51 protein-coding genes and 2 pseudogenes (2 of these 53 only partly in view) are annotated in these 57,671 nt (G+C 70.6%); 37 read left to right on the plus strand and 16 right to left on the minus strand.

All coding sequences use genetic code 11. The annotated features are described in order from the left end of the window. The 3 genes from KUM44_RS12710 to KUM44_RS12720 all read right to left on the minus strand — a co-directional run. Positions 1 to 2,064, minus strand: the 5' portion of a protein-coding gene (locus KUM44_RS12710) for an excinuclease ABC subunit UvrA (RefSeq protein WP_217207931.1). It extends 228 nt beyond the left edge of the window; the window shows 2,064 of its 2,292 coding nt (coding positions 1–2,064); its start codon is at positions 2,062 to 2,064; its stop codon lies off the left edge, out of view. 10 nt (positions 2,065 to 2,074) lie between these two features. Continuing rightward, positions 2,075 to 3,700, minus strand: a complete 1,626-nt coding sequence (locus tag KUM44_RS12715) for an ABC-F family ATP-binding cassette domain-containing protein (RefSeq protein WP_217207932.1) — start codon at positions 3,698 to 3,700, stop codon at positions 2,075 to 2,077. Positions 3,701 to 4,002: 302 nt separating this feature from the next. Next, positions 4,003 to 4,419 (minus strand): SsgA family sporulation/cell division regulator, encoded by a 417-nt coding sequence (locus KUM44_RS12720; RefSeq protein WP_217207933.1) that lies wholly within the window; start codon positions 4,417 to 4,419, stop codon positions 4,003 to 4,005. Positions 4,420 to 4,640: 221 nt separating this feature from the next. Here KUM44_RS12720 and KUM44_RS12725 point away from each other — a divergent pair, with 221 nt between their 5' ends. Beyond that, positions 4,641 to 5,744, plus strand: coding sequence for an oxidoreductase (locus KUM44_RS12725; protein ID WP_217207934.1), 1,104 nt, complete (start codon positions 4,641 to 4,643; stop codon positions 5,742 to 5,744). Between the two features lie 48 nt (positions 5,745 to 5,792). After that, positions 5,793 to 6,119: a plasmid stabilization protein gene (locus KUM44_RS12730; protein WP_217207935.1), complete on the plus strand. Its 327-nt coding sequence runs from the start codon at positions 5,793 to 5,795 to the stop codon at positions 6,117 to 6,119. A 35-nt stretch (positions 6,120 to 6,154) separates the two neighbouring features. Here KUM44_RS12730 and KUM44_RS12735 read toward each other — a convergent pair whose 3' ends face one another. After that, a complete protein-coding gene (locus KUM44_RS12735; protein WP_217207936.1) occupies positions 6,155 to 6,451 on the minus strand; it encodes a YciI family protein in 297 nt (98 codons plus the stop codon). A 62-nt stretch (positions 6,452 to 6,513) separates the two neighbouring features. On the opposite strand from KUM44_RS12735, the pseudogene KUM44_RS12740 reads away from it, so the two are divergent. Beyond that, positions 6,514 to 7,197, plus strand: a pseudogene (locus tag KUM44_RS12740) (endonuclease V); the annotation flags it as partial. 551 nt (positions 7,198 to 7,748) lie between these two features. Next, on the plus strand, positions 7,749 to 7,895 hold the full coding sequence (gene mmpA, locus KUM44_RS12745; protein ID WP_167366184.1) for a morphogenic membrane protein MmpA: 147 nt from the start codon (positions 7,749 to 7,751) through the stop codon (positions 7,893 to 7,895). 31 nt (positions 7,896 to 7,926) lie between these two features. Here mmpA and KUM44_RS12750 read toward each other — a convergent pair whose 3' ends face one another. Beyond that, positions 7,927 to 9,105 (minus strand): trans-acting enoyl reductase family protein, encoded by a 1,179-nt coding sequence (locus KUM44_RS12750; RefSeq protein ID WP_217207937.1) that lies wholly within the window; start codon positions 9,103 to 9,105, stop codon positions 7,927 to 7,929. 91 nt (positions 9,106 to 9,196) lie between these two features. On the opposite strand from KUM44_RS12750, the gene KUM44_RS12755 reads away from it, so the two are divergent. From KUM44_RS12755 to KUM44_RS12775, 5 genes are all read left to right on the plus strand, one after another. Continuing rightward, positions 9,197 to 9,577, plus strand: coding sequence for an MmcQ/YjbR family DNA-binding protein (locus KUM44_RS12755; protein ID WP_217207938.1), 381 nt, complete (start codon positions 9,197 to 9,199; stop codon positions 9,575 to 9,577). 129 nt (positions 9,578 to 9,706) lie between these two features. After that, positions 9,707 to 10,867 (plus strand): CaiB/BaiF CoA-transferase family protein, encoded by a 1,161-nt coding sequence (locus KUM44_RS12760; protein ID WP_254389409.1) that lies wholly within the window; start codon positions 9,707 to 9,709, stop codon positions 10,865 to 10,867. Beyond that, the gene (locus KUM44_RS12765; protein ID WP_217207939.1) at positions 10,864 to 12,006 is read left to right on the plus strand and encodes an acyl-CoA dehydrogenase family protein; all 1,143 of its coding nucleotides are present in this window, start codon (positions 10,864 to 10,866) and stop codon (positions 12,004 to 12,006) included. Before KUM44_RS12760 ends, KUM44_RS12765 begins: the two co-directional genes overlap by 4 nt. Positions 12,007 to 12,088: 82 nt before the next feature. Continuing rightward, the gene (locus KUM44_RS12770) at positions 12,089 to 13,303 is read left to right on the plus strand and encodes an acetyl-CoA C-acetyltransferase (RefSeq protein ID WP_217207940.1); all 1,215 of its coding nucleotides are present in this window, start codon (positions 12,089 to 12,091) and stop codon (positions 13,301 to 13,303) included. 50 nt (positions 13,304 to 13,353) lie between these two features. Further along, entirely contained in the window at positions 13,354 to 15,528 is a 2,175-nt protein-coding gene (locus KUM44_RS12775; RefSeq protein ID WP_217207941.1) for a 3-hydroxyacyl-CoA dehydrogenase NAD-binding domain-containing protein, read from the plus strand. A 214-nt stretch (positions 15,529 to 15,742) separates the two neighbouring features. On the opposite strand, the gene KUM44_RS12780 is transcribed toward KUM44_RS12775, so the two are convergent. Beyond that, a complete protein-coding gene (locus tag KUM44_RS12780) occupies positions 15,743 to 16,477 on the minus strand; it encodes a MerR family transcriptional regulator (RefSeq protein ID WP_217207942.1) in 735 nt (244 codons plus the stop codon). A gap of 231 nt (positions 16,478 to 16,708) precedes the next feature. Here KUM44_RS12780 and KUM44_RS12785 point away from each other — a divergent pair, with 231 nt between their 5' ends. The 3 genes from KUM44_RS12785 to KUM44_RS12795 are packed head-to-tail and all read left to right on the plus strand — an operon-like array spanning position 16,709 to position 19,612. Beyond that, positions 16,709 to 18,175: an amino acid permease gene (locus tag KUM44_RS12785; RefSeq protein WP_217207943.1), complete on the plus strand. Its 1,467-nt coding sequence runs from the start codon at positions 16,709 to 16,711 to the stop codon at positions 18,173 to 18,175. A 49-nt stretch (positions 18,176 to 18,224) separates the two neighbouring features. Beyond that, complete coding sequence (locus KUM44_RS12790; protein ID WP_217207944.1) at positions 18,225 to 18,713, plus strand: macro domain-containing protein; 489 nt, start codon at positions 18,225 to 18,227, stop codon at positions 18,711 to 18,713. Further along, positions 18,710 to 19,612 (plus strand): PfkB family carbohydrate kinase, encoded by a 903-nt coding sequence (locus KUM44_RS12795; protein ID WP_217207945.1) that lies wholly within the window; start codon positions 18,710 to 18,712, stop codon positions 19,610 to 19,612. Before KUM44_RS12790 ends, KUM44_RS12795 begins: the two co-directional genes overlap by 4 nt. An 81-nt stretch (positions 19,613 to 19,693) precedes the next feature. Here the strand turns inward: KUM44_RS12795 and KUM44_RS12800 are convergent, their stop codons facing one another. Continuing rightward, positions 19,694 to 21,226 carry a M1 family metallopeptidase gene (locus tag KUM44_RS12800; RefSeq protein ID WP_217207946.1) on the minus strand — a complete coding sequence of 511 codons (1,533 nt, stop codon included), beginning with the start codon at positions 21,224 to 21,226 and terminating at the stop codon, positions 19,694 to 19,696. A gap of 208 nt (positions 21,227 to 21,434) precedes the next feature. Between KUM44_RS12800 and KUM44_RS12805 the strand changes: the two genes are divergently transcribed. From KUM44_RS12805 to abc-f, 5 genes are all read left to right on the plus strand, one after another. Next, positions 21,435 to 23,393, plus strand: a complete 1,959-nt coding sequence (locus KUM44_RS12805; RefSeq protein WP_217207947.1) for a Xaa-Pro dipeptidyl-peptidase — start codon at positions 21,435 to 21,437, stop codon at positions 23,391 to 23,393. Further along, positions 23,390 to 24,688, plus strand: a complete 1,299-nt coding sequence (locus KUM44_RS12810) for a M14 family metallocarboxypeptidase (protein ID WP_217207948.1) — start codon at positions 23,390 to 23,392, stop codon at positions 24,686 to 24,688. The genes KUM44_RS12805 and KUM44_RS12810 overlap by 4 nt, the downstream gene beginning before the upstream one ends. Before the next feature lie 79 nt (positions 24,689 to 24,767). Further along, positions 24,768 to 26,471 (plus strand): BCCT family transporter, encoded by a 1,704-nt coding sequence (locus KUM44_RS12815; protein WP_217207949.1) that lies wholly within the window; start codon positions 24,768 to 24,770, stop codon positions 26,469 to 26,471. A gap of 155 nt (positions 26,472 to 26,626) precedes the next feature. After that, a complete protein-coding gene (locus tag KUM44_RS12820) occupies positions 26,627 to 27,649 on the plus strand; it encodes an oxidoreductase (RefSeq protein WP_217207950.1) in 1,023 nt (340 codons plus the stop codon). 202 nt (positions 27,650 to 27,851) lie between these two features. Beyond that, positions 27,852 to 29,492 (plus strand): ribosomal protection-like ABC-F family protein, encoded by a 1,641-nt coding sequence (gene abc-f / locus KUM44_RS12825; RefSeq protein WP_217207951.1) that lies wholly within the window; start codon positions 27,852 to 27,854, stop codon positions 29,490 to 29,492. Between the two features lie 25 nt (positions 29,493 to 29,517). Here abc-f and KUM44_RS12830 read toward each other — a convergent pair. The 5 genes and pseudogenes from KUM44_RS12830 to KUM44_RS12845 all read right to left on the minus strand — a co-directional run. Continuing rightward, a pseudogene (locus KUM44_RS12830) lies at positions 29,518 to 29,778 on the minus strand (peptidase S12); the annotation flags it as partial. A gap of 106 nt (positions 29,779 to 29,884) precedes the next feature. After that, positions 29,885 to 30,472 (minus strand): putative glycolipid-binding domain-containing protein, encoded by a 588-nt coding sequence (locus tag KUM44_RS12835; protein WP_217207952.1) that lies wholly within the window; start codon positions 30,470 to 30,472, stop codon positions 29,885 to 29,887. Between the two features lie 70 nt (positions 30,473 to 30,542). Continuing rightward, the gene (locus tag KUM44_RS12840) at positions 30,543 to 32,930 is read right to left on the minus strand and encodes a Tex family protein (protein WP_217207953.1); all 2,388 of its coding nucleotides are present in this window, start codon (positions 32,928 to 32,930) and stop codon (positions 30,543 to 30,545) included. Between the two features lie 103 nt (positions 32,931 to 33,033). Further along, positions 33,034 to 33,165, minus strand: a complete 132-nt coding sequence (locus tag KUM44_RS45340) for an LPFR motif small protein (RefSeq protein WP_308402595.1) — start codon at positions 33,163 to 33,165, stop codon at positions 33,034 to 33,036. A gap of 102 nt (positions 33,166 to 33,267) precedes the next feature. Next, complete coding sequence (locus tag KUM44_RS12845) at positions 33,268 to 34,137, minus strand: hypothetical protein (RefSeq protein ID WP_217207954.1); 870 nt, start codon at positions 34,135 to 34,137, stop codon at positions 33,268 to 33,270. A 116-nt stretch (positions 34,138 to 34,253) separates the two neighbouring features. Here KUM44_RS12845 and KUM44_RS12850 point away from each other — a divergent pair, with 116 nt between their 5' ends. Next, positions 34,254 to 35,213, plus strand: a complete 960-nt coding sequence (locus KUM44_RS12850; RefSeq protein ID WP_217207955.1) for a GlxA family transcriptional regulator — start codon at positions 34,254 to 34,256, stop codon at positions 35,211 to 35,213. A 23-nt stretch (positions 35,214 to 35,236) separates the two neighbouring features. Continuing rightward, positions 35,237 to 35,872 carry a DJ-1/PfpI family protein gene (locus KUM44_RS12855; RefSeq protein WP_217207956.1) on the plus strand — a complete coding sequence of 212 codons (636 nt, stop codon included), beginning with the start codon at positions 35,237 to 35,239 and terminating at the stop codon, positions 35,870 to 35,872. Here the strand turns inward: KUM44_RS12855 and KUM44_RS12860 are convergent. After that, entirely contained in the window at positions 35,859 to 36,614 is a 756-nt protein-coding gene (locus tag KUM44_RS12860; protein WP_217207957.1) for an enoyl-CoA hydratase/isomerase family protein, read from the minus strand. The genes KUM44_RS12855 and KUM44_RS12860 overlap by 14 nt on opposite strands. A 108-nt stretch (positions 36,615 to 36,722) precedes the next feature. Here KUM44_RS12860 and KUM44_RS12865 point away from each other — a divergent pair, with 108 nt between their 5' ends. Then, positions 36,723 to 37,337 (plus strand): HdeD family acid-resistance protein, encoded by a 615-nt coding sequence (locus KUM44_RS12865; RefSeq protein WP_217207958.1) that lies wholly within the window; start codon positions 36,723 to 36,725, stop codon positions 37,335 to 37,337. A gap of 199 nt (positions 37,338 to 37,536) precedes the next feature. Next, positions 37,537 to 38,046, plus strand: a complete 510-nt coding sequence (locus KUM44_RS12870) for an ATP-binding protein (protein ID WP_217208142.1) — start codon at positions 37,537 to 37,539, stop codon at positions 38,044 to 38,046. Positions 38,047 to 38,087: 41 nt separating this feature from the next. On the opposite strand, the gene idi is transcribed toward KUM44_RS12870, so the two are convergent. From idi to galE, 3 genes are all read right to left on the minus strand, one after another. Further along, complete coding sequence (gene idi / locus KUM44_RS12875; protein WP_217207959.1) at positions 38,088 to 38,681, minus strand: isopentenyl-diphosphate Delta-isomerase; 594 nt, start codon at positions 38,679 to 38,681, stop codon at positions 38,088 to 38,090. Between the two features lie 187 nt (positions 38,682 to 38,868). After that, positions 38,869 to 39,810: a cation diffusion facilitator family transporter gene (locus tag KUM44_RS12880; RefSeq protein WP_217207960.1), complete on the minus strand. Its 942-nt coding sequence runs from the start codon at positions 39,808 to 39,810 to the stop codon at positions 38,869 to 38,871. A 156-nt stretch (positions 39,811 to 39,966) separates the two neighbouring features. Beyond that, on the minus strand, positions 39,967 to 40,950 hold the full coding sequence (gene galE / locus KUM44_RS12885) for a UDP-glucose 4-epimerase GalE (protein WP_217207961.1): 984 nt from the start codon (positions 40,948 to 40,950) through the stop codon (positions 39,967 to 39,969). A 279-nt stretch (positions 40,951 to 41,229) separates the two neighbouring features. Here galE and KUM44_RS12890 point away from each other — a divergent pair, with 279 nt between their 5' ends. The 16 genes from KUM44_RS12890 to ispG form a co-directional block, all read left to right on the plus strand. Beyond that, complete coding sequence (locus tag KUM44_RS12890; protein WP_217207962.1) at positions 41,230 to 43,017, plus strand: DUF5941 domain-containing protein; 1,788 nt, start codon at positions 41,230 to 41,232, stop codon at positions 43,015 to 43,017. Next, complete coding sequence (locus KUM44_RS12895) at positions 43,014 to 43,766, plus strand: sugar phosphate nucleotidyltransferase (RefSeq protein WP_217207963.1); 753 nt, start codon at positions 43,014 to 43,016, stop codon at positions 43,764 to 43,766. Before KUM44_RS12890 ends, KUM44_RS12895 begins: the two co-directional genes overlap by 4 nt. Further along, complete coding sequence (locus KUM44_RS12900) at positions 43,754 to 44,815, plus strand: iron-containing alcohol dehydrogenase family protein (protein WP_217207964.1); 1,062 nt, start codon at positions 43,754 to 43,756, stop codon at positions 44,813 to 44,815. The genes KUM44_RS12895 and KUM44_RS12900 overlap by 13 nt, the downstream gene beginning before the upstream one ends. Further along, a complete protein-coding gene (locus KUM44_RS12905; RefSeq protein ID WP_217207965.1) occupies positions 44,793 to 45,572 on the plus strand; it encodes a CDP-alcohol phosphatidyltransferase family protein in 780 nt (259 codons plus the stop codon). The genes KUM44_RS12900 and KUM44_RS12905 overlap by 23 nt, the downstream gene beginning before the upstream one ends. 5 nt (positions 45,573 to 45,577) lie before the next feature. Next, positions 45,578 to 46,474 (plus strand): glycosyltransferase family 2 protein, encoded by an 897-nt coding sequence (locus tag KUM44_RS12910; RefSeq protein WP_217207966.1) that lies wholly within the window; start codon positions 45,578 to 45,580, stop codon positions 46,472 to 46,474. Positions 46,475 to 46,570: 96 nt separating this feature from the next. After that, on the plus strand, positions 46,571 to 47,506 hold the full coding sequence (locus KUM44_RS12915) for an ABC transporter permease (RefSeq protein WP_217207967.1): 936 nt from the start codon (positions 46,571 to 46,573) through the stop codon (positions 47,504 to 47,506). Continuing rightward, complete coding sequence (locus KUM44_RS12920) at positions 47,499 to 48,281, plus strand: ABC transporter ATP-binding protein (protein WP_217207968.1); 783 nt, start codon at positions 47,499 to 47,501, stop codon at positions 48,279 to 48,281. The genes KUM44_RS12915 and KUM44_RS12920 overlap by 8 nt, the downstream gene beginning before the upstream one ends. Positions 48,282 to 48,668: 387 nt before the next feature. After that, positions 48,669 to 49,568: a squalene synthase HpnC gene (hpnC, locus tag KUM44_RS12925; protein ID WP_217207969.1), complete on the plus strand. Its 900-nt coding sequence runs from the start codon at positions 48,669 to 48,671 to the stop codon at positions 49,566 to 49,568. Continuing rightward, a complete protein-coding gene (hpnD, locus tag KUM44_RS12930) occupies positions 49,565 to 50,527 on the plus strand; it encodes a presqualene diphosphate synthase HpnD (RefSeq protein WP_217207970.1) in 963 nt (320 codons plus the stop codon). The genes hpnC and hpnD overlap by 4 nt, the downstream gene beginning before the upstream one ends. After that, positions 50,527 to 50,670, plus strand: coding sequence for a DUF6380 family protein (locus KUM44_RS45345; protein ID WP_254389413.1), 144 nt, complete (start codon positions 50,527 to 50,529; stop codon positions 50,668 to 50,670). Before hpnD ends, KUM44_RS45345 begins: the two co-directional genes overlap by 1 nt. Next, positions 50,667 to 52,097: a hydroxysqualene dehydroxylase HpnE gene (hpnE, locus tag KUM44_RS12935; protein WP_217207971.1), complete on the plus strand. Its 1,431-nt coding sequence runs from the start codon at positions 50,667 to 50,669 to the stop codon at positions 52,095 to 52,097. Before KUM44_RS45345 ends, hpnE begins: the two co-directional genes overlap by 4 nt. Next, positions 52,097 to 53,233 (plus strand): polyprenyl synthetase family protein, encoded by a 1,137-nt coding sequence (locus KUM44_RS12940; protein WP_217207972.1) that lies wholly within the window; start codon positions 52,097 to 52,099, stop codon positions 53,231 to 53,233. Before hpnE ends, KUM44_RS12940 begins: the two co-directional genes overlap by 1 nt. A gap of 143 nt (positions 53,234 to 53,376) precedes the next feature. Then, positions 53,377 to 55,392 carry a squalene--hopene cyclase gene (gene shc, locus KUM44_RS12945; protein ID WP_217207973.1) on the plus strand — a complete coding sequence of 672 codons (2,016 nt, stop codon included), beginning with the start codon at positions 53,377 to 53,379 and terminating at the stop codon, positions 55,390 to 55,392. After that, positions 55,392 to 56,033: a 1-hydroxy-2-methyl-2-butenyl 4-diphosphate reductase gene (locus KUM44_RS12950; RefSeq protein WP_217207974.1), complete on the plus strand. Its 642-nt coding sequence runs from the start codon at positions 55,392 to 55,394 to the stop codon at positions 56,031 to 56,033. The genes shc and KUM44_RS12950 overlap by 1 nt, the downstream gene beginning before the upstream one ends. A 5-nt stretch (positions 56,034 to 56,038) precedes the next feature. Continuing rightward, positions 56,039 to 57,061 (plus strand): adenosyl-hopene transferase HpnH, encoded by a 1,023-nt coding sequence (gene hpnH, locus KUM44_RS12955; protein ID WP_048580874.1) that lies wholly within the window; start codon positions 56,039 to 56,041, stop codon positions 57,059 to 57,061. A gap of 4 nt (positions 57,062 to 57,065) precedes the next feature. Then, positions 57,066 to 57,671 carry the 5' portion of a flavodoxin-dependent (E)-4-hydroxy-3-methylbut-2-enyl-diphosphate synthase gene (ispG, locus tag KUM44_RS12960; RefSeq protein WP_217207975.1) on the plus strand. 570 nt of this gene lie beyond the right edge of the window, so the window shows 606 of its 1,176 coding nt (coding positions 1–606); the start codon lies at positions 57,066 to 57,068; its stop codon lies off the right edge, out of view.

A 57,671-nucleotide genomic window follows, 5' to 3' on the forward strand; every position in this document is an offset into this window, starting at 1 on the left:
CGACATGTGCAGTCCGGTCGTCGGTTCGTCGAGGACGTACACCGCCCCTGTGCGGTGCAGCCGGGTCGCCAGCTTGATGCGCTGACGCTCACCGCCGGAGAGCGTGGAGAGGGGCTGGCCGAGCGTGAGATACGTCAGCCCCACGTCCCGCAGGGCGCGCAGTCGGCGCCGTACGCCCGCGTCCTGGAAGAACTCCAGTGCCTGACCGGCCGTCATCTCCAGTACGTCCGCGACGGAGCTGCCGTCGACGGTCAGCCGCAGCACCTCGTCCCTGAAGCGCCGCCCCTCGCAGTCGTGGCACGTCGTCGTCACCGGATCCATGAAGGCCAGGTCGGTGTGGATGACCCCGCGGCCCTCGCAGGTTCCGCACGCGCCGGACGAGTTGAAGCTGAACAACCCCGGCTCGGCGCCCGTCCCGCGCGCGAAGATCTTCCGAACCGTGTCCATGATTCCGAGGTACGTCGCCGGAGTCGACCTCGCGGAGATCCCGATCGACGACTGGTCCACGACCACGGCGTCGGCGTGCGCGGCGGTGAACTCCGCCACCAGCGTGCTCTTCCCGGATCCCGCGACCCCGGTGACGACGGTGAGCACCCCGGCCGGGAACTCCACCGTCACGTCCCGCAGGTTGTGCCGGCCGGCGCCCTTCACCCAGAGCCCACCGCCCGCCGCGCGGACGTCGCGCTTCAGCACCGTACGCCGCCCGAGGCACCGCCCGGTCACCGTGTCGGACTCGGCCAGCTCGCCCGGCGTCCCTTCGAACACGACCCGTCCGCCGCCCGCGCCGGCCCCCGGCCCCATGTCGACGACGTGATCGGCGAGTGCGATGACGTCCGGGTCGTGCTCGACCACCAGCACGGTGTTGCCCTTGTCGCGCAGCCGCAGCAGCAGATCGCCGAGACGGCCGACATCGCGCGGGTGCAGTCCGACGCTGGGCTCGTCGAAGACGTATGTCATGCCGGTCAGGCTGGAACCCAGGTGGCGCACGGTCTTCAGGCGCTGTCCCTCGCCGCCGGAGAGCGTGGACGTCTCGCGGTCGAGGCTGAGGTAGCCGAGGCCGATGGCGTCGATGCGTTCGAGGGCGGTGACGGCCGCCCGTGCGATCGGTCCGGCGACCGGGTCGTCGATGTCCTTCAGTACCGCGATCAGGTCCGTGACCTGCATATGTGTGCAGTCGGCGATGTTCAGGCCGTTGATGCGGGTGGCGAGCGCCGCCGCGTTCAGCCGGGCCCCCTCGCAGACCGGGCAGCTGCCCTCCACGAGGAACTCCCGCACCAGATCGCGGGTCTTCTGGCTCATCGCTGACAGGTCCCGCTTCAGATACAGCCGCTCGAAGCGGGTGGCGAGACCTTCGTAGTCGGTGGTCCAGGTGCCGCCGCTGCCGCTGACGGTGACCTTGCTGCCGGGCCGGCCGCGCATCAGGAACTCCCGCTCGGCGGCGGTGAACCGCCCGACAGGCTTGTCCGGGTCGAGTTCGGCGCTGTTCGTGTACGCCTGCCCCTGCCAGGTGCCCGCCGCGAACGGCGGGAAGCGGACCGCGCCGTCGGCCAGCGTCCGGCCCGGGTCGAGGATGCGATCCCAGTCCGGCCGTACCGTCCGCCCCAGACCGTCGCACTCGGGGCACATGCCGGAGGGGTCGTTGAAGGAGTAGGCGGTCGCCGGCCCGGCGCTCGGGTTGCCGTATCGGGAGAACAGCACGCGGATCACCGAGTAGACGTCGGTCATCGTGCCGACCGTGGACCGCGAGTGGCCCCCGACCGGCCGCTGGTCGACGACGATCGCGGGGGAGAGGTCCTCCAGCGCCTCCGCGTGCGGGCGCTCGTACTTGGGCAGCCGGTTGCGCACGAACCACGGGAAGGTCTCGTTGAGCTGGCGCTGCGACTCGACCGCGATCGTGTCGAAGACGATCGACGACTTCCCCGAGCCCGAAAGGCCGGTGAACACGGTCAGCCGGCCTTTCGGGATACGGAGGGAGACGTCCTTGAGGTTGTTCTCACGCGCTCCGCCGATGGTGATGAACCCGGGCGTGAGCGCGGGCGTGAATCCGGAGGTGAAATCGGGCATGAAGCCGAAGCTAGACGGGATACCCGACAGTTTCTGGCGTGATTTCCTTCAGTTCTCCCTCCTCCATCATCAGCCAGCGCGTGATGCCGATCGACTCCAGGAACGGCAGGTCGTGGCTGGCCACGATCAGCGCCCCCTCGTACGACTCCAGGGCCGTGGTGAGCTGCCGCACGCTCGCCATGTCCAGGTTGTTCGTCGGTTCGTCCAGCATCAGCAGCTGCGGCGCGGGCTCGGCCAGCATCAGCGCGGCCAGGGCCGCCCGGAAACGTTCGCCGCCGGACAGCGTCGCCGCCTTCTGGTCGGCGCGGGCGCCCCGGAACAGGAAGCGGGCGAGCCGCGCCCGGACCCGGTTGTTGGTGGCGCCCGGCGCGAACCGGGCCACGTTCTCGGCGACGCTCAGCTCACCGTCCAGCACGTCGAGCCGCTGCGGCAGAAACCGCAGGGGCACATGGGCCTCGACTTCGCCCGACACCGGCTCCAGCTCCCCGGCGACGGTCCGCAGCAGTGTCGTCTTGCCCGCGCCGTTGCGCCCGATCAGCGCGATCCGCTCAGGGCCGCGCAGATCGAGACCACCGGTCACCCGCGCGCCGTACGCCACCTTCAGGTCCAGCATCGTCAGGACGGTCCGCCCCGGCGGTACGGCCGTGTAGGGCAGGTCGACGCGGATCTCGTCGTCGTCCCGTACGGCCTCCACCGCCTCGTCGAGCCGTTCCTTGGCCTCGGTGAGTTTCTCCTCGTGCATGATGCGGTGCTTGCCCGCGGAGACCTGGGCGGCGCGGCTCCTCAGCTTCATGACGGCCCGGGGTTCGCGCTTGGTGTCGTACATCTTCTGGGCGTACCGCTTCCGCCGGGCCAACTTGACCTGGGCATCGACCAGTTCGCGTTTCTGCTTCTTCAGATCGGCCTCGGCGACGCGCACCATGCGTTCGGCAGCCTCCTGCTCGGTGGCGAGTGTCTCCTCGTACGCAGAGAAGTTGCCGCCGTACCAGGTGACCTCCCCGGCCCGCAGATCGGCGATCTGGTCGACGAGCTCCAGGAGTTCACGGTCATGGCTGACCACCACCATCACCCCCGGCCAGGACGCCACGGCCGCGTACAGCCGCCGACGGGCGTACAGATCGAGATTGTTGGTGGGCTCGTCGAGCAGCAGGGCGTCCGGCCGGCGCAGCATCAGCGCCGCCAGTCGCAACAGCACCGATTCGCCGCCCGACACCTCACCGATGGTGCGGTCCAACTCGACGTGCCCGAGACCGAGTTCACCGAGGGTGGCCACGGCGCGCTCCTCCACGTCCCAGTCGTCGCCGACGGTCTCGAAGTGCTCCTCGGCCACGTCGCCCGCCTCGATGGCGTGCAGCGCGGCCCGCTGAGCCGCGATCCCGAGAGCCTCGTCGACCTTCAGGCCGGTGTCGAGCGTCACGTTCTGCGGGAGATACCCCACCTCGCCCGCGACGCGCACGGCACCGTCGGCCGGCGCGAGCTCACCCGCGACGAGCTTCAACAGGGTTGATTTTCCCGACCCGTTGATGCCGACCAGCCCGGTCCGGCCGGGGCCGAAGGAGACGTCGAGGCCCTCGAAGACGGGAGTGCCGTCAGGCCAGGTGAAGTAAAGGGAAGTACAGGTGATGGAAGTAGACATACGGGCCTCCGCGGATGCTCGAAGCGATCAAGGGCAAACGCGTATCGAGACACCGGCGACCAACGGGGGAGGCCTCGGGGGATTTCAGGGGAACGAAAAGAGCCCTGCTCCGGAGGACGGCTCGAACGCCGAGGTCGCACGCAGCGCAAAACACACCTCAGGTGTGGCGCGGTGTCTCAGGACCTCAGACGAGCAACGTCCTTCTCCAATCGACGGCAACAGGACCGTTGTCCACGGTATGGAGGCGACGAGAGGGTGTCAACGGAATTAAGGCGAGCCGCTTGTCGGGCCTGCCCGCCCCGTCAGTAAGCGTCCCGCATCAGCTCCGCCAGATCCCGGTCCAGGTCCAGCTGAAGATGCTCCAACCCCATCGGCACGAGCTCGCTCGTCGACTCCAGGAACCGCCGAACCTCCCCCGACCGGATATGCACGACAGCCGTACCCTCGGGCGCGTGAAACTCCAGCACCGTACGGTCGAACCCATACGGCCGCACCCGAACGTCACCGTGCCCCTCGGGCCTCTCCAGGCCACCCACCAGCAGCTCCCGGCTGAAGGTCCAGCAGACCTCGACGCCCTCCAGCGTCGCCGGAGCCGGAAAGGTCATGCGGACGGCGAACGGGTCGCTCCGGTCGTAGTGCAGGGTCGCCGGAATGCTGGACATCCGCGGCGCGGCGGCGACGAGACGGGCCTCAACGGGCTGCTCGATGACGGTGGACAACGCCTTGCTCCCTTGTGACGGCTGGACGAACATCCGGGCGGACGAGACCGGGCACTGGTAGAGACGATGGAATCAGCCAATCCGTGCACCTGAAGAGCGAGTGACCTCCGTCACCGCCTTCATGCACGCGGGTGACGCGTTCGTCCTCCTGTGCCTGGAAAGTCACTTGTGACGGGGGGCCATCTGGACGCCGCCGGGGCGGTCGGCTAGCTTCGCCCGCCATGAGGCGTTCGGGGAGCACGCGACGGTCGGGGCACACGTTTCGGACAGTGGCCGCGGGGGTGGCCTGCGGGGCGGCGCTGGCAGCGCTGACGGCCGTACCCGCGCAGGCGCACGAAGCGGAGCGCCGGGCGCCGCACTGGGAACTCAAGGACACCGCAACCCCCGAGGTGCGTTTCCGGGGACTGTCCGCGGTCAGCCGGAACACCGCGTGGCTGGCCGGAACGGAGGGCACCGTCCTGCGCACCACCGACGGCGGCACGACCTGGCGAAACGTCTCGCCGCCCGGCGCCGGCGAGCTTCAGTTCCGGGATGTCGAGGCGTTCGACGCGCGCCGCGCGGTGGTGCTGGCCATCGGGGAGGGCGAGGCGTCCCGCGTGTACCGCACGGACGACGGCGGCGCGACCTGGACGGAGTCCTTCCGCAATACCGACGCGCGGGCCTTCTACGACTGCATGACCTTCTTCGACCGCCGCCACGGACTGGCGATGAGCGACCCGGTCGACGGCAGGTTCCGCATCCTGTCGACCAGCGACGGCGGCCGCTCCTGGAAGGTGCTGCCTGCCGACGGGATGCCCGCCGCGCTGGAGGGCGAGGCCGGTTTCGCGGCGAGCGGGCAGTGCCTCGTCGGCTCCGGGCCCAGGGACGTCTGGCTGGCCACCGGCGGCGCCGCACGCGCGCGTGTGCTGCACTCCCGCGACCGAGGGCTCACCTGGACGGCCGCAGACACACCGATCCCCGCGGGCGACCCGGCCCGTGGCGTCTTCGCCCTCGCCTTCCGCGACCGCACGCACGGCCTGGCGGTCGGCGGCGACTACCGCCCCGACCAGGCCTCCCCGCAGGCCGCCGCACACACCCGCGACGCAGGCCGGGGCTGGCAGCCCGCCGCCACGCACCCGCCCGCCTACCGCTCCGGCGTCGCCTGGCTCCCGCACAGCCGTACCGCCGCCCTCGCGGTCGGCCCCACCGGCACCGATCTGACCACCGACGGCGGTCGCACCTGGCGGACCGTCGACACCGGCTCGTACGACACCGTGGACTGCACGCCCGACCTGGGCTGCTGGGCCGCGGGGGAGAAGGGCCGGGTCGCCCGCCTGGAGAGCTGACGCCGAAAGTGGGTACTCGGGCGCCGACTGCGAGAGGAGTGACCCGACATGCCACGCGGTTCGAGCCCCAAGCGGGAACGCCAGTACGAGCACATCAAGGAGAGCGCCAAGGACCGGGGCGAGAGCACAGGCCGTGCCAAGGAGATCGCGGCGCGGACGGTGAACAAGGAGCGAGCCCGGTCGGGCGAGTCGAAGTCCGCCAGCCGTACGTCCACCCAGGACATGTCCTCGGGCAAGCGGGGCGGCCAGCGGTCCGGCAAGGGTTCCCAGGGACCCACCTACGACCAGCTCTACGAGGAGGCCAAGCGCCGCAACATCCACGGGCGTTCGGACATGAACAAGAGCCAGCTCAAGCAGGCGCTGGGCGGGAAGTGACCGACCGCCCCGGCCGAGCGCCTCAGCCGAGCGCCTCAGCCGGGCGTCTCGCGGTACCGCTCCAGCCCCGGCGCCGTCTTCGTGGCGACGAACTCGGTGATGCGGTACGCGCACACCTCGGCCGTGACGAACGGATCCCCCGCGGCGATCTCCTCGATGCGCCCGCGGTTCTCCGCGACGGCGAGGATCACCCCGCCGTCGCGGGGGTTCTTGCGTCCGGACGCGAGGAACACCCCTTGCTCGTACTGCTCGTCGAGCCATGCCACATGCGCCTCCAGCACGGCGTCGACGTCCTCGGTCGGGGCGGTGTAGGTCAGCTCCAGCACGAACATGATCGCGAGCCTACCCCTGGCCCCGCCGTGACCGGCCCCGTCCCCGTACGCTCGTGCCCACGATGACGACCGTAAGCATTCCCGCGGGCTGGCCCGCGACCGAGGAAGAAGCCCGCGCCGTCCAGGACGAACTCCGGGAGCGGGTGGTGCTCGACGAGCCGGGCCCACCGCCCGGATCCGGCCATGCGACCGGCGTCGACGTGGCCTACGACGACGAACGGGACGTGGTCGCGGCCGCCGCGGTCGTCCTCGACGCGGCCACGTTGGATGTCGTCGCCGAGGCCACGGCCGTCGGCCGGATCTCCTTCCCGTACGTCCCCGGCCTGCTCGCCTTCCGCGAGATCCCCACGGTGCTGGCCGCCCTCGCCGCCCTGCCCTGCCCGCCAGGCCTGGTCGTCTGCGACGGCTACGGCCTCGCCCACCCCCGCCGCTTCGGCCTCGCCAGCCATCTCGGCGTCCTCACCGGCCTGCCGACGATCGGCGTCGCCAAGAACCCGTTCACCTTCACCTACGACGATCCGGCCGCCGCGCGTGGCTCCTCCGCGCCCCTCATGGCGGGCGCCGAGGAAGTCGGCCGCGCCCTGCGCACCCGCGACGCCGTCAAGCCGGTCTTCGTCTCGGTGGGCCACCGGGTGAGCCTCGACAACGCCTGCGCCCACACCCTCGCCCTGACCCCCGCGTACCGGCTCCCGGAGACGACCCGCCGCGCGGACTCCCTGTGCCGGCAGGCACTGAAGGACGCGACCGGCCCGAGACCGGAACTCGCCGCCCGAGCCGCGGCCGACCCGGCCCGGACCTGGGGGCGTTCCGTGTTCGAGCGCCAGCCCCTGCCCGTGAGCTGGGCGGGGCGGGTGCTCGCGGCAGCGGCGGAGAGCCTGGGTCGGACCCCGGAGATCGACGCCGCGGTGGAACTCGCGGCCGACCGCGCTCGATGGAGCCGTGGACGCGAGGTGTTCGAGCTGGTCCGCGGGCGAGGGCACGATGCATGGGAGCACCCGACGGAGCAGCAGCGGCTCCTGCTCCGTCTCGCGGAGCTGGTCGGCAAGGTCGCCCACAACGAGGCGGGGCCCGCTCCCTTCTTCGACCATCACGCGGGCTGGCAGATCGGCCCCGTCGCCGTCCGGCTCGCGACCTGCGCGCCCGACCCGTCCGTGCGGGAGCGGATGGCGCAAGCGCTGGGGGACTGGCCGCCGGCGGGTGGCGAGGGCCGATGAGGCCGACGTACAGCCCGGCTGAGTACGTCGTCTGAGTACCCGTACGGATGTCACCGCCCGCCGTGATCGGCAGGCTCTGACGCATGACGACGCACCGTGCCCCGAAGCCCCTCGCCGACCCCGACCGTCCCGTCGAGCGCGCCGTGACGGCCGCGCTGGTTCTCGCCGTGGTGGCAGGGCTCGCCTGGATCGGCGGGATGATCTTCACCGTGGCGGGATGGACCTTGTAGGGCCCGTCCCGCCGGTCGCGCAGGGCCGGTTTCAGCGGGTCGCGGCCACCCGGAAGGTGATGCCCGCCTGCCGCAGCCGTTCGATCAGCGCGTCCCCCATCGCGACCGCCGTGGTGACCTGACCGGCCGTGGACGGCAAATCGTCGAAGGCGAGGGACAGGGCCGACTCGGCGAACATCTTCGCCGTCTCCCCGTAGCCGGGATCACCGCCCGCGACCTCCGTGAAGACACGCCGGCCGCCGCCCTCACCGACGAAGCGGACCGAGAACCAGCTCTTCGCGCGCTTCTCCGGGCCCGGCCCCTCGCCCGGCTTGAGCCGGCCGGACAACCAGCGCCGGGCGGGCGGCAGTTGGGCGGCCGTGGCGAGCGCGCCGACCGCCGCGACCCCGCCGAGCACGACGGGCAGATGCCGTACGGCGGCGTAGTGGCGGTAGCGGAAGTCGGGGCCGTACCGGTCGAGGGCCCGCGCGGACCGCTTGACGATCTGCGGGTCGATCGTCGGCAGCGGCACCGCCCAGGAGCCGACCTCCTTGGCGAACCGGGGCGCACCCGTCGGCGCCTGTGCCCGACGCCCCATCAGCCGTGGCTCGTGGCGGGCCCGGTCACGCGCGGCGGAGAGCATCTGGCGCCCGCGCGAGAACTGGTTGAGCGCCGAAGCGAAAGTGCCGCCGGAGAACATGGCGTCGGCGGTCACGAACCCGTCCACCGTCAGCGGCACGCCCTCCGGCAGCTGCTGGACGGTGAAGTACGCGCCCAGGTCGTGCGGAATCGAGTCGAAACCACAGGCGTGCACCAGCCGCGAGCCCGTCTCACGCGCGCGTGCGTCGTGCCGGACGTACGTCAGGTCCACGAACTCCGGCTCACCGCAGAGGTCGAGATAGTCGGTGCCGGCGTCCGCGCAGGCGGCGACGAGGTCCTCGCCGTACTTCACGTACGGCCCCACCGTGCTGGCCACCACGCGCGCGTGCTCGGCGAGCCGGCGCATCGAGGCCGGATCCGAGACATCCGCCTCCAGCACCCCGACCCCCGGGCCGCCCGGCAGCCGGTCGCGCAGCCGCTCCAGCTTCTCCTTGCTGCGCCCGGCGACCGCCCAGCGCAGCCCCTCGGGTGCCTGCGCGGCGAGGTACTCCGCGGTGAGGATCCCGACGAAGCCCGTCGCTCCGAAGAGGACGACGTCGTACGGGCGATCCGCCCTGTTCAGCCTGGTCATGACACCCCTCGGTCTCGCAGCACGCGCCGTTGTCGGTGGCCGAGGCTAGCGTGAGGGGTGCGGAGCCCGACGACGAGCCCGGAGGTAAGCGGTGGCCGTGCCCAGGTCTGCCCTGAAGAAGTGGGAAAAAGTGCGCGAGTTCGCGCTCGGGATGCCGGGTGCCGTCGAGGAGCACCCTTGGGGCGAGACGGTCGCGAAGGTCAACAAGAAGGTGTTCGTCTTCCTCGGCGTCGACGACGGCAGCTATCCGCTGGGCGTCACGGTCAAACTCAAGGACGAGGCGGCGCACGCCCACGCCCTGACCTGCCCGGGCGCCGAACCCGCCGGTTACGGCCTGGGCAAGGCGGGCTGGGTCAGCATCCCGCTGGAGCAGAAGGGCGCCCCGACGGCCGAGCTGCTCTGCGACTGGGTGGAGGAGAGCTATCGCACCATCGCCCCGAAGCGGCTGATAGCGGAGCTGGACACGCACTGACCCGTACCGCACCGGTTCGCGGACCGGCTTCCGGCGGGTAACTTCCTAAGCGCTTGCTCTTGTGTCCGTCGGCGCATGTTCTTAGCATCGCTGGTGTTACAGCAGTTGTGTCATACCCCTGGGGGCAGGATGGCGACGACGCCAGAACAGGGCCCGCTCACCGGCGTGCGCGTGGTCGAGCTGGCCGGAATCGGGCCCGGCCCGTTCGCCGCCATGCTCCTCGCCGACCTCGGCGCCGACGTCGTCCGCGTGGACCGGCCCGGCGGCACGGGACTCGCCATCGACACCGCGTACGACATCACCAACCGCAACAAGCGCTCGGTGATCGTCGACCTGAAGTCCCCCGACGGTCCCGCGCGCGTCCTCGACCTCGCCGCCCGCGCCGACATCCTCATCGAGGGCAACCGCCCCGGTGTAGCCGAGCGCCTCGGCGTCGGCCCCGAGGCCTGCCACGCCCGCAACCCGAAGCTTGTCTACGGCCGTATGACCGGCTGGGGCCAGGACGGGCCGCTCGCCGACCGCGCCGGCCACGACATCGCGTACATCGCGCTCACCGGCACCCTCGGCATGATCGGCAGCCCCGACGAACCACCCGCGGTCCCCGCCAACCTGGTCGGCGACTACGCGGGCGGCTCGCTCTACCTCGTCGTCGGCGTCCTCGCCGCCCTCCATCACGCGCGCGCGACCGGCACCGGCCAGGTCGTGGACGCCGCCATCGTCGACGGCACCTCCCACCTCGCCGCGATGATCCACGGCATGCTCGCCGCCGGCGGCTGGCAGGACCGGCGCGGCGCCAACCTCCTCGACGGCGGCTGCCCCTACTACGGCACCTACGAGACGGCCGACGGGACGTACATGGCGGTCGGTGCCCTGGAGCCGCAGTTCTACGCCGAGTTCCTGCGGCTGCTCGGCATCGAGGAGCACGCGGACGCCCGCAAGGACTGGTCCCGCTGGGGCGAACTGCGCGAGGCGGTCGCCGCCCGCTTCAAGTCGCGCACCAGGGACGAGTGGACGGCCGTCTTCGAGGGCTCCGACGCCTGCGTGGCCCCCGTCCTGTCCCTGCGCGAGGCCCCGCACCACCCGCACCTCGCCGCCCGAGGCACCTTCACCGACCACGGCGGCATCACCCAGCCGGCCCCCGCGCCCCGCTTCTCCGCGACCCCGACGGCCGTACGGACCGGCCCGGCCCAGCCCGGCGCGGACACCGCCGACGTGGCGCGCGACTGGGACGTACCCGACCTGATGAAGGGCGCCGGCACGGACGGCCCCGCGACGAAGGGCCTCGCATGAAGCGGCAGATCTTCGCCCCCGAGCACGAGGCGTTCCGCGCCACCGTGCGCAGCTTCCTGGCCAGGGAGGTGCTGCCGTACTACGAGCAGTGGGAGAAGGACGGCGTCGTCTCCCGCGACGCCTGGCGCGCGGCCGGAAAGCAGGGCCTGCTCGGCTTCGCCGTCCCCGAGGAGTACGGAGGCGGCGGCACCCCCGACTTCCGCTACAGCGCCGTCCTCGCCGAGGAGTTCACCCGCGCGGGCGCCCCGGGCCTCGCCCTCGGCCTGCACAACGACATCATCGGCCCGTATCTCACCTCGCTCGCCACCGACGAGCAGAAGCGCCGCTGGCTGCCCGGCTTCTGCGACGGCTCGCTGATCACCGCCATCGCCATGACCGAGCCCGGCGCCGGCTCCGACCTCCAGGGCATCCGCACCCACGCCGAGGACCACGGCGGCCACTGGGTGCTCAACGGCTCCAAGACCTTCATCTCCAACGGCATCCTCGCCGACCTGGTGATCGTCGTGGCGAAGACGACCCCCGAGGGCGGCGCCCACGGCCTGTCCCTACTCGTCGTCGAGCGAGGCATGGACGGGTTCGAGCGCGGCCGCAACCTCGACAAGATCGGCCAGAAGGCGCAGGACACCGCCGAGCTGTTCTTCCGCGACGTCCGCGTGCCCAAGGAGAACCTCCTCGGCGACCTCGACGGCGCCTTCGTCCACCTGATGACGAACCTCGCGCAGGAGCGGCTGAGCATCGCGGTCTCCGCCATCGCCGCCGCCGAACACCTGCTGGAGATCACCACGGAGTACGTCAAGGAGCGCGAGGCCTTCGGCCGGCCACTGGCCACCAAGCAGCACATCCGGTTCGAGATCGCCGAGATGGCCACCGAGTGCGCCGTCACCCGCACCTTCCTGGACCGCTGCATAGCCGACCACGACAACGGCGAGCTCGACGCCGTGCACGCCTCCATGGCCAAGTGGTGGGCGACCGAGCTCCAGAAGCGGGTCGCTGACCGCTGCCTCCAACTGCACGGCGGCTACGGCTATATGAGCGAATTCCCCGTCGCCCGGGCCTTCACCGACGGCCGTATCCAGACCATCTACGGCGGGACGACCGAGATCATGAAGGAGATCATCGGCCGTTCCCTGCTCGGCTGAGGCTCTCTTGCCCGGCCAATCCCCCTTGCTAGGCAGACCCTCACCCTCGCTAGGCAGACCCTCACCCTCGAAAGGCTTCCCTGTGAGCACCGAAGCGTACGTGTACGACGCGATCCGCACCCCGCGCGGCCGCGGCAAGGCGGGCGGCGCCCTGCACGGCACCAAGCCGATCGACCTCGTCGTCGGCCTCATCCACGAGATCCGCGACCGCTTCCCCGGCCTCGACCCGGCCGCCGTCGACGACATCGTGCTGGGCGTCGTCGGCCCGGTCGGCGACCAGGGCTCCGACATCGCCCGCATCGCCGCCATCGCCGCCGGGCTGCCGGACACGGTGGCCGGCGTACAGGAGAACCGCTTCTGCGCCTCGGGCCTGGAGGCCGTCAACCTGGCCGCCGCCAAGGTGCGCTCCGGCTGGGAGGACCTCGTCCTCGCGGGCGGCGTCGAGTCCATGTCCCGGGTGCCGATGGCCTCGGACGGCGGCGCCTGGTTCAACGACCCGATGACCAACCTCGCCGTGAACTTCGTGCCGCAGGGCATCGGCGCCGACCTCATCGCCACCATCGAGGGCTTCTCGCGCCGCGACGTCGACGAGTACGCGGCGCTCTCCCAGGAGCGGGCGGCGACGGCCTGGAAGGAGGGCCGCTTCGACCGTTCCGTCGTACCCGTGAAGGACCGCAGCGGCCTGACGGTCCTCGACCACGACGAGCACCTGCGCCCGGGTACGACCGCCGACTCCCTCGCCAAGCTGAAGCCGTCCTTCGCGGACATCGGCGACCTGGGCGGCTTCGACGCCGTGGCCCTCCAGAAGTACCACTGGGTCGAGAAGATCGACCACGTCCACCACGCGGGCAACTCCTCCGGCATCGTCGACGGCGCCTCCCTGGTCGCCATCGGCTCGAAGGAGGTCGGCGACCGCCACGGGCTCACCCCCCGCGCGCGGATCGTCTCCGCCGCCGTCTCCGGCTCCGAGCCCACCATCATGCTCACCGGCCCCGCGCCCGCCACCCGCAAGGCGCTCGCCAAGGCCGGGCTGACCATCGACGACATCGACCTCGTCGAGATCAACGAGGCCTTCGCGGCGGTCGTCCTGCGGTTCGTCAAGGACATGGGCCTGTCCTTGGACAAGGTCAACGTCAACGGCGGCGCCATCGCCCTCGGCCACCCGCTCGGCGCGACCGGCGCGATGATCCTGGGCAGCCTGATCGACGAACTCGAGCGCCAGGACAAGCGGTACGGCCTCGCGACCCTCTGCGTGGGCGGCGGCATGGGCATCGCCACGATCGTCGAGCGCATCTGAACACCCGGCGGAACCAAGAGACTTCAGAGACTTCAACGGAGACCCCCGTCATGACACAGAGCACCACCATCCGCTGGGAACAGGACCGCGCCGGCGTCGTCACCCTCGTCCTCGACGACCCCAACCAGTCCGCGAACACCATGAACCAGGCGTTCCGCGACTCCCTCGCCGTGATCACCGACCGGCTGGAGGCGGAGAAGGACACCATCCGCGGTGTCATCATCACCTCCGCCAAGAAGACGTTCTTCGCCGGCGGCGACCTGCGCGACCTGATCCGCGTCACGCCCGATACGGCACAGGAGCTGTTCGACGGCGGCCTGGCCATCAAGCGCAACCTGCGCCGCATCGAGACCCTGGGCAAGCCGGTCGTCGCCGCGATGAACGGCGCGGCCCTGGGCGGCGGTTACGAGATCGCGCTCGCCTGCCACCACCGCGTCGCCCTCGACGCACCCGGCTCCAAGATCGGCTGCCCCGAGGTCACCCTCGGGCTGCTGCCGGGCGGAGGCGGCGTCGTCCGCACCGTCCGCCTCCTCGGCATCGCCGACGCCCTGCTGAAGGTCCTCCTCCAGGGCACCCAGTACAACCCGCAGCGTGCCCTCCAGAACGGCCTGATCGACGACGTGGCCGCCACCCAGGAGGAACTGCTCGCCAAGGCCCGCGCCTTCATCGAGGCCCACCCCGAGTCGCAGCAGCCCTGGGACAAGCCGGGCTACAAGATCCCCGGCGGCACGCCCGCCAACCCCAAGTTCGCGGCGAACCTGCCCGCCTTCCCGGCCACCCTGCGCAAGCAGACGAACGGCGCTCCCTACCCGGCCCCGCGCAACATCCTCGCGGCCGCCGTCGAGGGCGCCCAGGTCGACTTCGAGACGGCACAGGTCATCGAGGCCCGCTACTTCGTGGAGCTGGCGGCGGGCCAGACCTCCAAGAACATGATCCAGGCGTTCTTCTTCGACCTCCAGGCCGTCAACTCCGGCGCCAACCGCCCCAAGGGCATCGAGTCCCGCCCGGTCCGCAAGGTCGCCGTCCTGGGCGCCGGGATGATGGGCGCGGGCATCGCATACTCCTGCGCCCGCGCAGGGATCGACGTCGTCCTGAAGGACGTGTCACTGGAGGCGGCCCTCAAGGGCAAGGGCTACTCCGAGAAGCTGTGCGCCAAGGCGGTGTCGCGGGGCCGTACGACCCGGGAGAAGGCCGACGCGCTCCTCGCCCGCATCACCGCCACGGCCGACCCGCAGGACGTGGCCGGCTGCGACGCGGTCATCGAGGCCGTCTTCGAGAACCCGGAGCTGAAGCACAAGGTCTTCCAGGAGATCCAGGACATCGTCGAGCCGGACGCCCTGCTGTGCTCCAACACGTCGACCTTGCCGATCACGGTGCTGGCCGAGGGTGTGGACCGTCAGGCCGACTTCATCGGACTGCACTTCTTCTCGCCCGTCGACAAGATGCCGCTGGTGGAGATCATCAAGGGCGAGCGGACCGGGGACGAGGCGCTGGCCCGGGCCTTCGACCTGGTCCGGCAGATCAGGAAGACGCCGATCGTCGTCAACGACTCCCACGGCTTCTTCACCTCCCGTGTCATCGGCCACTTCATCAACGAGGGCGTGGCGATGGTCGGTGAGGGCATCGAGCCCGCGTCGGTCGAACAGGCGGCGGCCCAGGCCGGTTACCCGGCCAAGGTCCTCTCCCTGATGGACGAGCTGACGCTCACCCTCCCGCGCAAGATCCGGGGCGAGTCCAAGCGGGCCGTGGAGGAGGCGGGGGGCACCTGGACGTCCCACCCCGCCGAGGCCGTCATCGACCGTATGGTCGACGAGTTCGGCCGCGAGGGCCGCAGCGGTGGGGCGGGCTTCTACGACTACGACGCCGACGGCAGGCGTGCCGCCCTGTGGCCGGGCCTGCGCGAGCACTTCACCCGCGAGGGCGCGGAGATCCCCTTCCGGGACATGCAGGAACGCATGCTGTTCTCCGAGGCCCTGGACACGGTCCGGCTCCTGGAGGAGGGCGTCCTGACGTCCGTCGCCGACGCCAACATCGGCTCCGTCTTCGGCATCGGCTTCCCCGGCTGGACCGGGGGTGTCCTCCAGTACATCAACGGCTACGAGGGCGGCGTCCCCGGCTTCGTGGCCCGCGCGCGTGAGCTGGCGGAACGGTACGGGGAGCGGTTCGCTCCGCCGGCGTTGCTGGTGGAGAAGGCGGAGAAGGGGGAGCGCTTCGGCGACGCATGACGCCGGGCGCGACGGGGCTTTTCCTCGCCCCCGCCGCCCCTACCCGTCCCGTCCTTCTGGGGCTCCGCCCCAGACCCCGCTCCTCAAACGCCGGAGGGGCTGGGTATTTCAGCCCGTCCGGCGTTTGAGGACGAGGCCCGCAGGGCCGATGCGGGGGTCTGGGGGCGCAGCCCCCAGGGACGGGACGGGTAGGGGCGGCGGGGGCGAGGAACTGTCAGGGGGAGCCGTCTTCCTCGGACATGCCGCCCAGCCACTCCCGCAACTCCTCGCGCAACGACCGCTGAAAAGTCGTCAACAGCGCCTGCACCACCACAGGCTGCATGGACGCGGACAACGACCGCACATCCTGCGCGGCACGCTCCGATACCTCCCCACGGAACAGCTGTGACAACTCATGCGCGACGGCACGCGAGTGCTCGATGAGGACCTTGCGCGCCGCGAGGATCGCCTCCTGTGACAGCGGCACGTCCAGCAGCCCGACCCCGAGCCGCAGCAGCCCGAGATCGACGCGACAGTCACCGCCACCACCATCGGCACCGCCGCCCGTTTCGACCACCCCCATCGCGACCAGTCGCTCCACGTCCTCGTCGCCGAGCCCCCGCCCCGCCCGCCGCTCCAGCTCCCCCCGCGTCACCGTCTCCACGGCGTCCGGCGCCCAGGACGCCACCACGGCCCGGTGGATGGCGAGGTCATGGGCGTCCAGATCCGGCGGCAACTGGTGCAGATACCGCTCGATCGCGGCGAGCGTCATCCCCTGCTGCTGCAACTCCTCGATGAGCGCCAGCCGGGCCAGATGGTCCCGCCCGTAGTGCCCCACTCTGCGCGGACCGAGCACCGGCGGCGGCAGCAGCCCCTTCGTGCCGTAGAACCGCACCGTGCGGACCGTCACGCCCGCCCGCGCGGCCAGCTCGTCGATCGTGAGGGTCGTCTCCTCCGTGCCGGTCGTCATGTGCAGCAGTATCGCTGTCTCACCAGTGCTGTGACACCTCAGGTGACGACGAGGACGGTGCGGAAGTGCCGTGTGAGAATTAACGCTCTGTGACATGTGCCACCGCGTGAGCCGCGTGCTCTGGGGGAAGGTGACCCCTTGGTCTGCGCCTTTACCGAGGGCGCAGGCCATACGCACGTCCGGACACCCGAAGCGAGACCCGCTCGGGCGCACCAGAGAGTGGTACCACCCGTGAGCAAGGACGCCGTGAACACGGCCGTGGCCGCACCTCGCAGCGACGCGGCCCAGATGCCCGCGGACGCGGGCGACGCCGGTTACAGCAAGGACCTCAAGGCCCGCCACGTCAACATGATCGCCATCGGCGGGGCCATCGGCACCGGCCTCTTCCTCGGCGCCGGCGGCCGCCTCCACAACGCGGGCCCGGCGCTCGCGATCGCCTACCTGGTCTGCGGCATCTTCGCCTTCTTCGTGGTCCGGGCGCTGGGCGAGCTCGTCCTGTACCGCCCGTCGTCCGGTTCCTTCGTGTCGTACGCGCGTGAGTTCCTCGGCGAGAAGGGCGCGTACGTCGCCGGCTGGATGTACTTCCTGAACTGGTCGACGACCGGTATCGCCGACATCACCGCCATCGCGCTCTACACGCACTACTGGAGCCTGTTCACCGACATCCCGCAGTGGGTGCTCGCCCTGGCCGCCCTCGCGGTGGTCCTGGCGGTGAACCTGATCTCGGTGAAGATCTTCGGCGAGATGGAGTTCTGGTTCGCGATCATCAAGGTCGCGACGCTCGTCGCCTTCATGTTCGTCGGCATCTTCCTGCTCGCCACCCAGCACGAGGTCGGCGGCCGGACCCCGGGCCTGGACGTGATCACCGACCACGGCGGCGTCCTCCCGCACGGCCTGATGCCCGTCGTCCTCGTCATGCAGGGCGTGATCTTCGCGTACGCCGCGCTGGAGCTGGTCGGCGTCGCCGCGGGCGAGACCGCCGAGCCGGAGAAGGTCGTCCCGCGCGCGGTGAACTCGATCATGTGGCGCGTCGGCCTCTTCTACGTCGGCTCGGTCGTCCTCCTCGCCCTCCTCCTGCCCGGCTCGGTCTACTCGGCCGACGAGAGCCCCTTCGTCACGGTCCTGTCGAAGATCGGCGTCGAGGGCGCGGGCGACGTGATGAACCTGGTGGTCCTGACGGCCGCGATGTCCTCCCTCAACTCCGGCCTGTACTCCACCGGCCGCATCCTCCGCTCGATGGCGATGGCGGGTTCGGCGCCCAGGTTCACGGCCCGGATGAACCGCAGCCAGGTCCCGTACGGCGGCATCCTGCTCACCTGCGCGGTGTGCGTCCTCGGCGTCGGCCTGAACTACCTCATGCCCAGCCAGGCCTTCGAGATCGTGCTGAACGTCGCCTCCCTCGGCATCATCTCGACCTGGGTGATCATCATGATCTGCCACCTGCTCTTCGTCCGCCGCGCCAAGGCGGGCCTGGTCACCCGGCCCGGCTTCCGCCTCCCGGGCAGCCCGGTCACCGAGATCGTGACCATCGCCTTCCTGGTCGCCGTGCTCGGCCTGATGTGGAACGACCCCGAAGTCGGCCGCAAGACCCTCCTCCTCATCCCGGTCATCGCCCTGATGCTGGTCGGCGGCTGGTTCGCGGTCCGCCGCCGGGTCGCCCGCGCGGAGGACCGGGAGCTGGCCGACCTCACGAAGTAGCACGAAGTATTCGGAGGCCGTTGTCAGTGGCGGCCTCTACGGTGGCGTCATGTCGGAGATCACTTACATCCGGGGTGACGCCACCGTTCCGTCGGTGAAGGGCGTCAAGGTGATCGCCCATGTCTGCAACGACATAGGGGGATGGGGGAAGGGCTTCGTCCTGGCCATATCGCGCCGCTGGCCGCAGCCGGAGAAGTCCTACCGCGCATGGCACCGCGAGCGCGCCGCTAACGACTTCGGGCTGGGCGCGGTGCAGTTCGTCCAGGTCGAGCCGTACGTCTGGGTGGCCAACATGGTCGGGCAGCGCGGGATCCGCACCGGCAGCAAGGGTGTGCCCGTGCGCTACGAGGCGATCGAGGCGGCCCTGGCACGGCTGGCCGACAAGGCGGCCGAACTCGGCGCGTCCGTGCACATGCCGCGCATAGGGTGTGGGCTGGCCGGTGGCAAGTGGTCCCGTGTCGAACCGCTGATCACCGAGCGGTTGGTGCGACGCGGGATCGCCGTCACGGTCTACGACCATGGGGAGGGCGCAGGTTGAGCCGCGACATCGACGTGCTCGTGCTGGGCGGGGCCGGGGTGGACACCATCGTGTACGTCCCCGAGCTGCCGCTCCCGTACGCCGACAGCTACATGATCGACAGCGGGATCCAGGCCCGCGCCGGTCAGACCGGGGACTTCGTCGCCATCGGTCTGAGCGCCCTCGGGCTGCGTACCCATCACCTCGACTTCCTCGGTGACGACCCCGAGGGGGATCTCGTCCGCGCCCTGCACCGCGAGAAGGGCATCGCGCTCACCGCGATCCCGCAGCCCGCGGGGACGAAGCGTGCCGTCAACCTCGTCGGCCCCGACGGCAGGCGGCTGTCGCTGTACGACACGAGCCGCGCCCACGTCGACGACCGCTTCCCGGAGGCCACGCTGCGCGCCCTGGCCGAGGCGAGCCGCCACGTCCACGTCACCATCACCCAGCCCTGCGCCCACGCACTGCCGCTCCTGCGCGAGTCGGGCTCGACGCTCTCCACCGACCTGCACGACTGGGACGGCGAGAACCCGTACCACGAGCCGTTCGCACAGGCCGCGGACGTCGTCTTCCTGTCCGCCTCCGCACTGGCCGACCCCGAGCGGACGATGCGCCGGATCGCCGACCGCGGCCGGGCCGAGGTGGTCGTGGCCACGGCAGGCGCGAAGGGCGCGTACGTACTGGCCGACGAAGAGCTGATCCACGTACCCGCCGCGACACCGCCCGCGCCGGTGGTGGACTCCAACGGCGCGGGCGACGCCTTCGCCGCCGCGTTCCTCTACGCCTGGCTGAACCGCGAGACCCCCCGCCGCAGCGCCCTGTACGGCACGATCGCCGGCGCCCACGCGTGCACAGTGCCGTCGACAGAGACGGATGCAATAGGGCCGAACGAACTGCTCGGGCGCACTGCGACCCCCTGAGGAGCACGGGGAACTGCGCGATCAACCACGACGCAGCCGGCAGCCGCCCGACGACATGACGCCGCGCATCCAGCGGCGCACTCAGCGCTCGTGCTCGTGCTCGTGATCGCGCTTGTGCTCGTGCTCGTGCACGTCATTGGTCGCAGCGATCTTCTTCCAGGACTTCGGCTGCACCGGGACCCCGGCCACCTTCGCAACCGACGCCGCCCGAGCCGCGGCAGCACCCGGCTTCGACGGCTGGAACAGCCAGGTGCCGAAGAGCGCCGCCAGCGGCTTCCTGGACACCTCCTCGGCGTACCGCTGGAAGTCGGCCACCGAGGCGTTGCCGTGGGCGTACTTCTGCGGCCAGCCCTTGAGGATGGCGAAGAACGCGTCGTCACCGATCTCGTTGCGCAGCGCCTGAAGCGTCAGCGCACCCCGGTCGTAGACCGCGAGGTGGAACTGGTTCTCCGGCCCGGGATCACCGGGCCGCACCTGCCAGAAGGCATCGTCGGCCGCACGTGAGGCGTACACGTAGTCGGCGATCTCCTGCGCCGTCCCCTCGCCCTCGTGCTCCGACCACAGCCACTGCGCGTACCGCGCGAAGCCCTCGTTGATCCAGATGTCCTTCCAGCCCTTGACGGACACCAGGTCGCCGTACCACTGGTGGGCCAGCTCATGGACGACGATGTTGGTGTTCGACCCGTTCGCGAAGTTCCGCGGGCTGTAGTACGGCCGGGTCTGCGTCTCCAGTGCGTACCCGGTGTCGGTGTTCGGCACATACCCGCCGAGCGCGTTGTAGGGGTACGGCCCGAAGTACTCGCTCAGCCAGTCGGCGATCTCCCCGGTCCGCTCGATGCTCGCCTTCGCCGCACCGGCCTTGTCGCCCAGGTCCTTGCTGTAGGCGTTGATGACCGGAATGCCGCTCTCGCTCGTCCCCGTGGTCACGTCGAACCTGCCGACCGCGAGCGTGGCGAGATACGTCGCCTGCGGTTTGTCGGAGCGCCAGTTGTAGCGGGTCCAGCCCAGCCGTGAACTCGTCGACTGGAGCGTGCCGTTGGAGATGGCCTGCGTACCGTCCGGGACCTGCACCGACACGTCGAACGTCGCCTTGTCGAGCGGGTGGTCGTTGCTCGGGAACCACCACCAGGCGGCCTCGGGCTCGTTCGCCGCGGCGCCGCCGTCCGGAGTGCGGTGCCAGCTGGTGAAGCCGCCGTACGCCTCCTTCGACGACGGCACACCGCGGTAGCGCACGACGACCGTGATGGCCGTGCCCTTGGCCAGGGGGGCCTTCGGTGTGATCTCCAGCTCATGTTCGCCGGACGTCACGAACGACGCCTTCGCGCCATTGACCCGGACCTCGCTGACGTCCAGGAGGAAGTCCAGATTGAACCGGGACAGATCCTGCGTGGTCCTCGCCAGCAGCGTCGCCGTCCCCTCCAACTCGTCCGTGGCCGGCTGGTACTTCAGCCGGAGGTCGTAGTGCGAGACGTCGTATCCGCCGTTGCCGTAGGCCGGGTAGTAGGGGTCGCCGATGCCCGGAGCGCCGGGGGAGGGGGTCGCGGCCGACGCCGGGATCGCCAGCATCAGAGAGGCGGCTGCGAGCGCGCCCGGCGCCATGATTCTGCGGTGCACGAAAGCTCCAAGTCGTAGGGGCCCGAAGTCTGTCCGGAGCCTATTCAGTACCTGTGGCTCCGATGTGTCCATGACCACCGCTGTCACACGATCGCCATTCGGCCGCAATGGGCGGACCCGCCCCAGGGGCGTTTATCGGCCACACCGGACCTCATACGCCATCAGCCGCCCTCTTCTGCACAGGAGTTCACCGATGTACCGTCCGCGCATGCCGAAACGCATGCGCTTCACGATCTTCAGACAGCTCGCGGCGGCGGCCACAGCCGCCCTGCTGGCCACGTTCCTCGCCCCCGCCGCGGCGCAGGCCGCCGTCCCGCGGGAGAGCAAGCCGGTCTACTCGTACGAGAACGCCATCCGCGAGGCCGTATGGGTGGACACGGGGCTCGATCTCGACCGCGACGGCCGGCACGACCGCGTCGCCGTCGACGTCGTCCGGCCCCGCGAGGCGGCCGCGCAGGGCCGCAAGGTGCCGGTCGTCATGGACGCCAGCCCCTACTACTCCTGCTGCGGGCGCGGCAACGAGAGCCAGAAGAAGACGTACGACGCGAACGGCGACGTCGTACAGATGCCGCTGTTCTACGACAACTACTTCGTGCCCCGCGGCTACGCCTTCGTCGGCGTCGACCTCGCCGGCACCAACCGCTCCGACGGCTGCGTGGACGTCGGCGGCCGCTCCGACATCCTCTCCGCGAAGGCCGTCGTCGACTGGCTGAACGGCCGCGCCAAGGCGTACACGACCCGCACCGGCACCACCAAGGCCCAAGCGACCTGGACCAACGGCCGCACCGGAATGATCGGCAAGAGCTGGGACGGCACCATCGCCAACGGCGTCGCCGCCACCGGCGTCGAGGGCCTGAAGACCATCGTCCCGATCAGCGCCATCTCGTCCTGGTACGACTACTACTTCCAGCAGGGCGCCCCGCTCTACGATTCCGGCCCCGACGCGCTGTCCGACTACGTCAACAGCCCCGACGCCCGAGCCAAGTGCGCCGCTGTCCAGCAGAAGCTCGTCGACGGGGCCCCGCGCACCGGCGACTGGACGCCCCTGTGGACCGAGCGGGACTACGTGAAGGACGCCCGCAAGGTAAGGGCCAGCGTCTTCCTGATCCACGGCATGCAGGACCTCAACGTGCGGATGAAGCACGTCGGCCAGTGGTGGGACGCCCTCGCGAAGAACGGCGTCGAGCGCAAGATCTGGCTCTCCCAGACCGGCCATGTCGACCCGTTCGACTTCCGCCGCGCCGAGTGGGTCGAGACCCTGCACCGCTGGTTCGACCACGAACTCCTCGGCTACGACAACGGCATCGACCGTGAGCCGATGGCCGACATCGAACGCCACCCCGACCAGTGGGTCACCTCCAAGGTCTGGCCGCCGCGCGGCACCGACACGACCACCCTGCGCCCCGCCCAGGGCAGCCAGGCCGGCGTCGGCACCCTCGGCCTGCGTCAGGGCAAGGGCACCGAGACCTTCACCGACGACCCGCAGCGCGGCGAGACCGACTGGGCCGCACACATCGACCGGTCCACCCCCGACAAGGCGGGCTTCATCACCAAGCCGCTCACCCGTGACCTGCGTCTGTCCGGCTCCTCCGAGGTCACCGTCACCGCGACCCCGACCACCTCGACGGCACACCTCTCCGCCGTGCTCGTGGACCTCGGCCCCGACACCATCCGCGACTACGCGGTGAGCGGTGAGGGCATCAGCACGCTCACCGACCGCACCTGCTGGGGCTTGAGCACCACCGGCGACAGCGCCTGCTTCAAGGAGACGAAGGCCAAGACCGCCGACGTCGACTACACGGTCGTCAGCCGCGGCTGGGCCGACCTGGGGAACTACGCCTCGGACCGCAAGGGCGTACCGCTCACCCCGGGCAAGGCGTACACGATCACCCTCGACCTGGCGGCCACCGACCACGTCGTCCCGGCCGGCCACCGTCTCGCCCTGATCGTCGCGGGAACGGACAAGGACCTGATCGACCCGCCGTCGACCAAGCCGACCCTCACCGTCGACCTCTCCCGCACGAAGGCCCGCGTCCCGCTGGTGGGCGGCGCCCACGCCTTCGCCCGCGCCACGGCGGGATCCGTCGCCGCGACTCCCGAGACCAGGCCCCTCGACGGCGTGGCCCCGCCGCGCACCGCCCAGCGCATCCCGGAGGGAGGCCGGTGACCCGTACCCCTACCCGTACCCGAACCCGCACCCTGACCCTCGCCGCCGGGGCCCTCGCCGCGTCCCTCGTGGCGGTGCCCGCCCAGGCGGCCGACTCCCCGCCCCGCACCGGCTTCGAGCAGTCGAACGGCGCCCGCTGGACCAGCCAGCAGGAGGAGCAGAGCTTCCTCAGGGCCGTCGACAGGGCGAGCGACCGGGTCTCCGTCACCCGCGTCGGTACGACGAAGCAGGACCGTCCGCTCCAGCTGGTCCGGATCGGCACCCGCCCCGCCCCGAACAAGGTGCTGCTGGTGTGCAGCCAGCACGGCGACGAACCGTCCGGCCGCGAGGCCTGTCTTTCCACCGTCCGCGATCTGGCCTACGCCAAGGACCGCCAGACCCGGCGCTTCCTGGAGCGCACCACCCTGCTGGTCGTGCCCACCGCCAACCCCGACGGCCGGGCCGCCGACACCCGGGGCAACAGCGACGGCGTGGACATCAACCGCGACCACCTCGCGCTGCGGACCGCCGAGGGCCGCGCCATGGCCGCGGTCGTCCGCGACCAACGCCCCGACGTGATCTACGACCTGCACGAGTACGGCGCAACACCGCAGTACTACGACAAGGACCTGTTCGACCTGTGGCCGCGCAACCTCAACACGGACGCGCACGTCCACGACGAGGCGCAGACCCTGTCCCGGGCCTATGTGCGCCCCGCCGCGACCGGCTCCGGCTACTCGACGGGCACGTACGGCATCTGGACCGACCCCGTGACGGGCGAACCGATCAAGCAGGTCGCCGGTGACGGACAGGAACGCATTCTGCGGAACATGTCCGGCATCAAGCACTCGGTGGGCCTGCTCATCGAGAGCCGCGTCGACCCCCTGACCGAGGAGGAGAAGGCCGACGCATCGCTCAACAACCGGCGTCGGGTGTACTCCCAACTGGCCGCGCTGGACGGCCTGTTCGACTTCACCGACGTCCGTCGCCGACAGGTCGAGACGGCGACCGGCACGGCCCGTCTCGCGGGCTTCGCCGACACCGGGCCCGTCTACGTCGGCGGCGCCGACAACGACGAGCCCGAGCCCGCCGAGGTGATCCAGGACCCGCCCTGCGGCTACCGGCTCACCACCGACCAGTACCGGCAGGTGAAGGACGAACTGGCGCTGCACGGAGTGAAGTCCAGGGCGACCTCCACCGGCGCCCTGGTCCCGCTCCGCCAGTCCCTGCGCAACCTCGTCCCGCTGCTCCTCGACGAGCGCGCCCCGTACCGCATCACGGCCGGTCAACCCGACACCCACTGCACAAACGGCTGAGATCGACGGGATCTGTGGTAGGTCCTGGGAGACGACGTGGAACCGGCGTATCCACCGTTCACCGGGGAAGGTGCCGCAGATGACTGAGGATCTGAAGAAGAGAGGTGGCCGGGAAGGTCCGTCGGACGTTTCCGGCCACCCCAGCACAGACCGAGTGGTGTTCGGCGTCACCGCCGCCATCACCGTGGCTTTCGTGATCTGGGGCTGGGCTGCCACGGACTCGCTGGAGAGCGTGTCCACGAAGATGCTGAACGGCCTGATCCACAACGGCGGCTGGGCCTTCATGCTCGCCGCCTCGTGCTTCGTGGTGTTCGCGCTGTGGCTCGCGATCAGCCGCTACGGCCGCATCCACCTCGGCGCCGAGGGCGAGAAACCGGAGTTCAAGACCGTCTCCTGGGTCGCGATGATGTTCAGCGCCGGCATGGGCATCGGCCTGATGTTCTACGGCGTCAGCGAGCCGCTCTCGCACTACACGACCCCGCCCCCGGGCGCGAACCCCGCCAACTCCGGCGAACGCATGGAGACGGCGATGGCCACCACCCTCTTCCACTGGACGCTGCACCCCTGGGCGATCTACGCGGTGGTCGGACTCGGCATCGCCTACAGCACCTTCCGTAAACGCCGGCGCCAGACCATAAGCGCGGTCTTCACCCCGCTGATCGGGGAGAAGCACGCGAACGGCGCCGGCGGCCGGGTGATCGACATTCTCGCGATCATCGCCACCGTCTTCGGCTCCGCGGCCTCCCTGGGCCTGGGCGCCCTCCAGATCGGCTCCGGATTCCAGGAACTGGACTGGATGGACGACGTGAGCACCGGCCTGCTCGTCGCGATCATCGCGGTGCTGACCCTCGCCTTCGTGGCCTCCGCCATCTCCGGCATCGAGCGGGGCATCCAGTGGCTGTCCAACACCAACATGGTGCTCGCCCTGATCCTCGCGCTCTTCGTGTTCATCGCGGGCCCCACGATCATCGTGCTCGACCTGCTGCCCACCTCGATCTTCGCCTACCTCGGCGACCTGCCCCAGCTCGCCGGCCGCACCGAGGCCAGCGGCGGCGAGGGCGTCGCGGACTGGCTCGGCAGCTGGACCGTCTTCTACTGGGCCTGGTGGATCTCCTGGACGCCGTTCGTCGGCATGTTCATCGCCCGGATCAGCCGCGGCCGCACCATCCGCCAGTTCGTCGGTGGCGTCATCCTCGTGCCCAGCACCGTCAGCCTGATCTGGTTCGCGATCTTCGGCGGTACGGCCATGAAGCTGAAGGAGGGCGGCGCGCTCGGCGGCGAGGAGACCCCCGAGGGCCAACTCTTCGGCGTCCTCCAGGAGTTCCCCATCGCCACCGCCACCAGCCTGCTGGTGATGATCCTCGTCGGCATCTTCTTCGTCTCCGGAGCCGACGCCGCCTCCATCGTGATGGGCACCCTCTCCCAGAAGGGAGCCCTGGAACCCGGCCGCTTCGTCGTCGTGTTCTGGGGTGTGGTGACCGGAGCCGTCGCCGCCATCATGCTCCTCGTCGGCAGCGGCCAGGGCGACGCGCTCACCGGCCTACAGAACCTCACGATCCTGGCCGCGGCGCCGTTCGTCCTCGTGATGATCGGCATGTGCGTCGCCCTCATGCGCGACCTGCGCCGGGACCCGATCATCGTGCGCAACGAGATGGGTTCGGAGGCCGTCGAACTCGCCGTGATCGAGGGCCACAAGAGGTACGACGGCGACTTCGAGATCAGGGTCGGTCCGGGCCCCGGCACGGAGACGGAGGGCGACCCACTGGGCCACGACCACGGCTGACCGGGGCACCTGGGGGCGGAGAAGGCGTCAGGACGGCCTCCTGCGCCCCCAGGTCCATCAACGCGCCCCCGGCAATCCCTGAGGTGGAGCCGGGACGATGAGCGGAATATGTCATGCCGCGCTCATATCGGTCCCGTCCTGGGGATACTCACACCATGTCTGCCGAGTACGCGACCTTCGGCCTGGCACCGGCGATGCGTGCCGGTGGCGTCCTCGCCAACGGTGACTACCAGGTGCACCGGGACTTCGTGGACTTCATCGTCGACGGACGCCCGCTGCTGTTCCAGCTCTCCGACCTCGACGCCGTCTCCCCGCTGGCCTCCGACGTCCCGCCCGCCATCTTCACCGCCCAGGTCCGCAGCCTGCTCCTGGAGGCGGAGGCCCCGCTTCCAGGCGGCCGGTACGTCATCTACGGATGCCCCGACTGCGAGGACCTCGCCTGCGGCGCGGTCACCGCGCTCATCGACCAGGACGGCGACGACTACATCTGGCGGGACTTCGCCTGGCAGACCGACGAACACGCCGACCTGGAGCTCAACGGCTACCACGGCATCGGCCCCTTCCGCTTCCGCGCCGCCGAGTACCGCGCGGCGCTCGGCTCCCTCCTCGACCGCGACGCCGCGGCGCCGCGGCGCCGCGTACTCCTCATCGGCGCCCGCGTCGCCGTCCTTGCCAAGCTCGCCGCCGCCCTGCGCACCATCGGCATCGGCGCCGAGATCACCCACGACGTGAGCGGAGTCGCAGCCGACGAACTGCGCACCTACGGCGCCGTCGCCTTCGGCCGCGGCATCGGCGTGGAGCAGCGCGCCGCCGTACGCCGCGCCTTCACGGACGCCGGGGTCGAGGTGGCGTACGTCGACGGCCTCGCGCCGATCGTGCCGTTGCTGGTCGCGCAGATCGAACACGCCCTGGACCGCAGCCCTGCCGAACAGCGCCGGCTGATCCGGCTGGTGGCCGCCGACGGGGAGGCGGGGGTCGAGGTCACCTCGCGGTGCCGGGTTCGCCTCACCGCGTATCGCGTCGACCGGCTGTACCGGACCCATGCGCATGAGGTGTTCGACGGGGTGCTGGAGGCGGGGCGGCATCGGATCGCGCTGGATGCGCGGGCCGTGAAAGGGGAGTCGTTCGTTGTGGCTCGCACGTCGGGGAGTGTGTTGGTGGAGGCCATGGCGCGGTAGCGGTCGGCTCGGTGTCGCGAGAGGGGGTGCCCCGTCGTCCCGTCACGCGTCTGCCGGTCCGTCGTGGCTGGTCGCGCCCACGCGGCGGAGCCGCACATCGATACAGCCCCGCGCCCCTTGGGGGCGTTGCCCGCCCCGGCGATCTTGTGCGCCGGGAAACGCCGACGCGTCCGAGGGAGCGCGCGCATTAGGATCGCTCCCTGTGACCGCAACCCTCGTCGTCAAGAATCTCGCCGCCGGACACGGTGACCGTTCCCTGTTCAGTGGGCTCGACCTCGTCGTGGCGCCCGGCGACGTGATCGGGCTGGTCGGGGCCAACGGCGCGGGCAAGTCCACGCTGCTGCGGCTGCTCGCCGGGCTGCTCGTACCGGAGGAGGGCGAGCTGCGGCTGTCCCCGCCGACCGCGACCGTGGGCCACCTCCCGCAGGAGCCCGAGCGGCGTCCCGGCGAGACCGTCCGGGCGTTCCTGGCCCGCCGCACCGGAGTCGCCGAGGCCCAGCGGGTGATGGACGAGGCGACGCAGGCCCTCGTCGAAGGGGCACCCGGCGCGGACGACGCGTACGCCACGAGCCTGGAGCGCTGGCTGGACCTGGGCGGCGCCGACCTCGACGAGCGGGCCGAGGAGGTCGCCGACTCGCTGGGACTGGCGGTCGACCTGGACCAGCCGATGACGTCCCTGTCGGGCGGACAGGCGGCCCGCGCGGGGCTGGCCTCGCTCCTGTTGTCCCGCTACGACATCTTCCTGCTGGACGAGCCGACGAACGACCTCGACCTCGACGGCCTGGAGCGCCTGGAGCGCTTCGTCGGCGGTCTGCGTGCCGGGACCGTGGTCGTCAGCCATGACCGCGAGTTCCTCACCCGCACCGTCACCAAGGTCCTCGAACTCGACCTCGCCCAGCAGCAGATCAACCTCTACGGCGGCGGCTACGAGGCCTACCTGGAGGAACGCGAGGTGGCCCGCCGGCACGCCCGCGACGACTACGAGGAGTACGCCGACAAGAAGTCCGCCCTCCAGGACCGGGCACAGATGCAGCGCTCCTGGATGGACAAGGGCGTCAAGAACGCCCGGCGCAAGGCGAACAACGACAACGACAAGATCGGCCGCAAGTTCCGCAGCGAGGCCAGCGAGAAGCAGGCCGCGAAGGCCCGCCAGACCCAGCGCATGATCGAGCGTCTGGATGTCGTCGAGGAACCGCGCAAGGAGTGGGAACTGCGCATGGAGATCGCGTCGGCGCCCCGCTCGGGGGCGGTGGTCGCTACCCTGCGGGACGCCGAGGTACGACGCGGCGACTTCACCCTGGGCCCGGTGTCCCTCCAGATCGACTGGGCGGACCGGGTGGCGGTCACCGGCGCCAACGGCGCGGGCAAGTCGACGCTGCTGGCTGCCCTGCTGGGCCGCGTCCCGCTGACCGCGGGGCAGGCGCACGTCGGCTCCGGCGTGCTCATCGGCGAGGTCGACCAGGCCCGCAAGCTCTTCCACGGCGAGGAGTCCCTGCTGGACGCCTTCTGCGCCGCGGTCCCGGACACCGAACCGGCGGAAGTCCGCACCCTCCTGGCCAAGTTCGGCCTGAAGGCGGAGCACGTCCTGCGCTCGGCGGCCACCCTGTCCCCGGGCGAACGGACCCGCGCGGCCCTCGCCCTCCTCCAGGGCAAGGGCGTCAACCTCCTCGTCCTGGACGAACCCACCAACCACCTCGACCTGCCGGCCATCGAGCAGCTGGAATCGGCCCTGGACGCCTACGAGGGCACGCTGCTCCTGGTCACCCACGACCGCCGGATGCTCGACGCCGTCCGCGTCACCCGCCGTCTGGAGGTCGCCGACGGCAAGGTGACCGAACGCTAGGCCCGGTGCTCGGGGGGCGGGTGTGTCAGCGCCTGGGGTTCAGCAGGGCGCACACGAAGTTCTCCTGCACGGCCCGAAGTTTCCGCAGCAGGTCGGGCTTCGTGGCCTCGTTGATCTGTGTGGTGGCGGAGAAGGTCAGCGACCGCCGTCCGTCCGGCGTCGCGGCGATCAGCTGCGTGTAGCCGAGCGTGTTGCCGGTGTGCCCCAGCACCACACCGCACCGGGTCGTGTACCGGAAGAGGGCGAGCCCGGCGGCGTTGCGCCCCGGCCCGGCCGGCTCGGGAGCGGCGGCGGGGTGGGGCGAGGCTCGGCATCGGTACTCCCTGAGCGGCGGCGGGACTCGCGGGCTGGGCGTCCAGCTTCGCCCGTCGGCGTCCGGTCAGCCGCTCGCGCTACGGCACTCGGCCCAACGGGCCGTGCCCTCGGGATCCGCCGAGCTGCGTCGCCAGCCCCGGGTACTCGACGACGAAGCCCTCCTCGTCGAACGTGATGTCGCGGCGGAAGTCGTCGGAGACGAAGCGGATGCGGTGCCGGCCCAGGTGGGTGTAGGTCTGCCGGGCGGGGAGGACGGCCAGATCGGGCACCGACACCCAGGCCATCAGGAACTCCCGTTCCCCGGAGGCCAGATGGAGACGGTGCCGCAGTATGGGCATCGTGTTGGTGAGCGGGCACAGGCCCAGGTCGCAGTCGAGGGCGCCGTCGACGCCGGGCAGGTGCTCGCCGTCCACCGTCCACCGCCCGGCTCCGTCGTGCCGCAGGTCGAGCCTGCGTACGCCGCCCGCCGACTCGACGGTGACCCGCAGCCGGCGCGTCACGAAGGCCTCGGCCGTGTCGAGTTCGTACGAGATCCAGTACGGCTCCGGAACCGTGCCGACCGCTCGGCCCCGCCCTCGCAGGGCGTCGTCGTCGAAGTCGACCCAGGCGGTCTCGATGCCCTCGCTCTCCGACACTTCCCAGGTGATGACGCGTGACATCGGCATGGCGCCACCCTACGGGCCAACGGCCCGGACCCTCCGTGTCATGGCGGAGAGCCCGGGCCCGCGTGTCCTCTCAGCGCTTGCCCTTCTTGGGGTCGACCAGACCCGCGCGGCGCAGTGCGTCGGCCATGGCGCTGTTCGCCGGAGGCGGCGGCGCCTGACGCGAGCCGCCTCCGCCGCCCCCACCCTGCCGGCCCTGACGCTGCTGCGGCGGGCGTCCGCCGCGCTGCCGGCGTTCGCCGCCGCCCCCACCCTGCCCACCCTGCCGGCCCTGCGCGGCCGCCTCGTCGTCGAGACGCAGCGTGAGGGAGATCCGCTTGCGCGGAATGTCGACGTCGAGGACCTTCACCTTGACGATGTCACCGGGCTTGACCACGTCCCGCGGGTCCTTGACGAACGTCTTCGACAGCGCGGAGACGTGTGCCAGACCGTCCTGGTGGACGCCGACGTCGATGAACGCCCCGAAAGCGGCCACGTTCGTCACGACGCCCTCCAGGACCATCCCGGACTCCAGGTCCGAGATCTTCTCGACGCCCTCCTTGAAGGTGGCCGTCTTGAAGGCGGGACGCGGGTCGCGCCCAGGCTTCTCCAGCTCCTTGAGGATGTCGGTCACGGTCGGCAGACCGAACGTCTCGTCCACGAAGTCGTTCGCCTTCAGCGACCGCAGCACGCCCGTGTTGCCGATGAGCGCGGCCACCTCCTGACCGGACGTCTTCACCATGCGCCGGACGACGGGGTACGCCTCGGGGTGCACGCTGGAGGCGTCCAGAGGGTCGTCGCCGCCGCGGATCCGCAGGAAGCCCGCGCACTGCTCGTAGGCCTTCGGGCCGAGCCGCGCCACGTTCTTCAGCTGCGAGCGGGACGTGAACGGGCCGTTGGAGTCCCGGTGGGACACGATGTTCTCGGCGAGGCCGGAGGTGATGCCGGAGACGCGCGCGAGCAGTGGCGCGGAGGCGGTGTTGACGTCCACGCCGACGCCGTTCACACAGTCCTCGACCACCGCGTCCAGCGAGCGCGACAGCTTCACCTCGGACAGGTCGTGCTGGTACTGGCCGACGCCGATCGACTTCGGGTCGATCTTCACCAGCTCGGCCAGCGGGTCCTGGAGGCGGCGCGCGATGGACACCGCGCCGCGCAGCGACACGTCCATGTCGGGCAGTTCCTGTGAAGCGAACGCCGAGGCCGAGTACACGGAGGCGCCGGCCTCGGACACCATCACCTTGGTGAGCTTCAACTCCGGGTGCCTGGTGATGAGTTCACCGGCGAGCTTGTCCGTCTCGCGGGACGCGGTGCCGTTGCCGATCGCGACCAGTTCGACCGCGTGCTCCTTCGACAGCCGGGCCAGTTTGGCGATCGCCTCGTCCCACTTGTTGGCCGGGACGTGCGGGTAGATGACGTCGGTGGCCACCACCTTGCCGGTCGCGTCGACCACGGCGACCTTGACGCCCGTACGGAAGCCAGGGTCCAGGCCCAGCGTGGCGCGTGTGCCGGCCGGGGCGGCGAGCAGCAGGTCGCGGAGGTTCGCCGCGAAGACGCCCACGGCCTCGTCCTCGGCGGCCGTGCGCAGGCGCAGCCGCAGGTCGATGCCGAGGTGGACGAGGATGCGGGTCCGCCAGGCCCAGCGGACCGTGTCCGTCAGCCACTTGTCGGCGGGGCGCCCGCGGTCGGCGATCTGGAACTTGTGGGCGACGATCCCCTCGTACGACGAAGGGCCGTCGGTCGGCTCCTCGGGTTCCAGGACGAGGTCGAGGACCTCCTCCTTCTCGCCGCGGAGCATCGCCAGGATGCGGTGCGAGGGCAGCTCGGTGAACGGCTCGGCGAAGTCGAAGTAGTCGGCGAACTTCGCGCCGGCCTCCTCCTTGCCCTCCCGCACCTTCGCGGCCAGCCGTCCGCGCACCCACATGCGCTCGCGCAGCTCGCCGATCAGGTCGGCGTCCTCCGAGAACCGCTCCGTGAGGATCGCCCGGGCGCCGTCCAGAGCCGCCTGGGGGTCGGCGACGCCCTTGTCGGCGTCGACGAAGGTGGCGGCGGCGGCGAGGGGCTCGACAGTCGGGTCGCCGAGCAGGCCCTCGGCGAGCGGCTCAAGACCGGCCTCCCGAGCGATCTGCGCCTTTGTCCTGCGCTTGGGCTTGTACGGCAGATAAATATCCTCGAGCCGCGCCTTCGTCTCGGCGCTGCGGATCTGGGCCTCCAGCTCGTCGGTGAGCTTGCCCTGCTCGCGCACCGACTCGAGGATCGCCGTCCGTCGCTCCTCCAGCTCCCGCAGGTAGCGCAGCCGCTCCTCGATCGTGCGCAGCTGCGCGTCGTCGAGCATCTCGGTCGCTTCCTTGCGGTAGCGGGCGATGAAGGGCACCGTCGAACCGCCGTCGAGCAGCTCCACGGCAGCCTTCACCTGCCGCTCTCGTACGCCGAGCTCCGCGGCGATCCTGCCTTCGATGGACCCTACGAGGGGTGTCGTCACGATCCCGTCCCGCCTTCTCACTGAGGTTGCGCGGCAATTGTGGCAGGTGGCACCGACAACCGGGGATCAGGGCGGCGACGTGGCCCGTCGCGGCGGGTCGGAATCAAGCCCGACGACTGCGTGTACTGCTCGATGCACCTCCGAAGAGCCGAGCGAGAGCCCGGAACGGCAAGGTCACGACGGTGGCGATGGCGCCGCCTGTCTGCCGGAGCACATCTGCGATCGCACGGAACACGTGATTACTCCTTCCTCTTCCTCAGCTTGAGGACCGGGTACCGCGCCTCGGGCGGGCTATGCGATGCGTTTTTTCAGCGCGTCCGGCGTTTGACGACAAGGGTCAGGCCCTGCCGAGGAGGTCCGGGGGGAACGCCCCCGCTGCCACCGCCGCCCGTGCGAACTCCGCCCCGAGTTCCGTCAGCCGTCCGACCCCCTCCGCCCCGAGGTGCTCATACGGCGCCCGGTCGAGCCGGTCGGTCTCGGATTCGATCCGTTCGCGCAGCGCGACCCCCTCCGACGTCAGCTCGCCCGCATCGTCCAGCAGACCACGCTCACGCAGCCGGCCCGACGCCGCGTCCCAGTCCTCCTGGCTCCAGCCACGCGTCGTGAACACCCACTTCGGCGTCATACCCCTGCCGGTCGCCGTGTGGGTGACGACGGCCTCCAGCCCGTCGAGCCCGGCCGACATCAGTACGGCGAGATGCCCGTCACCCCGGTGCTCCCGCAGCAGCGTCGTGGCGTGGAAGTAGGCCAGGTGCGGTTCCTCGGGCACCGCCAGATCCGCGTGGGCCGAGTACAGCGGCCGCGCGCTGCGGGAGCACGCCTCGGTCGCGCGCAGTGCGAGCCCGGCGGCCTCAGCCATCTCCGGGGACGTCACGACGGCCTCGCCCAGGAGTCGCCGCAGCGTCCCGTCGACGGCACGCGCGCGTGCCGCCAGGACGTCCTCGGGCGAGGCGATCGCCCAGACCGCGGGGACGTGCCGGGCCACCAAGTCGTGCTTGTAGTTGTAGAACGTCGCCGTCACCACCCCCGCGCCGACCGGCCCCAGCGCGGCCGCCCGCACCGCGAAGTTGACGGCCCTGGGGTGTGTGATCCCCAGGGCGCCCAGTTCCCTGCCCGGCTCGGGGGCGAAGTAGGACGTCGCGTGCAGGGAGTTGAGCACGTTGTGGCAGCGGCGGCCGGCACGTGGCTCGAGGGTGGCAGCAGTCATGGGCAGGGAGGTTACCAACCGCTTGGTACGTTCCCTCGGGCTCGTGCGCGCTCATGGCAGGAAAGGTGGGGAGCACGTCATTGTGGTCATGATGCCGGCCCCGAAGAATCGATGGCATGGCGCAGCGAACCGTTCTCTTCGTTCTCTTCGACGGTGTACAGAGCCTCGACCTCACCGGCCCGCTGGAGGTGTTCACGGGGGCCGAGAAGCACCAGCCGGGCACTTATCGCATCCGAACGGCCTCCCTGGACGGCCGCCCCGTCCGCACGTCCAGTGGCCTGACCGTCGTACCGGACGCAGCCCTCGCCGACGTGTCCGGCCCGCACACCCTCCTCGTACCGGGCGGCGAAGGCACGCGCGAGCCGCAGCCCGAGGTGGTCGACTGGCTGCGTGCGCACGGCCCCCGTGCCGAGCGTCTGGTCTCGGTCTGCACCGGCGCGATCCTGCTCGCGGCGGCGGGACTGCTGGACGGTTGCCGTGCCACGACCCACTGGGCGTACTGCGACAAGCTCGCCCGGGACCACCCCGAGGTGCGGGTCGACCCGGACCCCATCTTCGTGCGTGACGGGCACGTGGCCACCTCCGCCGGCGTCACCTCCGGCATCGACCTGGCGCTCGCCCTGGTCGAGGAGGACCTGGGCCGGGACGTGGCCCTCGGCATCGCGCGGCACCTGGTGGTGTTCCTGCGCCGGCCTGGAAACCAGGCCCAGTTCAGCGCCCAGCTCGCCGCCCAGACCGCCCGGCGCGAGCCCCTTCGGGACGTGCAGCGCTGGATCACCGAGCACCCCGACGCCGATCTGAGCGTCGAGGCCCTTGCGGCCCGCGCCAGCCTCTCCCCGCGCCACTTCGCCCGCGCCTTCCAGGCGGAGACCGGGATGCCCCCCGGCCGATACGTGGACCGGGTCCGGCTCGAACATGCCCGTCGCCTGCTGGAGGACACCACGGACGGCGTCGAGGAGATCTCCCGCGCCAGCGGCTACGGCACCCCGGAAGCCATGCGGCGCGCCTTCGTCAAGACCCTCGGGGCGGCCCCGGTCGAGTACCGCCGCCGGTTCCACCCCGTACCGGCCCACTGATACCCCTGCCGAAAGGAAGCACCGTGCAGATCGCCATGGTCCTCTACGACCGCTTCACCGCCCTCGACATCGTGGGGCCCTACGAGGCGTTGAGCCGCATCCCGGATGTACGGGTCGACTTCGTCGCCGAGGCCGCGGGGCCCGTGCGCGCCGACACCGGGTTCCTCGCCCTCACGGCCGACAAGGCCCTGGCCGACGTACCGCACCCCGATGTGGTGGTGGTGCCGGGCGGACCCGGAACGTTCACCGAGATCGAGAACGAGGTCCTCCTGCGGTGGCTCAGGACCGCCGACGCCACGAGTACCTGGACGACCTCCGTGTGCTCCGGCTCACTGCTCCTCGCCGCCGCAGGCCTCCTGGAAGGCCGCCGTGCCACCACGCACTGGCTCACCCTCGACTTCCTGCCGCAGTACGGCGCCGAGCCCACGGGCGAGCGGGTCGTACCGGACGGCAAGTACATCACCGCGGCCGGAGTCTCCTCCGGCATCGACATGGGGCTGACCCTGGTCGGGAAGATCGCCGGTGACGAACACGCCCAGGCCGTCCAGCTGTTGACCGAGTACGACCCGCAGCCGCCCTACGACGCCGGCTCCCCGCAGAAGGCGCCCGCGCACCTCGTCGAGGAGTTCCGCACCAACAGCCGCTTCAGCCTGACGTAGGAACGCTCCAGGTGAAGCGCGGCTGCCTGCGCTCCAGGAACGCGGCGACGCCCTCCGCGGTGTCGCCGCTTCCGCGTGCCTGCTCCGCCCAGTGCTCGTCGCGGTCGGTGCGCCCGTCCGTGAACTCCTTCGCCGCGGCCTGGGTCAGCTGGGAGCGCGCCACCAGGGTCCGGGTGAACTCCGTTACCCGCTTGGAGAGTTCGCCCTCGGGCAGCACCTCGTCCACCAGGCCTGTGCGCAGTGCGCGATCCGCGTCGATCAACTCACCCGAGAACAGGAGGTACTTGGTGGTGGACGGCCCCACCAGCGATGCCAACCGCCGGGTGGAGGACGCCGAATAGACGATCCCGAGCTTGGCCGGCGTCACCCCGAACAGCGACCCCTCCTCGGCGAACCGCAGATCGCACGCCGCCGCCAGCTGGGACCCGCCCCCCACACAGTGCCCCCGGATCGCCGCCAGGGTCGGCTTCGGGAAGGCGGCCAGGGCCTCCTCGGCTGCCACGGACAGCCCCTGCGCCTCCTCGGGCGACCCCTGGAGCGTGGAGATGTCGGCGCCCGCGCAGAACGTCCCGCCCTCGCCGGTCAGCACCAGCGCCCGGACGGCCGGATCGGCGGCCAGCGTGCCGAGCAGCGGCGGCAGCGCCCGCCACATCGCGGCCGTCATCGCGTTGCGCTTGGCCGGATGGTGGACGACGACGGTGGCGACCGAGTCGGTGACGCTGTGCAGCAGCTGGGGCTCCATGGGCCGGATGCTATCCGGCGGCCTCGAACGGCCGGTCAGGAAGGGTGAAGGGCGGAGTTACGGACCCGGCGCAAAGGGGACTTGGAGGGGGCGATCGAGGAGGCGCCGATGGAAGGCTCCACCAGACCCACGGGCGAGGCGGCGAGGCTGCACCGCGGCTTCGGCCGGCTCGCCGCGCTCGGCGTGATCCTGGTCCTCGCCGGTCTCGTCGGGCTCGTCTACACCGGCGTCGCCACCCTGACCTCGATGATCCTGTTCGGCTGGCTGCTGCTGATCGGCGGTGCCGTGGGGCTGCTGCACGCGGTCCAGGCCCGCGGAGACAGCTTCTTCTGGCTCGCGGTGGTGGTCGCGGCGCTGAACATCGCGGCCGGCGTGGTGGTGATCCGCACCCCGGAGGCGGCGGCCGAGGCGCTCACCATGTTCGCCGCCCTGCTGTTCCTCACCGGCGGGCTGTTCCGGCTGGCGGGCAGCCTGGTGGTGCGTGGCCCACAGTTCGGCTGGACGCTCGTGCAGGGCGCCTTCGGACTGCTCCTGGGCATCCTGGTGCTGGCCGACTGGCCGAGCAGCAGCAAGTACGTGATCGGGACCTTCTTCTCGCTCGCCCTGCTCTTCGACGGACTCGGCCTGATCGCCACCGGCTACGGTGGACGCCGGGTCGTGAGCATGGTCTCGGAACAACTGATCACCGAGAGTGACGATCGGGGTCGGCCGGAACGGCGGTGACGTCAAACCCGTACAACCCGAATAGTTCGTGAAGTCGGCACAAGCGGCGTCGGAGCGGTCCCACAACTGACCGTGTCATACGCCAACGGTCAGAAACGCTCGATACTCGGTGACTTGTGTTCAGTTCTACGGTCCGGACCTGCGCGTTACCAACACTCGACGTGTGGTGACAATCGAGCGTGAGGGTGGCGACCGGACGATGGAGAACCACGGGCGCGGGTCCGGCCCACGCCCAGGAGGTGGCGCGGACGAGTCGCTCGTCCAGCGGCCGCCGCATCCACTGCCGTACGAGGGCGTCTGGCGGTTCACCGCCCCAGCCGTCGACGCCTCGGTCCCGCAGGCCCGGCACGCCGTCCGGGACCTGCTGTACCGCCAGGGCGTACCGGTTTCGGACGATCTGGTGCAGGGAGTGCTGCTGATCGTGTCGGAGCTGGTCACGAACGCCGTCCGGCACGCGGCGCTGCTGTCGCCGACGCTCGCCGTGGAGGTCGCCGTCGGCGCCGAATGGCTGCGGGTCTCGGTGGAGGACAACCACCCCTACCGCCCCACCGCCCTGGAGGCCGACCACGGCCAGACCGGCGGCCGCGGGCTGCTCCTGGTCCGTGAGGTGACCCGGGAGGCGGGCGGCGTGTGCGATGTCGAGCACACGGCGAGCGGCGGCAAGGTGATCTGGGCCGCCGTCCCGCTCAAACCCGTGCGCGTGCCCTAGCCCTCGTCAGCAGTCCTCGTCAGCAGTCCTCGTCAGTCCTGTCACCAGTCGGCCGACGGGCCCGTCAGCTCCCTGACCGCGGGGCGGGCCGCGTCGAGGACGGTCATGAACCAGGACGAGAAGGTGTCCTTCGCGTGGCGCTCCGCCAGCTCGGCGGGGGTAACGAAGGCCGTGTCGCCGACCTCCTCCGGGTCCGGTCGCAGCGGGGACTGCACCAGGCCGACGAAGAGGTGGTTGTACTCCTGCTCCACCAGGCCCGAGTCCGGGTCCGGGTGGTTGTAGCGGACCGTGCCCGCCTCGGCGAGCAGGGACGGGGAGACGCCGAGCTCCTCGTACGTCCGGCGGGCCGCGGCCGCGAAGGGCGCCTCGCCGGGGTAGGGGTGGCCGCAGCAGGTGTTGGACCAGACGCCGGGGGAGTGGTACTTGCCGAGCGCCCGCTGCTGGAGCAGCAGCCGGCCGTGCTCGTCGAAGAGGAACACCGAGAAGGCGCGGTGCAGCTGACCGGGAGGCTGATGGGCGGCGAGCTTCTCCGCGGTGCCGATCGTCACACCGTTCTCGTCGACCAGTTCCAGCAAAATCGCGTCTGCGGTGCCGTTCGACGCACGGTGCGTCGCGGTGGCAGGTGTGATCGGCATACCCATCCTTCGCCTCGGTCTTGCGCCCCAAGTGTGCCGTACGAATCCGGCACTCCCGGCAGTTGATCGTGCCCGGCGCGGCGGGTACGGAACCGCACAAAGGGGCGCCGTGGGCATGAGGACGCCACCGACCACCGGATCGCTGCATTCCGTCCGTACTGACGTCTTGTCGGACCGTACGGTTGTTTCAGTGGCAGAGCCGGGCCTCGTGCTCCGCGTGCCCGACCGGCTCCAGCTGGAAGGTGCAGTGCTCCACGTCGAAGTGGTCGCCGAGGCAGCCCTGGAGCTCGTGCAGCATCTTCTCGTGGCCGATCGCGTTCAGGACGTCGGAGCGCACCACCACATGGGCGGAGAGCACGGGCATGCCGGAGGTGATCGTCCAGGCGTGCAGATCGTGGACGTCCTCGACGCCGTCCAGGGCGAGTATGTGGGCCCGCACCTGGTTCATGTCGACGTCCTTGGGGGCCGACTCCAGCAGTACGTCGAGGGTCTCGCGCAGCAGCTTGAAGGTGCGTGGCACGATCATCACGCCGATGACCAGCGAGGCGATCGGGTCGGCGGCCTGCCAGCCGGTGGCCAGGATCACCGCGGCCGAGATCAGCACCGTGAGCGAGCCCAGCGTGTCCGCGGCCACCTCCAGGAAGGCGCCGCGCACGTTCAGGCTCTCCTTCTGGCCGCGCATCAGCAGCGTCAGCGAGATCATGTTCGCGACCAGACCGATCGCGCCGAACACGATCATCAGGCCGCCCTCGGTGTCCGCGGGCGTGAAGAACCGCTGGATCGCCTCGTACAGGACATAGCCGCCGACGCCGAGCAGGAGCAGACAGTTGGCGAGGGCGGCGAGGATCTCGGCCCGGGCGTAGCCGAAGGTGCGGGTCGTGCTCGGCGGGAGGTTCGCGAAGTGGATGGCGAGCAGGGCCATGCCCAGGCCGACCGCGTCCGTCGCCATGTGCGCCGCGTCCGCGACCAGGGCGAGCGAGTCCGCGGCGACACCGCCGACGATCTGGACCACCATGACGCCGAGCGTGATCGCCAGAGCCACCCGCAGTCTCCCGCGGTAGGCGGCAGCCGCCGTACCGCTGGTCGGCACGTGCGAGTGCCCGTGCGCGTGATCGTGCCCAGCCCCCATGAGAAAGCCGCCCTTCCGCGGTCCGTACGACGATCGGAATGTCCGTCCGGGGTCACAGTGAACTACGGGCGGGGGGTATCGGGCAACGCGGCACTGAACACCGTTGTCATGTGCCCTGACCTGCGGAAACGATCCGCAGGTCAGGGCCTTGCATGATCAGTCGCCCGGTCGGCCGCCGTGGTGCAGCAGCCACCCCTGCCATGCCGACTCGGCCATCTCGCGTACCCCCCGCCGGGCCGTCCAGCCGAGCTTCTCGGCGGCCAGTGCGGCGCAGGCGACCGCGCGCGGCGCGTCACCGGGGCGCCGGGCCCTGACGACAGCGGGACGCGCGTCGCCGGTGACCTCGCCGATCACGGTGATCAGCTCGCGGACGGAGACACCCTCGCCGCGGCCGATGTTCACGGTCAGATCGCCGCTCGCGTCGGGTTCCGTGAGCCGCCGGGCCGCCGCCAGGTGCGCCTCGGCGAGGTCGGCGACATGGATGTAGTCACGGACGCAGGTGCCGTCCGGCGTCGGATGGTCGTCGCCGAAGATCCGCGGGGCCTCGTCGCGGGTGAGCCGGTCGAAGACCATGGGGACGATGTTGAAGACGCCGGTGTCGGCCAGCTCGGGCGAGGCGGCGCCCGCGACGTTGAAATAGCGCAGACATACGGTGGAGATCCCGTGCGCCCGGCCCGCCGCCCGCACCAGCCACTCCCCGGCGAGCTTGGTCTCGCCGTACGGGTTCACCGGAGCGCACGGAGTGTCCTCCGTGATCAGATCCACATCCGGGTTGCCGTAGACGGCGGCGGACGACGAGAACAGGAACCGCCTGATCCCTGCCTCGGCGACCGCTTCCAGGAGCGTGGCCAGGCCGCCCACGTTCTCCCGGTAGTAGCGCGTCGGGTCCGCCACGGACTCGCCGACCTGCTTGCGCGCCGCGAGATGCACCACACCCGTCACCGCGTGCTCGGCGAGCACCCGCTTCAGCAGGTCACCGTCGAGCGACGAGCCCTCGACGAGGGGGAGGTGAGCCGGGAGCCGCGCGGGGCGCCCGGCCGAGAGGTCGTCCAGGACGAGGACCCGCTCGCCGGCGTCGGTCATGGCCCGCGCCACATGTGCTCCGATGTAGCCGGCTCCGCCTGTGATCAGCCATGTCATGGTCGCCCACCCTATGTCGGGGTGCCGACGGTGGAACCAATGTCCTCGATGTCCCGTCTGTGAGTACGAGTTTGTGGGCGAGGCCCCGGATCCCCGATGATGATCGCGGCATGCGCTGGGCAAACCACGTTGATCGCTCTGCCAAACGGGTGGTGAACGTCGGCTTCCATCCATCCGATAGCCTCTGCCGACACGCCGCCCGGCCGCCACCGCCAACGGGCGCCGCCACCCACGTACACGACCGGCGCGGACACGCCGGCACCCAGGGAGTGAGTTCGGTTGTCGACCGCCATCCTCACCGGTCAGCCGGTCCCCGGATCGCAGATCGAGGGCGATCTGCGGTCCCTCGGCTATGACGTGCGGGTCGCCTCCGACGCCGCCGACGCCGAGACGCTCCTCGCCCAGGTGCCCGGCGACCAGCGGGTAGCCGTCGTCGACGCCCGCTTCGTCGGCCACCCGCACGCGCTGCGCCTCGGCCTGACCGACCCCCGCTTCCCGCTCGCCGCCATCCCTGGCGCCGTGACGGCCCAGCCGGCCGGACGTCAGGCCCTGACCCGCGCGATGGCCCGCGAGAACTCCGCGGGCGGCGGTACGGCAGTCGCCGTCGACAGCCTCGCCGACCGCATCGTCACCGCCCTCGACGACGAGGGCACCGACGTCCACCGCCCCGAGCTCGGCAGCCTCGTCGCCGTCGTCCCGGCCGACCCGCAGGCCCGCAACGAGGCACGGCAGGCCGTCGCCGCCGTCGACGACGAGGCCGTACGCCTGAAGTCGGCCGTGAAGTCCCGCGACGGCTTCTTCACCACCTACTGCGTCAGCCCGTACTCCCGCTACATCGCCCGCTGGTGCGCCCGCCGGGGCCTGACCCCCAACCAGGTCACCACCGCCTCCCTGATCACCGCCCTCATCGCGGCGGGCTGCGCGGCCACCGGCACCCGGGGCGGGTTCGTCGCGGCCGGCCTGCTGCTGATCTTCTCGTTCGTCCTGGACTGCACCGACGGCCAGCTCGCCCGCTACTCCCTGCGGTACTCCACGCTCGGCGCCTGGCTGGACGCCACCTTCGACCGGGCCAAGGAGTACGCCTACTACGCCGGCCTCGCGCTGGGAGCCGCGCGGGGCGGCGACGACGTCTGGGCGCTGGCGCTGGGCGCCATGGTCCTGCAGACCTGCCGGCACGTCGTCGACTTCTCCTTCAACGAGGCCAACCACGACGCCACGGCCAACACGAGCCCTACGGCCGCGCTCTCCGACAAGCTCGACAGCGTCGGCTGGACGGTGTGGGTGCGGCGGATGATCGTCCTGCCGATCGGTGAGCGCTGGGCGATGATCGCGGTGCTGACGGCGGTCACCACTCCTCGCATCACGCTCTACGCCCTGCTCATCGGCTGCGCCTTCGCGGCGACGTACACCACGGCGGGGCGCGTGCTGCGGTCCCTGACGCGGAAGGCGCAGCGCACGGACCGGGCGGCGAAGGCGCTGGCCGACCTCGCGGACAACGGCCCGCTCGCCGCCCTCGTGGCGCGTGCCACGCGCGCCCGCCTCGGCACTCCGCTGCTGGTAGCGGCGGGTGGAACGGCCGTCCTCGCCGTGTCCCTCTTCTCCGGCGTCACCTGGGCGCCCGTCGCCGGTGCCGTCGTCTACACCGTCACCGCCGGTCAGGCCCTGTACCGCCCCCTCAAGGGCGCCCTCGACTGGCTGGTCCCGCCGCTGTTCCGGTTCGCCGAATACGGCACCGTCCTGGTACTGGCAGCCAAAGCGGACGTGAACGGAGCCCTTCCTGCGGCTTTCGGGCTGGTGGCAGCCGTCGCCTACCATCACTACGACACGGTGTACCGCATCCGCGGCAACGCCGGAGCGCCCCCGGCCTGGCTGGTGCGCGCCATCGGGGGGCACGAAGGACGGACGCTGCTCGTCACCGTCCTCGCCGCGGTGCTCTCCGCCTCGCAGTTCACGGTCGCGCTCACGGCCCTCGCCGTGGCCGTGGCCCTGGTGGTGCTCGTCGAGAGCATCCGCTTCTGGGTGTCCGCAGGGGCGCCCGCCGTACACGATGAAGGAGAACCCGCATGATCGGCCTCGTGCTGGCGGCCGGCGCCGGACGGCGTCTGCGCCCCTACACCGACAGCCTTCCCAAGGCTCTGGTGCCGGTGGGGCCTGCGGGGATAGAAGGCGAACCAACGGTTCTCGACCTGACCCTCGGCAACTTCGCCGAGATCGGTCTGACCGAGGTCGCGGTCATCGTCGGCTACCGCAAGGAAGCCGTGTACGAGCGCAAGGAAGCCCTGGAGCAGAAGTACGGCCTGAAGCTCACCCTCATCGACAACGACAAGGCAGAGGAGTGGAACAACGCCTACTCCCTGTGGTGCGGCCGTGACGCCCTCAAGGACGGCGTGATCCTCGCCAACGGCGACACCGTCCACCCGGTCTCCGTCGAGAAGACGCTGCTCGCCGCCCGCGGCGACGGCAAGAAGATCATCCTCGCCCTGGACACGGTCAAGCAGCTGGCCGACGAGGAGATGAAGGTCGTCGTCGACCCCGAGAAGGGCATGACGAAGATCACCAAGCTGATGGACCCCGCCGAGGCCACCGGCGAGTACATCGGCGTCACCCTCATCGAGGGAGACGCCGCCCCCGAGCTGGCCGACGCCCTGAAGACGGTCTGGGAGACCGACCCGCAGCAGTTCTACGAGCACGGCTACCAGGAGCTCGTGAACCGCGGCTTCCGTATCGACGTGGCGCCGATCGGCGACGTCAAGTGGGTGGAGATCGACAACCACGACGATCTCGCCCGCGGACGGGAGATCGCGTGCCAGTACTGACCCGGCTGATTCCGTCGCCGGTCGTCGTGGACATCCGCGCGGGTGCCCTCGACGACCTGGCCGGTGTGCTCGCCGACGAGCGCATCTCGCACTCCGGCAAGCTGGCCGTCGCGGTCAGCAACGGCTCCGGTGCCCGGCTGAGGGAGCGCCTTGCTCCCGCGCTGCCCGGCGCCTCCTGGTACGAGGTCGGCGGCGGCACCCTCGACGACGCGATCCGGCTGGCCGGCGACATAAAGGCCGGCCACTACGACGCGGTCGTCGGGCTCGGCGGCGGAAAGATCATCGACTGCGCCAAGTTCGCCGCGGCGCGCGTCGGACTGCCCCTGGTCGCCGTACCGACGAACCTCGCACACGACGGCCTGTGCTCCCCGGTCGCAACCCTCGACAACGACGCGGGCCGCGGCTCGTACGGCGTGCCGAACCCGATCGCCGTCGTCATCGACCTCGACGTCATCCACGAGGCCCCGGCCCGTTTCGTGCGCGCCGGCATCGGTGACGCGATCTCCAACATCTCCGCGATCGCCGACTGGGAGCTCGCCAACCGCGTCAACGGCGAGAAGATCGACGGCCTCGCCGCCGCGATCGCCCGCCAGGCGGGCGAGGCGGTACTGCGGCACCCCGGCGGTATAGGAGACACCGACTTCCTCCAGGTACTCGCCGAGGCGCTGGTCCTCAGCGGTATCGCCATGTCGGTGTCGGGCGACTCCCGCCCGTCCTCCGGCGCGTGTCACGAGATCAACCACGCCTTCGACCTGCTGTTCCCCAAGCGCGCCGCCGCCCACGGCGAGCAGTGCGGACTGGGCGCGGCCTTCGCGATGTACCTGCGCGGGGCCCACGAGGAGTCGGCCTACATGGCCGAGGTGCTGCGTCGGCACGGGCTGCCGGTACTGCCGCAGGAGATCGGCTTCACGGACGACGAGTTCGTCCGCGCGGTGGAGTTCGCTCCGCAGACCCGGCCCGGCCGCTACACGATCCTCGAACACCTCGACCTGACAACCGACCAGATCAAGGACATCTACGCCGACTATGTCAAGGCCATCGGTAGCTGAACTCCGCCCCGTCGTTCACCCCGCGGGGGTGAAGGACCGGCGCAGCGGTGAGCACTGGATGGGACGCCTCTACATGCGTGAGGTGTCCCTGCGGGTCGACCGCTACCTGGTGAACACCAGGGTGACGCCCAACCAGCTCACCTACCTGATGACCCTCTGCGGTGTCCTCGCGGCCCCGGCACTTCTCGTGCCGGGGATCCCGGGGGCGGTGCTCGGCGTGGTCATGGTCCAGCTGTACCTGCTGCTGGACTGTGTCGACGGCGAGATCGCGCGCTGGAGGAAGCAGTACTCGCTCGGCGGGGTCTACATGGACCGCGTCGGCGCCTACCTCACCGACGCCGCGGTGCTCGTCGGCTTCGGCCTGCGCGCCGCCGACCTGTGGGGCAGCGGCCGTATCGACTGGCTGTGGGCGTTCCTCGGCACCCTGGCCGCCCTCGGCGCCATCCTGATCAAGGCCGAGACCGACCTCGTCGGTGTCGCCCGGCACCAGAACGGTCTGGCGCCGGTCAAGGAGGCCGCCTCCGAGATGCGCTCCTCCGGCATGGCGCTGGCCCGCAAGGCCGCCGCCGCGCTCAAGTTCCACCGTCTGGTCCTCGGCATCGAGGCATCGCTGCTGATCCTGGTCCTGGCGATCGTCGACCAGGCCCGCGGCGACCTGTTCTTCTCCCGGCTCGGCGTCGCGGTGCTGGCCGGCATCGCGCTGCTCCAGACCGTGCTGCACCTCGTGTCCATCCTCGCGTCCAGCAGGCTGAAGTGAGCGGCATGGGCTCAGCACCCGGTCCCTCATCGAAGGTCGGCGCGGTCGTCATCACGATGGGCAACCGCCCCGACGAACTGCGCGCCCTCCTCGACTCGGTCGCCAAGCAGGACGGCGACCGGGTCGAGGTGGTCGTGGTCGGCAACGGCTCCCCGGTGCCGGACGTCCCCGAAGGCGTCCGCACCATCGAGCTGCCCGAGAACCTCGGCATTCCCGGCGGCCGCAACGTCGGCATCGAGGCCTTCGGGCCCAGCGGCCGCGACGTCGACATCCTGCTCTTCCTCGACGACGACGGCCTGCTCGCCCACCACGACACCGCCGAGCTGTGCCGCGAGGCCTTCGAGGCCGACCCGAAGCTCGGCATCATCAGCTTCCGCATCGCCGACCCGGAGACCGGAGTCACCCAGCGCCGCCATGTGCCGCGGCTGCGGGCCTCCGACCCGATGCGCTCCTCGCGGGTCACCACGTTCCTGGGCGGCGCCAACGCCGTCCGCACCCAGGTCCTCGCCGAAGTCGGCGGCCTGCCGGACGAATTCTTCTACGCCCATGAGGAAACCGACCTGGCATGGCGGGCCCTCGACGCGGGCTGGATGATCGACTACCGGTCCGACATGGTGCTGTACCACCCGACGACCGCGCCCTCACGGCACGCGGTCTACCACCGCATGGTCGCCCGCAACCGCGTCTGGCTGGCCCGCCGAAACCTTCCGGCCCTCCTCGTCCCGGTCTATCTGGGCGTCTGGATGCTGCTCACCCTCGTCCGTCGCCCGTCCGGCCCCGCCCTCAAGGCATGGTTCGGCGGATTCCGGGAAGGGTGGACCACCTCGTGCGGTCCCCGCCGGCCCATGAAGTGGCGTACGGTGTGGCGGCTGACTCGACTGGGCCGACCTCCCGTCATCTGACAGGCTCGGCCCTGAGAGCCCCCGGGCCTTACCCCGGCCCCAGGTTCATGCCAGGCCCGCACAGGCTGCGCATCTCGAAGACGAAAGTTTCCACAGGTGAGTGAGACAACGCACGACGGCGGAGTCGCGGTGAGCGCGCCTCCGTCGCCCGACGAGGGACTCACGGCGGCCCAGCTGGCCGCCAAGCACGGGCTGACCGTGAGCGGCGCCCGCCCCTCGCTGTTCGAGTACGTCCGCCAGCTCTGGGACCGGCGGCACTTCATCCTCGCGTTCTCGCGGGCGAAGCTGACCGCCCAGTACAGCCAGGCGAAGCTCGGCCAGCTCTGGCAGGTGGCCACCCCGCTGCTGAACGCGGCCGTGTACTTCTTCATCTTCGGCATGCTGCTGGGCGCCAGGGAGGGCATCCCGAACGACATCTACGTGCCGTTCCTGGTGACCGGCGTGTTCGTCTTCACCTTCACCCAGAGCTCGGTGCTCGCAGGTGTGCGTGCCATCTCCGGCAACCTTGGTCTGGTGCGCGCCCTGCACTTCCCCCGGGCCTCGCTGCCGCTGTCGTTCGCGCTCCAGCAGCTCCAGCAGCTGCTCTACTCCATGATCGTGCTCGTCGTGATCATGATGGCCTTCGGCAGTTTCCCCGACCTGTCCTGGCTGCTCGTCCTGCCCGCGCTGGCGCTTCAGTTCGTCTTCAACTCGGGCCTCGCGCTGATCTTCGCCCGCATGGGCAGCAAGACGCCCGACCTGGCCCAGCTGATGCCGTTCCTTCTGCGTACCTGGATGTACGCGTCCGGCGTGATGTTCAGCATCCCGGCGATGCTCGCGGACAAGAACTGGCCGGGCTGGATCACCGACGTGCTGCAGTGGAACCCCGCCGCGATCTACATGGACCTGGTCCGCTTCGCGATGATCGACGGGTACGACTCCTCGTTCCTGCCCGCGCATGTGTGGGCCTTCGCGCTGGGCTGGGCGCTGCTGGCGGGCGGCGTCGGCTTCGTCTACTTCTGGAAGGCGGAAGAGAGGTACGGCCGTGGCTGACCCCGAGAAGGACGCCGAGCGCATCCCCACCGTCATCGCGGACGAGCTGCACATCGTCTACCGCGTCAACGGCGCCAAGACCGGAAAGGGCAGCGCCACCGCAGCCCTGAGCCGCATCCTCAAGCGCGGCGAGGAGCGGGGCGTGCGCAAGGTGCACGCCGTCCGGGGCGTCTCCTTCGTCGCCTACCGGGGCGAGGCCATCGGCCTGATCGGCTCCAACGGCTCCGGCAAGTCCACTCTGCTGCGTGCTATCGCCGGCCTGCTCCCGGCCGAGAAGGGCAAGGTCTACACCGACGGCCAGCCCTCCCTGCTCGGCGTGAACGCGGCCCTGATGAACGACCTCACGGGCGAGCGCAACGTCATATTGGGCGGGCTCGCCATGGGTATGTCCCGTGAGCAGATCAAGGAGCGCTACCAGGAGATCGTCGACTTCTCGGGCATCAACGAGAAGGGCGACTTCATCACGCTTCCCATGCGCACGTACTCGTCCGGCATGGCGGCCCGGCTGCGTTTCTCCATCGCCGCGGCCAAGGACCACGACGTCCTCATGATCGACGAGGCGCTGGCGACGGGTGACCGCTCCTTCCAGAAGCGCTCGGAGGACCGGATCCGCGAGCTGCGCAAGCACGCGGGCACGGTGTTCCTGGTCAGCCACAACAACAAGTCGATCCGCGACACCTGCAACCGCGTCCTGTGGCTGGAACGCGGCGAGCTGCGCATGGACGGACCGACGGACGAGGTCCTCAAGGAGTACGAGAAGTTCACGGGCAAGTAGCCCACCCGGACATGGGCCGTGCGGCCCAGGACGTTTCGCAGGGCCCTGCCGGAACTGCTCCGGCGGGGCCCCGCGTCTGCAAAGGAAACGTCAACTCCGGCTGGTCTCGGGAAGCTTGACGCCAATCGGTGTGTTGTTGTGATGTGCAGGACACCCCCACGGGCCCGGCCCCGTTGTACAACGTAAGCTGTACCGGTACCGAAACGCGGCAAGTGGGGCGATAACGAACGACACCCCCACGCAGGGCCGCGGCGCGGACGGCCGGGCGGCGTGTCCGAAATAGTGTGCATTGGGTCTGCGGTGTAGAACGGGAGATGTGACGGCAATGGCTACGGAAACTCCCCAGCTCCACGCAGCATGTGCCGTCCCCGCGCCGGGCAGTCCACGGTGACGGGAACCGGCGCGCCCACAGCTGATCCGGAGCGTGGCACGCTCGACAAGGCCGCTGCGGAGAACTTTCCCGTGGCGCCTTTCTTCCTGCCCAGGGCCTGGCGCACCGACCTCATGGCCGTCTACGGCTTCGCCCGGCTCGTCGACGACATCGGCGACGGCGATCTCGCCCCCGGCGGCGCCGACGCCCGGCTGCTCGGCGTGTCGCCCGAGGAGGCCGACGACCGCCTGGTCCTCCTCGACGCCTTCGAGGCCGACCTGCGCCGTGTCTTCGACGGCACCCCGCGCCACCCCCTGCTGCGCCGCCTCCAGTGGACCGTGCGCCGCCGCTCGCTGACCCCCGAGCCCTTCCTCGGCCTGATCGCCGCCAATCGCCAGGACCAGCTCGTCGCGCGGTACGAGACCTACGACGATCTGCTTGCCTACTGCGAACTGTCCGCCAACCCCGTCGGCCGTCTCGTCCTCGCCGTCACCGGTACCGCGACGCCCGAGCGGATCCGCCGCTCCGATGCGGTGTGCACGGCGCTCCAGATCGTCGAGCACCTCCAGGACGTCGCCGAGGACCTCGGCCGTGACCGGATCTATCTGCCCGCGGCGGACATGAAACGCTTTCACGTCCAGGAAACCGACCTTGCGGTAAAAACAGCAGGCGCATCGGTGCGCGCACTGGTTGCATACGAAGCCGAACGCGCTCAGAACCTCCTGAATGAAGGCACCCCCCTGGTGGGTAGCGTCCACGGCAGGCTGAAGCTGCTGCTCGCGGGTTTCGTGGCGGGGGGAAAGGCGGCGATCCGTGCGATCTCCGCCGCCGAATACGACGTACTTCCCGGCCCGCCCAAGGCCAGCAGGCTCCAGTTGCTGCGCGAGGTGGGCGTGACTCTGCGAGGAGAGGGGTGATCCGGACCGTGGAGTCTGCGCCACACGCGTCCGCACCGGTACTCGCCGCCTACAGCTACTGCGAGGCCGTCACCGGGCAGCAGGCCCGTAACTTCGCCTACGGCATCAGGCTGCTGCCCACGCCCAAGCGCCGCGCGATGTCGGCGCTGTACGCGTTCTCGCGCCGCGTCGACGACATCGGCGACGGCGCCCTGACCGACGACGTCAAGATCGCCAGGCTCGAGGAGACGCGGGTGCTGCTGACCCGGGTCCGCGACCGCAAGGTCGACGAGGACGACATCGACCCTGTGGCCGTCGCCCTCGCACACGCCGCCGACACCTTCCGGATCCCGCTCGGCGGCCTCGACGAACTCATCGACGGCGTCCTGATGGATGTCCGCGGCGAGACCTACGAGACCTGGGACGACCTGAAGGTCTACTGCCGCTGTGTGGCGGGCGCCATCGGGCGACTCTCGCTCGGCGTGTTCGGTACGGAACCCGGCGCGCGGGGGGCCGAGCGCGCACCCGAGTACGCCGACACGCTCGGGCTGGCCCTCCAGCTCACCAACATCCTGCGGGACGTCCGTGAGGACGCCGAGGGCGGGCGCACCTATCTGCCCTCCGACGACCTCGCCAAGTTCGGCTGCTCGACCGGCTTCAGCGGGTCGACACCACCGGAGGGCTCCGACTTCGCGGGCCTCGTGCACTTCGAAGTGCGTCGGGCCCGCGCCCTTTTCGCCGAGGGCTACCGGCTGCTCCCCATGCTGGACCGGCGCAGCGGTGCCTGTGTCGCCGCCATGGCCGGCATCTACCTTCGCCTCCTCGACCGCATCGAGCGCGACCCGCAGGCCGTGCTGCGCGGCCGGGTCTCGCTGCCCGGGCGGGAGAAGGCGTACGTCGCCGTGCGCGGCCTGTCCGGTCTGGACGCCCGGCATGTGACCCGGCGAACCGTCAGTCGTACCGTCAGGAGGCGCGCCTGATGGACATTCCGGCCCAAGGTGATGCCATCGGCGAAAAGCGGCGGGCAACCCTCCGCTGCCGGGTCGCGTCCCTGACTGAGACGACCGGCCGTGCACCGTTCAAGCACCGGCCCGGCGGTCGCGCAGGGGAGGGTGCACGATGACCGACGGCATGCGGCCGGAAGGGTCGCTCGCGGACATCCCGGGAGACGGTTCCGGGAAGGACGCCGTCGTGGTCGGCGGCGGGCTCGCCGGCATCACCGCCGCGCTCGCGCTGGCCGACGCCGGAGTGCGCGTCACCCTGGTCGAGGGCCGGCCGAGACTGGGTGGCCTGGCCTTCTCCTTCCAGCGCGGCGACCTGACCGTCGACAACGGACAGCACGTCTATCTGCGCTGCTGCACCGCCTACCGCTGGTTCCTCGACCGCATCGAGGGGACGGCGCTGGCACCGCTTCAGGACCGCCTCGACGTACCCGTGGTCGACCTGGCGCGGCCCGAGGGCCGTCGGCTCGGAAGGCTGCGGCGCGACGCGCTGCCCGTACCCCTGCACCTGGGCCGGAGCCTGGCGACGTATCCGCATCTGTCGCTCGCCGATCGTGCCAAGGTCGGGCGTGCCGCGCTCGCGCTCAAGGGGCTCGACCTCACCGATCCCAGCCTGGACGCAACCGACTTCGGCAGCTGGCTGGCCGCGCACGGTCAGTCGGCGCGTGCCGTCGAGGCCCTGTGGGACCTGGTCGGGGTCGCCACTCTCAACGCGGTCGCGGGCGACGCCTCGCTGGGGCTGGCCGCGATGGTGTTCAAGACCGGCCTGCTGTCCGACCCGGGCGCGGCCGACATCGGATGGGCGCATGTCCCGCTGGGCGAACTGCACGACCGGCTGGCCCGCAAGGCGCTCGACTCCGCGGGCGTGCGTACCGAGGTCCGTGCACGCGTCACCTCCATCTCCACTGACGAGAACGGGCGTTGGATCGTTCAGGTTCCCGGCGAGACGCTGCGGGCGGACGCGGTCGTGCTCGCGGCGGCCCAGCGCGAGGCCTACGACCTGCTGCCCGAGGGCGCCCTCGACGTCCCCGAACAGCTGCTGGAGATCGGCACGGCGCCGATCCTCAACGTCCATGTCGTGTACGACCGCAAGGTGCTCAGCAGCCCGTTCTTCGCGGCGCTCGGCACCCCGGTGCAGTGGGTGTTCGACCGGACCGACGCCTCCGGGCTCAGGGAAGGGCAGTACCTCGCCCTGTCCCAGTCGGCCGCACAGGACGAGATCGACGAGCCGGTCGCCGCGCTGCGCGAGCGGTATCTGCCGGAGCTGGAGCGGCTGTTGCCCGCGGCGCGCGGTGCGCGGGTGAAGGACTTCTTCGTGACCAGGGAGCGCACCGCGACGTTCGCTCCCACCCCCGGCGTCGGGCGGCTGCGGCCCGGCGCCCGTACCAAGGCACCCGGCCTCTGTCTGGCCGGAGCGTGGACCGCCACTGGGTGGCCCGCGACCATGGAGAGTGCGGTCCGCAGTGGCGTGAGCGCGGCCGAAGCCGCGCTGAGTGCCCTGGGCCGGCCCCGCCCCCGTCGCCTCTTCGACCTCGAGGAGGCGGCGTGATGCTGAACCAGCGCCCGGCGGCAGGCCCCCGCACCCCCGGTACCGCAACAAGAGGAGAGACTGTGCCCACTGTGCCCCCGGCCGAGAAGGCCGCTCGAGAGACCGCGGTGGACGTGGCCGCGCTCCTGGAGCGCGGTAGGACCCTGGCCACCCCGGTACTGCGGGCCGCGATCGACCGCCTGGCCCCTCCCATGGACACCGTTTCCGCCTACCACTTCGGCTGGATCGACGCCGACGGCAAGCCCACGGCCGGCGACGGCGGCAAGGCCGTACGCCCCGCCCTCGCGGTGCTCTCCGCCGAGGTCACCGGCGCCGCGCCCGAGGTCGGCATCCCCGGCGCCGTCGCCGTGGAACTGGTCCACAACTTCTCCCTGTTGCACGACGACCTGATGGACGGTGACGAACAGCGCCGCCACCGCGACACGGTGTGGAAGGTGCACGGGCCCGCCCAGGCCATCCTCGTCGGCGACGCCCTGTTCGCCCTCGCCAACGAGGTCCTGCTGGAACTCGGCACCGTCGAGGCCGGCCGCGCCACCCGCCGTCTGACCACCGCCACCCGCGCCCTGATCGACGGTCAGGCACAGGACATCTCCTACGAGCACCGCGACCGCGTCAGCGTCGAGGAGTGCCTGGAGATGGAGGGCAACAAGACCGGCGCCCTGCTGGCCTGCGCCAGCTCCATCGGCGCGGTGCTCGGCGGCGCCGACGACCGCACCGCCGACGCCCTGGAGAAGTACGGCTACCACCTGGGCCTGGCCTTCCAGGCCGTCGACGACCTGCTCGGCATCTGGGGCGACCCGGTCTCCACCGGCAAGCAGACCTGGAGCGACCTGCGCCAGCGCAAGAAGTCCCTGCCGGTCGTGGCCGCGCTCGCGGCGGGCGGCTCCGCCTCCGAGCGGCTCGGCGAGATGCTCGCCGCCGACGCCAAGAGCAGCGACTTCGCGAACTTCTCCGAGGAGGAGTTCGCGGCCCGCGCCGCCCTGATCGAGGAGGCGGGCGGCCGCGAGTGGACCGCCGACGAGGCACGCCGTCAGCACGCCGTCGCCGTCGAGGCGCTGGACGCCGTCGACATGCCCGACCGGGTACGGGCGCAGTTCACGGCGCTCGCCGACTTCGTCGTCGTACGGAAGAGATGAGCACCAACGGGCGAAAAGAGATGATCAATATCGGTCGAATAGCCCTCGCGTAGTCGCCGGCCGGTGCCGCTGGAACCAGCGCACCGGCCGACGGCGGACCCACAGCAGACGCAACTCCAGGAGCACTGCACGAAGGGGAAGCCATGACAGCGACGACCGACGGAAGCACCGGGGCTCTCCCGCCCCGGGCAGCCGCGGCCAGCGACACCGACAGCGAGACCCCCGTGGCGGCCGGGGTGCACGAGGCCGCCCAGCGCGCGGTCCGGCGCGCCACCGACTTTCTGCTGACGCGGCAGGACGCCCAGGGCTGGTGGAAGGGCGACCTCGAGACGAACGTCACCATGGACGCCGAGGACCTGCTGCTCCGTCAGTTCCTGGGGATCCGCGACGAGAAGACCACCCGTGCCGCCGCGCTCTTCATCCGCGGCGAGCAGCGCCAGGACGGCGCCTGGGCCACCTTCTACGGCGGTCCGGGCGAACTCTCCGCCACCATCGAGGCGTACGTCGCCCTCCGGCTGGCCGGCGACACACCGGACGCACCGCACATGGCGAGGGCGTCGGCGTGGATCCGTGAGCGGGGCGGCATCGCCGCCTCCCGGGTCTTCACCCGGATCTGGCTGGCCCTGTTCGGCTGGTGGAAGTGGGAGGACCTGCCTGAACTCCCGCCGGAGCTCATCTACTTCCCCAAGTGGATGCCGCTCAACATCTACGACTTCGGCTGCTGGGCCCGGCAGACCATCGTCCCGCTGACGATCGTCTCCGCGAAACGCCCGGTACGCCCCGCGCCCTTCCCGCTCGACGAACTGCACGCCGACCCGGCCGACCCCAACCCGCCCAAGCCCCTTGCCCCGGCGGCGAGTTGGGACGGTGCCTTCCAGCGGCTCGACAAGGCGCTGCACCAGCTGCGCAAGGTCGCCCCGCGCAGGCTGCGCAGAGCCGCCATGAACAGCGCCGCGCGCTGGATCATCGAGCGCCAGGAGAACGACGGCTGCTGGGGCGGCATCCAGCCCCCGGCGGTGTACTCGGTCATCGCCCTGCATCTGCTCGGCTACGACCTCGAACACCCCGTCATGCGCGAGGGGTTGGCGTCCCTGGACCGCTTCGCCGTGTGGCGCGAGGACGGGGCCAGGATGATCGAGGCCTGCCAGTCGCCGGTCTGGGACACCTGCCTCGCGACCATCGCGCTCGTGGACGCGGGCGTGCCGGCCGACCATCCGCAGCTGGTCAGGGCCGCCGACTGGATGCTCGGCGAGGAGATCGTCCGTCCCGGCGACTGGGCGGTCAAGCGTCCCCAACTGCCGCCCGGTGGATGGGCGTTCGAGTTCCACAACGACAACTACCCCGACATCGACGACACCGCCGAGGTCGTCCTCGCCCTGCGCCGCGTCAAGCACCCCGAACCGGAGCGGGTCGAGAAGGCCATCGGGCGCGGGGTCCGCTGGAACCTCGGGATGCAGTCGAGGAACGGGGCGTGGGGCGCCTTCGACGTCGACAACACCAGCCCCTTCCCCAACCGGCTGCCGTTCTGCGACTTCGGCGAGGTCATCGACCCGCCGTCGGCGGACGTCACCGCGCACGTCGTCGAGATGCTCGCGGTCGAGGGCCTCGCCCACGACCCGCGCACCCGGCGCGGCATCCAGTGGCTGCTCGCCGAGCAGGAGCCGGACGGCTCGTGGTTCGGGCGCTGGGGCGTCAACTACGTCTACGGCACCGGATCCGTCGTACCGGCCCTGGTCGCGGCCGGCTTCCCGGGCTCGCACCCGGCGATCCGCCGCGCCGTGACCTGGCTGGAGTCAGTCCAGAACGACGACGGCGGCTGGGGCGAGGACCTGCGCTCCTACAAGTACGTCAAGGAGTGGAGCGGCAAGGGCGCCTCGACCGCCTCGCAGACCGCGTGGGCGCTGATGGCGCTGCTGGCCGCGGGGGAGAAGGAGTCCAAGGCCGTCGAGCGGGGCGTCGAGTGGCTGGCGGCCACCCAGCGGGAGGACGGCTCCTGGGACGAGCCGTACTTCACCGGCACCGGCTTCCCCTGGGACTTCTCGATCAACTACCACCTCTACCGTCAGGTGTTCCCGCTCACCGCACTCGGCCGGTACGTCCACGGAGAGCCCTTCGCCGACAAGGCCGGGGCGGCTCTCGCCGAGGCCAAGGGGAGCTGATGAGCCCACAGCCCGCCCCGGCCCCGCTGCTGATCGCCTGCGCGCTCGGCATCGAGCAGTTCGCCCTGCGCGCCGGTGACCGAGGCGGGGCCGGCGGGCCGGTCACCGTCCTGCGTACGGGCATGGGCCCCCGGGCGGCCGAGCGCTCCGTCACCCGGATGCTGGCAGACCCGGCCCTCAGCGGGGCCGCCGTGCTCGCCACGGGCTTCTGTGCGGGGCTCGCCCCCGGGATGCACCCCGGTGACCTGGTGGTCGCCGAGGAGACCCGGGATCCGGCGGGAACCGTTCCGTGCGTCGGAACCGACCTACTCGTCAAAGAACTCATGCGCGCCGTCCCCGGCCGCACCGTCCACACCGGACCGCTCACCGGCTCGGATCACATCATCCGAGGTCAGGAGCGGTCCGATCTGCTCACGACCGGCGCAATCGCGGTCGACATGGAGTCGGCGGCCACGCTCCTGAGCGCCGTGCGCACGGGCGAGCGCCCGGTTGCGGCCGTCCGGGTGGTCGTGGACGCTCCAGAACATGAACTCGTCCGGATCGGCACGTTGCGCGGTGGAATATCAGCTTTCCGCGTCCTTCGTGTCGTTCTACCCGCATTCTACGAATGGCACCGTTCTTTGCTGCTCCCCAGGAGGTGAGCCAGATGGCCATGCCGCTGCGTCAATCCATCAAGGTCGCTACTTACTTGGCCGAACAGAAGCTTCGCAGGCGTGACAAGTTCCCGCTGATCGTCGAGCTGGAACCGCTCTTCGCCTGCAACCTCAAGTGCGAGGGCTGCGGCAAGATCCAGCACCCGGCCGGAGTCCTGAAGCAGCGCATGCCGGTGGCGCAGGCCGTGGGGGCGGTGCTCGAATCCGGCGCGCCGATGGTGTCCATCGCCGGCGGCGAACCCCTGATGCACCCGCAGATCGACGAGATCGTGCGGCAGTTGGTGGCCAAGCGGAAGTACGTCTTCCTCTGCACCAACGCCATGCTGCTGCGCAAGAAGATGGACAAGTTCACGCCTTCGCCCTACTTCGCCTTCGCCGTGCACATCGACGGTCTGCGCGAGCGGCACGACGAGTCGGTCGCGAAGGAGGGCGTTTTCGACGAGGCCGTGGAGGCGATCAAGGAGGCCAAGCGGCGCGGCTTCCGGGTCACGACCAACTCGACCTTCTTCAACACCGACACCCCGCAGACCATCATCGAGGTGCTCAACTTCCTCAACGACGACCTCAAGGTCGACGAGATGATGATCTCGCCCGCGTACGCCTACGAGAAGGCGCCCGACCAAGAGCACTTCCTGGGCGTCGAGCAGACCCGCGAGCTGTTCAAGAAGGCCTTCGCGGGCGGCAACCGCAGGAAGTGGCGGCTCAACCACTCGCCGCTGTTCCTCGACTTCCTCGAGGGCAAGGTCGACTTCCCGTGCACCGCCTGGGCGATCCCCAACTACTCGCTCTTCGGCTGGCAGCGCCCCTGCTACCTGATGAGCGACGGGTACGTCCCGACGTACCGCGAACTCATCGAGGAGACCGACTGGGACAAGTACGGCCGCGGCAAGGACCCGCGCTGCGCCAACTGCATGGCGCACTGCGGCTACGAGCCGACCGCCGTCCTCGCCACCATGGGCTCGCTGAAGGAGTCCCTGCGTGCCATGCGCGAGACGGTCTCCGGAAACCGGGAGTGACGCCATGACCGCCATCTCCTTGGGCGTCCCCGAGGTGCCGGCCCGTCCGATCGCCGAGCGGCGTACGTCGCGGCAGATCCAGGTCGGGCCGGTGGCGGTCGGGGGCGACGCCCCGGTGTCGGTCCAGTCCATGACCACGACCCGTACGTCCGACGTCGGCGCCACCCTCCAGCAGATCGCCGAGCTCACGGCGTCCGGCTGCCAGATCGTCCGCGTCGCCTGCCCCACGCAGGACGACGCGGATGCCCTGGCGACCATCGCCCGCAAGTCGCAGATCCCGGTGATCGCGGACATCCACTTCCAGCCGAAGTACGTGTTCGCGGCGATCGAGGCCGGCTGCGCCGCGGTCCGTGTGAACCCCGGCAACATCAAGCAGTTCGACGACAAGGTCAAGGAGATCGCGCGGGCCGCCAAGGACCACGGCACGCCGATCCGGATCGGCGTCAACGCCGGCTCCCTCGACCGGCGCCTGCTCCAGAAGTACGGCAAGGCGACGCCCGAGGCGCTCGTGGAGAGCGCGCTGTGGGAGGCGTCCCTCTTCGAGGAGCACGACTTCCGGGACATCAAGATCTCGGTCAAGCACAACGACCCGGTCATCATGATCGAGGCG

Origin of the sequence: Streptomyces sp. AC550_RSS872 (assembly GCF_019049285.1) — a bacterium.
Classification (GTDB): domain Bacteria; phylum Actinomycetota; class Actinomycetes; order Streptomycetales; family Streptomycetaceae; genus Streptomyces.

Coding starts and splice junctions, on each gene's coding strand:
- shc (WP_217207973.1), top strand. CDS start 53,377: ATGACAGCGACGACCGACGGAAGCACCGGGGCTCTCCCGCCCCGGGCA.
- KUM44_RS12870 (WP_217208142.1), top strand. CDS start 37,537: ATGGAGAACCACGGGCGCGGGTCCGGCCCACGCCCAGGAGGTGGCGCG.
- KUM44_RS12780 (WP_217207942.1), bottom strand. CDS start 16,477: ATGACGACCGGCACGGAGGAGACGACCCTCACGATCGACGAGCTGGCC.
- hpnH (WP_048580874.1), top strand. CDS start 56,039: ATGGCCATGCCGCTGCGTCAATCCATCAAGGTCGCTACTTACTTGGCC.
- KUM44_RS12805 (WP_217207947.1), top strand. CDS start 21,435: ATGCCGAAACGCATGCGCTTCACGATCTTCAGACAGCTCGCGGCGGCG.
- KUM44_RS12905 (WP_217207965.1), top strand. CDS start 44,793: ATGTCAAGGCCATCGGTAGCTGAACTCCGCCCCGTCGTTCACCCCGCG.
- KUM44_RS12940 (WP_217207972.1), top strand. CDS start 52,097: ATGCTGAACCAGCGCCCGGCGGCAGGCCCCCGCACCCCCGGTACCGCA.
- KUM44_RS12790 (WP_217207944.1), top strand. CDS start 18,225: ATGTCGGAGATCACTTACATCCGGGGTGACGCCACCGTTCCGTCGGTG.
- KUM44_RS12860 (WP_217207957.1), bottom strand. CDS start 36,614: ATGGAGCCCCAGCTGCTGCACAGCGTCACCGACTCGGTCGCCACCGTC.
- KUM44_RS12815 (WP_217207949.1), top strand. CDS start 24,768: ATGACTGAGGATCTGAAGAAGAGAGGTGGCCGGGAAGGTCCGTCGGAC.
- KUM44_RS12715 (WP_217207932.1), bottom strand. CDS start 3,700: ATGTCTACTTCCATCACCTGTACTTCCCTTTACTTCACCTGGCCTGAC.
- KUM44_RS12950 (WP_217207974.1), top strand. CDS start 55,392: ATGAGCCCACAGCCCGCCCCGGCCCCGCTGCTGATCGCCTGCGCGCTC.
- KUM44_RS12750 (WP_217207937.1), bottom strand. CDS start 9,105: ATGACCAGGCTGAACAGGGCGGATCGCCCGTACGACGTCGTCCTCTTC.
- hpnE (WP_217207971.1), top strand. CDS start 50,667: ATGACCGACGGCATGCGGCCGGAAGGGTCGCTCGCGGACATCCCGGGA.
- KUM44_RS12820 (WP_217207950.1), top strand. CDS start 26,627: ATGTCTGCCGAGTACGCGACCTTCGGCCTGGCACCGGCGATGCGTGCC.
- KUM44_RS12775 (WP_217207941.1), top strand. CDS start 13,354: ATGACACAGAGCACCACCATCCGCTGGGAACAGGACCGCGCCGGCGTC.
- KUM44_RS45345 (WP_254389413.1), top strand. CDS start 50,527: ATGGACATTCCGGCCCAAGGTGATGCCATCGGCGAAAAGCGGCGGGCA.
- KUM44_RS12880 (WP_217207960.1), bottom strand. CDS start 39,810: ATGGGGGCTGGGCACGATCACGCGCACGGGCACTCGCACGTGCCGACC.
- KUM44_RS12895 (WP_217207963.1), top strand. CDS start 43,014: ATGATCGGCCTCGTGCTGGCGGCCGGCGCCGGACGGCGTCTGCGCCCC.
- KUM44_RS12760 (WP_254389409.1), top strand. CDS start 9,707: ATGGCGACGACGCCAGAACAGGGCCCGCTCACCGGCGTGCGCGTGGTC.
- mmpA (WP_167366184.1), top strand. CDS start 7,749: ATGACGACGCACCGTGCCCCGAAGCCCCTCGCCGACCCCGACCGTCCC.
- KUM44_RS12725 (WP_217207934.1), top strand. CDS start 4,641: ATGAGGCGTTCGGGGAGCACGCGACGGTCGGGGCACACGTTTCGGACA.
- KUM44_RS12845 (WP_217207954.1), bottom strand. CDS start 34,137: ATGACTGCTGCCACCCTCGAGCCACGTGCCGGCCGCCGCTGCCACAAC.
- idi (WP_217207959.1), bottom strand. CDS start 38,681: ATGCCGATCACACCTGCCACCGCGACGCACCGTGCGTCGAACGGCACC.
- KUM44_RS12765 (WP_217207939.1), top strand. CDS start 10,864: ATGAAGCGGCAGATCTTCGCCCCCGAGCACGAGGCGTTCCGCGCCACC.
- KUM44_RS12865 (WP_217207958.1), top strand. CDS start 36,723: ATGGAAGGCTCCACCAGACCCACGGGCGAGGCGGCGAGGCTGCACCGC.
- KUM44_RS12735 (WP_217207936.1), bottom strand. CDS start 6,451: ATGTTCGTGCTGGAGCTGACCTACACCGCCCCGACCGAGGACGTCGAC.
- galE (WP_217207961.1), bottom strand. CDS start 40,950: ATGACATGGCTGATCACAGGCGGAGCCGGCTACATCGGAGCACATGTG.
- KUM44_RS12835 (WP_217207952.1), bottom strand. CDS start 30,472: ATGCCGATGTCACGCGTCATCACCTGGGAAGTGTCGGAGAGCGAGGGC.
- KUM44_RS12850 (WP_217207955.1), top strand. CDS start 34,254: ATGGCGCAGCGAACCGTTCTCTTCGTTCTCTTCGACGGTGTACAGAGC.
- KUM44_RS12910 (WP_217207966.1), top strand. CDS start 45,578: ATGGGCTCAGCACCCGGTCCCTCATCGAAGGTCGGCGCGGTCGTCATC.
- KUM44_RS12730 (WP_217207935.1), top strand. CDS start 5,793: ATGCCACGCGGTTCGAGCCCCAAGCGGGAACGCCAGTACGAGCACATC.